This window comes from Aminicella lysinilytica, from assembly GCF_004362975.1.
Classification (GTDB): domain Bacteria; phylum Bacillota; class Clostridia; order Peptostreptococcales; family Anaerovoracaceae; genus Aminicella; species Aminicella lysinilytica.
In genome coordinates this window covers 6,152-46,782 of sequence record NZ_SNXO01000017.1, presented here as the reverse complement: position 1 = coordinate 46,782, position 40,631 = coordinate 6,152, and the positions used below count along the sequence as shown (strand labels likewise).

The following is a 40,631-nucleotide window of genomic DNA, read 5'->3' as shown; positions in this document are numbered from 1 at the left end:
GATGTGAAACTTGCAAGTCGCTTTGGGGTTCGTCGGCAACTACGCCCCACGTGGACTTTCACCACAGATTGACGGCATGCCCGTCATACTTAAAAGAGACCGTCTTTCGACAGTCTCTCTTAGTTTCTTCTTGTAGCGAAGATTCCTCCGCTCAATTACTATGCCTGAGCATTTTCCTCAGCAGGAGCTGCTTCCTTTGCAGGAGCAGGAGCCGCTTCAGCCTTAGGTGCTGCAGGTTTAGCTTTCTTCACTTTCATGTTGACGATAGCGCCGGTTGGGCACTCTTTGGCACACATGCCGCAGTTCTTGCACTTCTCTGGATCGATAAACGCAAGGTTATCTTCAACGTGGATAGCGTCGAACTTACATGTCTTCTCGCACTTTCCGCAACCGATGCAGGCATTGCTACAGGCTTTTCTGGCCTCGCCGCCCTTTGCCTTATTGGCACACTGTACGATGACAAGATTCTTAGCAGGTGAGATCCTGATAAGATTGTTAGGACAAGCTGTTGCGCAAGCTCCGCAGGCAACGCAATCATTCCTGTTTACTACGGCTACGCCGTCGCAGATATGGATTGCGTCAAACTCGCAGGCTGCTGTGCAGTCGCCAAGTCCCAGACATCCGAATGGGCATGCGTTCATGCCGCCGAAGAGCTGCTTGGCAGCCTTACATGTCTTGATATCGTTGTAAGTCAGGAGAGCCTTGGCAGCTTCCTTGGTTCCATTACACTGAACCACAGCTACCTGTTTCTCTCCGGCTCCGGCAGACACGCCCAGGATATCTCCCAGTTTAGTTGCCACGTCAGGACCGCCTACAGGGCATTTGCTGCAGCTTAGTGTGTGGTCTTCCGATAATGCGTTGGCATAGTCATCGCATCCGGCAAAGCCGCATCCACCGCAGTTAGCACCCGGCAGTTCAGCACGGAGTTTTACAAAAGTCTCATCGACAGGCACTGCGAATACTTTGGAAGCGAAGCTTAGGATAGCTGCGCCTACAAAGCCGATCAGTACTACGACTACGACTGCTATTACTATCAAATTCATTCTGTAATACCTCCAATCCTATGAGAACATGCCCTGGAAGCCCATAAAGCTCAAGGACAATATTGCTGCAGTAATTAATGTGATTGGAACGCCTCTGAATGCTTCAGGCATATGGCTCTGATCTACGAGCTTGCTTCTTACGCCGGCCATGATGACCATAGCGAAGAGGAATCCGATTCCAGCGCCGAATGAATTAACCAGTGATTCGATATAATTGTAATTGTTATCTATGTTCGTTATGCAGACACCCAGTACTGCGCAGTTTGTTGTGATCAGAGGAAGGAATACACCCAGTGACTTATACAGTGACTGCATATTCTTCTTCATGAACATCTCTACGAACTGTACTAATGCTGCTATTATCAGTATGAATACTATTGTCTGTAGATAAGGTATATCAAATGCGTTCAGCAACTGCATGATAGGCCATGTTGCCGCTGTTGCCAGGACCATTACAAAGGTTACGGCAATGCCCATGCCTTTGGCTGAATCCAGGTCTTTCGAAACTCCCAGGAAAGGACAGATACCGAGGAACTGTGCCAATGGGTAGTTACTAACCAGCACCATACTGATGATGATTACTAGCATTGAAGTTAGCATGCCTCTTCTCCTTTCTTCTCTACGAGCTTCTCAAGTTCTTTTCTCTCTCCACCGCAAGTGGATTCCATGGCGCATCCGCCACATCCAAAGTCTTTCTTGATCTTGCTCTTATCCTTAGTCAGATAAGCAACCAAAGCCATGATGACTGCATAAGTGAAGAATCCGCCAGGAGCCAAATTGAAGATTCCCATTGGTTCGATATGTCCTGCAAGAATGTTGATTCCAAGCAATGTGCCGGATCCGAGCAATTCTCTTACAGCGCCCATGCATGCCAGAGCAAAGGTAAAGCCGATGCCCATTCCGATCCCGTCCATGGCGGAGTCGATGACTGAGTTCTTATTAGCGAACATTTCTGCTCGTCCAAGGATGATACAGTTTACAACGATCAGTGGTATGAACAGTCCCAGCGATGAATACAGCGAAGGCACATATGCCTGCAGCAACAGCTGTACGACTGTTACGAATCCAGCGATTACTACTATGTAGCACGGGATTCTTACCTTGTCAGGGATGATCTTTCTCAAAGCAGAAATTACTATGTTTGAACAAATAAGTACTACTGCTGCGGAAATTCCCATTCCAACTCCGTTAGTAACTGACGATGTAGTCGCCAGTGTAGGACAAGTACCAAGTACTAGTACCAATGCCGGATTTTCCTTGATTATACCATTGGTCAGGATGCTCAGTTTACTTTTCTTTTCCATTACTTCACACCTCCCATTTTATTGTACTGGTCTAAAGCGGTGTACACGCCGTAGTGCTCAGCACTTCCTGTAACAGAGGCACCACTTATGTAGTTGATCTGGCCATCGTCCTTGACGGACTTGGAGTTCAGCTTGGTGAGGCCTTTGTACTGGGCAAGATATGACGTAGTCATATTTTTTGTTCCCAGTCCCGGCGTGTCAGCATGATCCATTATCTGGACGCCTGTGATCGCGCCTTTATTATCTATGCCTACCATCATGGTAAGCGCTCCGCCGAATGACTTGGTTACTACTGTAGCCACCATTCCGGCGCCATTGTTTGCAGTATATACATCCTGTACATAGACTGAATCTTTTTCTTCAACTACCAAATCGCCTTTATACTGAGTGAAGCTGTCGGCATCCTTCAGCAAAGTTGTCCTTGCCTTGTCGGCCGTTGCCTTAGTATTCTTGACGATTATAGGGTTTGTTACTCCATAGGTAACTGCCAGTGCGGCAGTGATTACCAGGCATATACAAACAAGTACTACAACAGGTGCAATATATTCTTTATATGTATTACTTTTCATTTTTCTTTGCACCTCCATAAAACTTCTTAATAGCAAAGTTGTCGATGAGCGGGCACAGAACATTCATGAACAGTATAGCGAATGAAACGCCTTCCGGGAATGAACACCACAGCCTGATGACCATGGTCACGACTCCGCAGCCGATACCGAATATTACTTTGCCAAGTGGCATTATAGGTGATGTTACATAATCTGTAGCACAGAAGAATGCTCCCAGCATAACGCCGCCTGCGCAGATATGGAATATAGCCATATGCATAGCGCTGTAATCTCCACCGACGATACTGTAATAGATAAATGCGAATACAAATACTGTACCTATAAAGGTCAACGGTATTATCGGTGATATTATCTTCTTCCAGATAAGGAATGCTCCACCGATGAGGATAGCCAGCGCACTGACTTCACCCATGGAACCTCCGATGAATCCAAGGAACATTTCCATGTTCGAAGGAAGTGTTACGGAACCGCCCTTAGCTGCCTGCAGCAGTCCTAAAGGGGTTGCTCCTGTAGTTGCGTCTGTAGCTGCAAGACGGGTAACAGGCCATGTAGTCATCTGTGTTGTGAATGACAGCAGCAGTACGATACGTCCTACGATAGCAGGGTTGGCAATGTTTCTGCCGAGTCCGCCGTAGAGCATCTTTACTACAACTATTGCAACAAAGCATCCTATGATAGCCATCCAATATGGGAAACTTGAAGGCAGGTTGAATGCCAGGATAGTTCCTGTCACGCATGCGCTCAGATCTCCGATGGTCTGTGGTTTCTTCATTAACTTATTGTAGCCCCATTCGAAGAATACTGAAGCTACTACGCATACGATAGTCAGAATTATTACTCTGAAACCGAATACATATATACTTACCAGGAATGACGGGATCAGTGCTATGAGCACCATCATCATCGTCTTCCTCGTATCCAGGCCTGTGACCAGATGTGGTGACGAGGATACTGTTAAATTATCATAATATTGATTTTCCATTACTTGATCCCAGCCTCCTTTACCAGACCTTTACCCAGTTTGTTCATAAAGCTGAGAGGTCTTCTTGCAGGACAGACAAATGAGCAGCTTCCGCACTCCATGCACTGCATGACCTGAAGGTCACTCAGTCTCTGAGCGTCTCTCTGTTCATAAGCGTCTGCAAATCCTGTAGGAAGCAGATCAAATGGACATGCCACGTGACATCTTCCGCAATGGATACAAGCAGTCTCCTCAGGAATGAACGCCTGACTCTTAGAAAAAGCCAGAAGAGCATTATTATTTTTAACTATTGGCATCTTATCGGAGAATATCGCTCTGCCCATCATAGGTCCTCCCATGAGGATCTTAGTAGGTGCTGACTTATAGCCGCCGCAGAATTCCATAATGTCATGGATCTGTGTGCCTATAGGTGCAATAATGTTCTTCGGTGTATTTACAGCATCGCCGTCAACGGTCATTCTCTTCTTAGTTAGTGGAACGCCGTCTTTCAGATACTGGCCAAAGAATGCCACTGAAGTTACGTTGGAAACAATAACTCCCAGGTCTGCAGGAAGCACGCCTGCGTCACAGTGTTTGCCTGTGATCTCGTAGATCAAAACTCTTTCTGCTCCTTTAGGATATCTAGCCTGGAGCTTGAATGTCTTGATGTTTGAAATACCCTGCTCAGCAAGCATCTTATCGAAGTTTGCTATAGCATCAGGTTTGTTTTCCTCGATAGCAATGTAACCCTGCTCAGTACCCAGATACTTCATGATCATCTGAGCGCCGTCGATTACCTGCTGCGCATCCTCAAGCATCGTTCTGTGGTCAGAAGTAATGAATGGTTCACACTCTGCACCATTGACGATGAATGTATGCACATCATCGATGTTCTTTGGATTAAATTTGATATGTGTCGGGAATGAAGCTCCTCCCAAACCTACCAGACCGCTGTCTCTTACAGCTTTTACAAAGCTTGGCTGGTCTGTGATCTCAGGTGCTTTGATCCCCTCAGCCAGTTCCTGCTTCTTATCTGCTTCAATGACTACCAGAGTGTCATTTCCGCCCATAGCAGAACGCTGAGTCTCGATTCCAGTTACCGTTCCCGATACGCTGGAGTGGACAGGTACACTTACGAAAGCATCCGTGTCGCCGATCAACTGTCCTACCTTGACTTCGTCTCCCTTTTTCACGAGAGGCTTGCAAGGTGCGCCTATGTTCTGTGACATTGATATCTTGACAATGTCTGGAATAGGCATCACTTCGGTTTCACATCCGGCAGTATTTTTATAATGTCCGGCATCGATGCTATGCAAATGTTTTGCATTAGAACTCATAAATTGAAACCTTCCTTTCTAAATAATAGTATTCATTAATCTTTTAATAATCATACGAAGGTTATTATACAACATTAAATCCCAAAAATCACTATATATTTGATATAAATATAACATAAGGAATACATAATACAAAGTGAACCGAATTTGTCGAAAAAAATATAGGTTTGTGTGTTTAAATGCATTATTTCAGGGCATAACATAAGCATAACAATTAAACGATTGCTTAATCGTTTAATCAAGGAGGATGAAAATGGCAGAAATCAGATTACCACATAACCACGGCACAGCCACAGCCCAATACCTGCGGGACATACCCTGCCAGGATGTATTCGACAATGTAGCGGATACCTTTGCGCTATTAAGTGACCCTACGCGGGTCAAGATCCTGTGGCTTCTTTGCCACACGGAGGACTGCGTAGCTAATATCGCCGCCGCTGTGGAAATGTCATCGCCTGCAGTGTCACACCACCTGAAGGTCCTGCGCAGCGCAGGCATACTCACATCCCGCAAGGACGGGAAAGAGGTCTATTACACCCTGTCCGACACGGAGGAGGCCAGACATATCCACCACATAGTAGACATTATTTTTGATTTTAACTGTAAAGGAAGGTACTAAAATGAAGAAATCTTATAAGCTTGAAAATCTGGACTGCGCCAACTGCGCGGCTAAAATGGAAAGAGCTATCGGTAAAATCGACGGCGTCAATGAATGCAGCATCAGTTTCATGACTCAGAAGATCAACATCGATGCAGAGGATGAAAAGTTCGATGATGTTATGGTTGCCGCTCAGAAAGCCATTACCAAAGTCGACCGTGGATGCAAAATCATTAAATAAGAGGGACAAACATGAACAAGGAACAGAAAATCGACATAGCTAAAATACTTATATCGGCAGCCCTATACGCTGTGGGCTTCGCTACAGGCAATTTCTGGTTTTTTATCGGCGCATACCTGGTTGCCGGCTACAAAACGATCTTTGAAGCTGTTATAGGCATAATCCATCTGGAGCTCTTGGATGAGAACTTTCTCATGACCATTGCTTCTCTTGGTGCCCTGTACTGCGGCCAGTACCCGGAAGCCGTTGCGGTTATGCTATTCTACCAGGTTGGCGAGTTTTTCGAGGATTACGCAGTCAATAATTCCCGAAAATCCATCGCCGGACTTATGGACATTAAGGCGGAATTCGCCAACAGATTGGCAGACGGCAAGGAAGAACGAGTGGATCCCGAGGAACTGAAGCTCGGCGACGTGATTCTGGTCCGTCCCGGTGAGAAGATCCCTGTGGACGGCGTCATCATCAACGGCTCATCATCCCTGGACACAGCTGCCCTCACCGGCGAATCCATGCCGAGAGACGTTACCGAGGGTGCTGAAGTCATCAGCGGCACTATCAATCTGACAGGCCTCCTTCAGGTCCGCGTAACTAAGGTCTATGAAGATTCCACCGTGGCAAAAGTCCTGGATCTGGTGGAAAATGCCAGCAGCAAGAAGGCGTCTGTAGAAAAGTTCATAACCAAATTCGCTCACTATTACACTCCTATGGTAGTAGGCTGTGCTGTGGCTCTTGCCGTTATACCGACAATCGTTTTCGGCTGGTCCGCCTTCGATGAGTGGCTCTACCGGGCCATGATATTCCTGGTGATCTCGTGCCCGTGCGCTTTGGTCATTTCGGTCCCTCTGAGTCTCTTCGCAGGCGTGGGCTCCGCGTCCAGGCAGGGCATTCTGGTCAAAGGCAGCAACTACCTGGAGGCTCTTGCCAAGGTGGACACCTTTGCCTTCGATAAGACAGGCACCCTGACGACAGGTCGGTTCGCCGTAACAAAAATCAGCCCGGCAGGCGGCATTTCCGAGGCAGAACTTCTGGAAATGACAGCTGTATGTGAGGCTAAGTCTAATCACCCTATCGCCGCGTCTATTGCGGCCTGCTGGAAGGAGCGCAGCGATAATACTGAGGCCTCTGAGGGCCCAGTCACCGATTATCATGAACTGGCCGGCAAGGGCATAAGCTGTCTGTATAACGGAAGAAAGATATACTTCGGCAACGCTGCTCTCATGAGAGATATAGGCGCAGACTTCGTCGAAGCAACAGATATGGGTTCCATAGTCTATGTGGCCGATGAAAATAATTACCTGGGCTACATAGCAGTTGCCGATCAGATCAGAGACAACTGCGCAGATACCCTGGCTGAACTGAAAAAGCTCGGTGTCAAACGGGAGATCATGCTCACAGGCGACCGCTTGGAAATTGCCGAAGCCGTAGGCAAGGCCATAGGCGTCACAGACATTATGAGCGAACTTCTGCCGGGGCAGAAAGTCGATGCCCTGGAGACAGCCATAGCCGCCGAAGGCGAGAAGAACAGGCTGGTTTTTGTTGGTGACGGCATCAACGACGCTCCTGTCCTGGCCCGTGCCGACGTGGGCATTGCCATGGGAGCTTTCGGGTCAGACGCAGCAGTGGAAGCCGCCGATGTAGTCATAATGACCGACGACATTTCCAGACTGACCGCAGTAATGAAAATTGCCCGCAAGACCATGAAGATCTGCAGGCAAAACGTAGTATTCGCGCTGGTTATCAAATTCGCCATTCTGGGCCTTGGTGCCTTCGGCCTGGCGACTATGTGGGAAGCCGTCTTCGCCGATGTAGGCGTGGCTGTACTGTGCATACTGAACTCTATGCGTGCCCTGAAATTATGATCAGGCCTCGGGCAATATAACAGTAAACACGCTGCCCTGGCCCAGTGTGCTTTCAACGGAAATCTCTCCGCCGTGAGCTTCGGCTATCCAGCGTACCATGGCCAGACCCAGACCGAAACTGTCCCCTTCGTGGGCGCGGGACCGGTCAGCCTTATAGAACCGATTGAAGATATTCTTCTGATCCTCCTCCGATATACCTATACCGTCATCGCTTACAGTTATGACGGTATTCTTTTCGTTCCGAGACAGGGTCATCCAAACGGTTCCCGGCGCTTCGTTATATTTGACGGCGTTGGTCAGGAGATTGGCCATCATACGTATAAGCAGAGTCTGGTCGCCATTGAAAAATATCTGATTCTCAATATTGGCCTCCATCTCAATGCCCTGTTCTTCAGCCACCTTGGAGTATTCGTCAACCATATCTCTACAGAGAGCCGACAGATCCAGGCGTTCCTTCTCCATGACCGTTTCCTTGTCCATAGTCCGTGACAGCTGCAAAAGTTGCTGGATCAGAGCCATAGTCCGCTTGCACTGCTTCTGTATCATCTCGATGGACTCCCTGTATTCAGCCCCATCATGGTTTTCTTTAAGGAGCAGCTCGCACTCGGACAGAACTACCGACACCGGCGTCCTGAGCTCGTGAGATACATCTGAGGTGAACTGTTTCTCAGCCTTGAAGGCTGTCTCCAGGCGAGCCATCATGTCATTCAGCGTTTCCGTCAGATAATATAGCTCGTCTTTATTGGCGCCGACGGGCAGCCTGCGTGACAGGTCCTTACCGGAGCCTATGGTCTGAGCAGCCTCGGTAATGTCTGACACAGGTGCAAAAGCGCGCTTGGTTATGCGCCGCCCGGCGAGGATGGCGAGCAAAAGTAAGATTGGCAGGATTATCAGCATGATGATAATTATAGATCGCAGGTATGCCGCCTCGTTGTCCATGGCGTAAATGCCCCGGACCCAGATACCCTGGCCGTTGTCGTAGGTGTTATGCAGGTCGTAGACCAGCCACGTGTCATTGGCAGTCTCCACTTTCCTCAGTTTGCCCGTGGTCAGAGGCGTAGCCGCCTTGAAAGCCGCCGGCACGGATCCCTTGATAAGATCACCCTTATCGCTGTACACCAGCAGCGTAACGCCCTTATAATAATTATCGAAGTCGTCATCTATCTGCAGGGTGCTGTGCTCGCTTTCAATATCCTCGAAGGAATTCTGCACGGCGTCCTTCAGGGTGCCGCTGGAAATCGTGTTGGTCTGGTTGTCCATTATAACAATGAACACCCCAAGTATCAGCACTGTGATCCCTATTAGTACCAGCGAATAATATAATGTAACTTTTTTCTTTATAGACATGTTTTTCATTTGATCACGTAACCCATTCCTTTGACCGTCTGGATCAGTTTCTCATCATAGTCTGCATCGATTTTCCGGCGCAGTGTCCTGATATATACATCTACGATATTGCTGCTGCCCTCGTAGTCGTAATTCCAGATGTGTTCTTCTATCTTCTCTCTGGACAAAATCATACCTTTATTATGCATAAGATATTCAAGTATTGCGTATTCCTTGGCAGTAAGGACGATTTCCCGGCCGTCGCGATTTGCCATCTTGCTCTTGGTATTTAGTGACAGCGGTCCAACTTTCAGTATGTGGTCGTCTCTGTCAACGCCACCGCGCCTGATCATGACTCTGACCCTGGCAGCCAGTTCCTCCAATGAAAAAGGCTTGGTAAGATAATCGTCTGCGCCGCCGTCAAGGCCCGCCACCTTGTCTTCCACTGTATTTTTTGCTGTAAGCAGCAGCACCGGCGTAGTGCGGCCCTTCGCTCTCATCTCTTTCAAAATGTCCAGCCCGTTGACCTCCGGCAGCATTATGTCCAGGATCACGGCGTCGTAATCGGCGGCTTCTATATAATCCATAGCGTCGCCGCCGCTGAAGCAACAGTCGGAGGTATATCCTTCGATTTTCATATACTTGGCAATATTCCTGCAAAGTTGCTTCTCATCTTCAACTATCAGTAATCTCATGGCGCTCCTCCTTTATCTACTCTTATCATATATTAAAAATATTAAAAAACAATGAAAATTTTCATTTTGGTTTCATTTTCGCAGGTTATTATATGGCCATAGTAAGAAATTGTATTGAGAAAGGAGTACAACATGAAAAGTATATTTAACAAAAGGAACACTCTGATTGCCGGCGCTGCCGTAGCAGTCGTAGCCATAGCACTTATAGCTTCCACAGTTCTGTCGGATGCCCTGACTTCTACGGAGGCTAGAGACCTGGCGAAGAAACATGTTCCGGCAAATGCCGAGTATAAGGCAACAGAAGAAGAATCAACCAAATATGAAATCACATTCTACGATGCGACCAATAAGGAAACTTACGAAGTAGAAGTGAGCAAGAAGACGCAGAAGGTAAAGTCAGTTGACTCTCAGCTGGATAACGATCTGGGCAGCGAGAAAGTTACTCTAAGCAAGGCTGAAGTAGTAAAAATCCTAAAGGCTAAATTCTCCGGAATAACTTCTATCAGTGTAAATCTGGTCAAGGATGACGGTCTCTATGAATATGAAGCATCTTTCAAATCTGCAGATTTCTACGGAGACGCAACGGTAAATCCAGCCAGCGGTAAGATTCTGGAAAGTTCTATCAAATACGGTACTGCTACAGTGATACCGAATGATGACAACGACAAAGATAATGACACTTCGGACAATGACAGCAACAGCAACGGTTCCAGTGACAACGACGCTGTAAGCGGCGCTTCAGAGAGCGATAACAGCGGTTCTGAAGGAACCGCAACGGGCAATGATTCAAACAATAGCTCCAGCGACCGTATTTCAGTAGCTAAGGCTAAGAGCATAGTTCTGGCTAAGATCCCTGGCGCTACTATTAAGAATATCAACCTGGAAAAGGAAGACGGTATCTATGTTTATGAGGGCGAAGCAACTCTGGGCAACTACGAATACGACTTCGAGATCAACGCTTCCTCAGGCGTCATTAGCGGCTGGGACAAAGATAAGATTGACACACACGATAATGACAATGATGACGACAACGACAACGACGAGGATGACGACTAACCATTCTTTCGCCTCACTAGTCCTCGTGTGCAGGCAGTCATATAGTCTCACTCGCGAAGAACAGAATATGCCGCGAACTTGACGGAATACTTAAGGAGTTGCTTCATTTTTAGATGCAACTCCTTTAAAGTGCGATTCTTCAGGTGAAAATCATGCAAGCATGTTTTCACCATTATAATCGCACTTTATTCCGTCTTCAAACATCGCGGCCATATTTGTCTGTTCTTCCTGCTCGCTTGCGACTATGACTGCACTTGCTCCTGCGGGATCGTTCAGCGAAAGAACGGTTAGTCTTTTCAGGCGCCTACTGTGATCCTTCCGTCGCTATCTACTCCCATGACATTTTCACCACGGGCGCGGAGATCAGAAACATAATCAATTATCTCCTGGTCCAGCTCCTCGCCGGGGCAGATAATAGGAATGCCCGGCGGATACGGAATTATCGATGCGGCACATATCTTCCCAGCCGCATCGTTTAATTGCGATTTCTTTCTGACAGCCGGAACCGGGTGTTGCTTCAGGTCTTTGAAGGACCAGGGCGCCGGAGCGGCTTCCACAGAATCCAGCAAATGGCCCTCGGATGCGATCTCTGAAAGTGCTCCAATAAGGGCTTCATAGTCGCATCGTCTATTACCGATTCCAGTCATACACATAACTATGTTTCCCGTTACCAGTTCCGGATAGATATTGCGGGCCATAAGTTTCTTCTCCAGAGCCAGACCATCGAGACCGTAATGGCTCATGTCCAGGTTCAGCTTGGAATCGTCTAATAACGAATGGTTCATTACCCGCAGGCCTTCTATCCTGGATGCCGCCTTATAGAACCAATCCAAATCATGGCGCCAATCAGCAATGAGCTGGCGACCATGTTTTTCTAATATATCAGCATTTATATCCAGCGACGCCATAAGCAGATACGATGGACTGGTGCTCTCGATTTTCTGCAGGGCATCTTCGAAATCAAAGAGATTTACTCTGGTGCCGAAGACATTAGCAACAGCACTCTGAGTAAAAGACGCCAGAGTTTTGTGTGTACTGTCAATGACAATGTCTGCTCCCAGATTTTCAGCTGCCAGCTTCAGCCCTCCGCAATATTCATCGAAAAATTTCAGGTGAGCCCCGTGGGCCTGATCCACTATGAGGATCTTCCCCCGGCTATGGACAAGTTCCGCTATAGCGCCAATATCACTGCAGATGCCGTAATAATTTGGGCTGGGCAGAAGGACTGCCGATGCGTCAGGCGCAGCATCCAGACAACGCCTGATCTCATCAACGCTGATCTCCCCTGTAATGCCGTAAGCCTCTATCATTTCAGGATAAGCATAGACCGGCTCCACTCCTGCCAGAGACAGACCGTTAAATACCGATTTGTGACAGTTGCGCGCCATTATCAGGCGGCCGCCACGAGGCACGCAACTCATGATCGCCGCAATCAGCCCGCAGCTGCTCCCGTTAATAAGCAAATACGATGCCCGGCTGCCGTACAGACTGCAATAGCGATCCATAACAGACGCAATTACGCCTTCCGTCTGAAAGAGATTGTCCGCTCCCGGGATCTCCGTAATATCCCAGTCGACCATATTGTCCAGGAAATCATCATAGCCCAGCTGGCGATAAACAGCCGAACCTTTGTGGCCCGGCATATGGAAAGAAACCGGCGAACCGCTGGCGTGGGCCCTGAGAAAATCATGCAATGTTTTGTTCATACTGCCTCCTATAACACCGGCCCGAACACCCTGAGCACAGCCGCAAGAAGCCTGCCGAAGAAGAATCTCTTGCGGTCTTCGGCCGTGATTTCATAGCTGCGCTGGAAGGTCTCGATGCAGTCGTTCCTGATGTCTTCGATGGCGCTGTTTTCAATGAGCAGGGCGCCGCATTCGAAATGCAGGAACAGACTTCTGTAATCCATGTTGATTGTGCCCACCACGGCTACCCGGTCGTCGCTGACGAAGCTCTTGGCGTGGATGAACCCCGGCGTGTACTCGTAAATGCGGACTCCGGCTTTGATCAGGGGTTCATAGTACGACCTGCTCAAAGTGTATATCAGAGGTTTATCCGGTATGCCCGGCGTCACCAGACGCACGTCTACGCCGCGCTTGGCTGCCAGTGTCAGCGCCGTCTGCATCTCATTATCTATGATCAGGTATGGCGTGTATATGAACACGTAATCCTCCGCCTGGTTGAGGATCTCCAGGTAAACATTTTCACCCAGGTTTTCATCGTCAAGAGGCGTATCAGAATAAGGCTGAACGATACCGTCAGTCTTGAAACTTTCCGGATGCCAGACATGGGGCTGAAAGACGTCATATCCCACATCAGTCTTGATGAAGGAATTCCACATATTAAGGAACATGACCGTCAGATTCCATACAGCGTCGCCGTACATTCTTACGCCGCTGTCCTTCCAGTGACCGAAGCGCACTATCTTATTGGCGTACTCGTCAGCGATATTGGCGCCGCCCGTGTATCCTATATAGCCGTCGATGACCGTTATCTTCCTGTGGTCACGGTTGTTGTAGACCAGAGATAAGATCGGCCTCATCTTATTAAATGACATTACCTTGATATTATTTTCCTTCAGCAATTTCTCGAAATGCTTAGGTATCTTGGCCATGGTCCCGATATCATCGTATATTATCCGCACATCCAGGCCGGCAGCCGACTTTTCCTTAAGTATCGCAAAGACCTTCTCCCAAAGCCAGCCTTTGGAGAAGATGAAATACTCCATGAAAATGAAATGCTCGGCTTTGGCAAGATCCTTCAGCATGTCCTCAAACATGTCATCACCCACTGGGTAATACTTGGTGCGGGTGTTCTTCCAAGCCGGATACGGACCTTTCTCCGAAATATACGAGCAGGTCCGCTGCAGCCTCGGCGAAGCTATGTTGCGTATGTCGTCCTCCTGTTTCAGATCGTCCCGATGTATCTGCTCCATAGGATCGATCCTGCGTTTAAGCAGTTTGGCCGGCCGTTTATTGCCGAACAAAAGGTACAGGGGCACGCCCATTATCGGCAAAAGGCATATCAAAAGAATCCAGCCTATTTTATAGGCCGGATTATAGTCGCGCCAAATAATGAACAGCGCCAGAATCACTGCTACAACTGTAAATCCTATGCTTATCCACTTGGCGTAATAGGCCAGTTTGAACACAAGCACGAAGAAGTAGTATAGTTGTATAAGTATAAATACTAATGTGATTGTAAATCTGCTGAAAATCTTATTGAAGATCTTGCCGAACAAAGACCTCATAAAACTCCCTCCTGATCTCCTGTCGTTACAGTCCTAACTGCGAAGTCACGTTACGCATGAAATCCTGCACGTTGGTGACGATCCCCTTGGCCGACAGACTTCCTCTGTCACCCAGTTTGTTGACTGCGAATTCTACTGTGTCTACCATGTAAAAGTATACCGGCCTGATGGTTCCGTCGCCCAGAACTCTGTAAGTCGGCGTCATATTCCCAGTAGCTATAGTATGCAGGACCGTAGCCATTCCAATGACTGTAGTCGCCTTACGCACGTGGGATCTGATAGCGTCCTGGCCTACATAGGTGTGCTCGTATACCTCAGGCAAGGGCCCGTCGTCTCTGATGGAGCCGTTGAGCACAAAGGGAACATCGTTGTCCACGCAGGCTTTGATGATGCCGTCGGGGATATTCTCTTTCTCCAGGAATTTCGCAATAGAACCGTAGGTATTGATTTTATTGATTGTGTCTATATGGTTGTAGTGGCCGTTGGTATAGGGCATCTGCGTTCTGATATCCACGCCCAGAGCAGTGCCTATATAGCCAGCCTCCAGGTCGTGAGTTGCCAGAGCGTTGCCCGCCAGCAAAGCCTGAACATAGCCGTTTTCCACCAGTTTCGCAAAGGATTCTCTGGCTGTGACATCGAAGGCGCAAGCAGGTCCCAGTACCCATACTACATAACCGTCATGCTCTTTTTCATATTTCAATATGTCGCAAAGCTGTTCGTAGTCATAGGTGAAGGCTGTCTCTCTGCTTCTGCTCTGACGGAAGGCGAAGTTCCCTACGCTGCGTTTCTGCTCCCAGTCGAAGCAGTTAGCGTGGACATATATACCCTCTTCACAGTCTTCCGTTCTGCCTGTGACGACCATGTCGCCCTGTCTCAGGTTTCTGAACTCTCTGACGTATATCTTATTATTCTCGAATACGGGCACGCAGTCCATTCTGCTGTCCTCGGCCAGATACCACTGACCGTCTATCTTGAAGTATTCAGGAAATATTGATGTAGCATGGAAATGTTCCGGAGCGGCTTTATCCACCGGCGAAGCCTCCAGCTTGGCATTAGGAGCCTTAATGAATTTCTCCTGAGAGAAATCAGGCTCAATGTAATCTGGTAATTTAAACATCTTGCTTTTCGATCCTTTCAACGCCGCCCATATATTTTCTCAGGACTTCAGGAACTATAACGCTGCCATCCTCCTGCTGGAAATTCTCCAGTATGGCGGCCGTAGTTCTTCCAACAGCCAGTCCGCTGCCGTTAAGTGTATGAACGAATTCCGGCTTGCCGCCGTTTCTTCTGAATCTGATGTTAGCGCGTCTTGCCTGGAAATCCAGGAAGTTGGAACATGAAGAAATCTCAACATACCTTCCGTAGCTTGGCATCCAGACTTCGATATCGTAAGTGGTCGCCGATGAGAATCCCAGGTCTCCCGAGCTGAGTTTGACAACGTGATACGGCAGGCCAAGCCTCTTCAGGACTTCCTCTGCATCCAGAGTCAATGACTCAAGCTCATCCCATGATGTCTCCGGCTTAACGAACTTGACCAGTTCCACTTTGTTAAACTGATGCTGTCTGATTATTCCTCTCGTATCCCTGCCTGCAGAACCTGCTTCGGCTCTGAAACAAGGGGTGTAAGCTGTGTAATGTATTGGCAGCTCTGCCTCATCTATGATTTCCTGAGCTCTCATATTAGTAACAGGTACTTCTGCTGTCGGTATGAGGAAGAAATCCTTCTGGGGTACATAGAACATGTCATCTTCAAATTTCGGAAGCTGTCCCGTTCCTGTCATAGCATCTCTGTTGACCATGAAAGGCGGCAGGATTTCCGTATAATCCTGGTCTATAGTATGAAGGTCTAGCATAAAGCAGGCTATGGCTCTCTCAAGTCTAGCTCCCAGACCCTTGTAGATAGTGAATCTGGCTCCTGCTATCTTGGCAGCTCTCTCGAAGTCCAGAATGCCCAGGTTTTCGCCTATGTCCCAGTGGGCTTTCGGCTCAAAATCAAACTTAGTTGGTTCCCCATGCTTTCTCAGTTCCACGTTGTCAGCATCGTCTTTGCCGAAAGGTACTCCCTCAGCAGGCGTATTAGGAACATTCAAAAGGGCGTTCCTCAGGTTGGTCTCTATCTCTGAAAGTTTCCCGTCCATTTCCTTGATTTCAGCAGACAGTTCCTTCATTTCAGCCATTACCGCAGTGGTGTCTTCCCCGGCCTTCTTCATCTTAGGAATCTCTTTAGATACTGTGTTCTGCTTGTGCTTCTTGTCTTCGACTTCAGCCAGTATTTCCTTACGCTGATCATCGTACTTCTTAACATCATCTATGCCGAAGTCGCCCTTGCCCCTGAATTCTACTCTTTCCTTAACTCCGTCGAAATCTTCTCTTATTCTCTTAATGTCTAACATTTTACTCTCCCGTTATAATAGATTCTTTTTATATTTGTAATACAGGTCTGTCAGGGCTCCAACCTTATGCTGTATCTCCAGCTGATACTCTGAAGCCTGATCGTAATCTTCCGCATCCAAAGCCTCTTTTGTCCTGGTAAGCAGGCTCTTCTGAGTAATTGTATCCTTGCCCAGGTCATGACGGATCTTATCGATCTCCAGCCAGTTCTTCACATCATAGTCAGAGTAATCATCTTCGTTATGACGTTTCTTACAGGTCCTGATAAAGTCCATGGTGTTAGGTATCAGCCTGTCATGAAGTTCCGTCTTCCACTGGGACAAAGTCTGAGCTTCATATGAGTCCAGAAGTATCTGCGGCAAAACGTCACCGGCCTTGAAGGCCTCTATCCTGTCCGGATGCTCATCGAAAGCCTTAAGGTTCTCCCACACCGTCGACGGAGCCCGACCGAAGAGTTTTTCTCTCTCTTCTTCCGAATAATATACGAATACATCTTCTTCACTTCTGTATTCTCTGTCCTTCTCCAGGTAGAAATCATCTTCTCCGTATTTTTTAGACAGGGACTTTTCCAGTTCACTAGGCGTCTTCTCTGCTGCCAGTGCAGCGTTGATGCCGTCTATTATGGCCATATACGATGTGGCCAATACCAGATATGTATTACTCTTAGGGTTCGGTGCTCTCAGCTCGAACCTTGTAGACATTGGATTGTTGATGTCTCTTATGAGACCTGCAAGTACTGTTCTGTTTCTGGAAGGCTTATCAACTGCCTTGCCCAGCGAGGTCACTATGCAGACCGGCGCTTCATAGCCGGGTTTCAGTCTGTTCAGCGAGTCATTAGATGAACTGATGAACGGGTTGATCACTTCGTAGTTTTTCAGGATGCCCATAAGAGCTCCAAATCCCAGAGGACTCATGAAGTCCTTCTTCATATTCTCCGGTGCGAAAAGGCTTGTCATTTTGCCATCTTTCAGCTTGGCTGCCAGGCCCAAATGCGTATGTTCTCCGCTGCCCGCTACGCCGTCGAAAGGTTTAGCCATAAACGTCACATCCAGGCCATGCCTGGTGAAGATATCTCTGACAACGTACTTGACCTGATTCTCATTATCAGCCGCCTGCATAGCGTCTGAATATTTCCAGTCGATCTCAAGCTGCTCCATAACGTGATCATAATGACCGCTGTGTCCCATCTTCGCCTTGACGCCGCCGACTTCCTTATGACCCATTTCTACTCCGAATCCATACTTGTCCAATATGACCAGTGTTTCCTCGAGAGCCGTTCTTACCTCGCCGTATGTCCTCTTCCAGTACTGTTCCTTCAGGACCTGAGCTGTGAAAAGCTGCTCTCTGTCACCTTTATCATCTGGAGTCTTGACCCAGAATTCCAGTTCCGTTGCGCTGGTGACCATGAGTTTATCTATATCAGCTACGCTGTCTGCACCCTGGATATACTTGAATACATAAGGGTGAGCCTTCAGTTCTTCCATTACCTGAGACTTGAGATATGTTATAGCATTTCTCAGTACTGCTCTGGAACAACATTCGAAATTCTCATTGTGTACCAGGAAAGCCGGTATCCTCAAAGTTCCTACAGGAAGGCCCGTAGCTGTGCATATATTTCTGAAATTATAGTCAACATACCAGTTGACTGCCAGATCCGGAATTATGTCCACCTTGGCATTGCCCAGATCCGCTATCTTAGGGAGAGCAACACTGGAACCGTCTGTCTGCACGCCATGTATCAATAGCTTATCGATGTCATCGATAAAAAGTCCTACAGGTATTTTCTCATCTGTATCATGACCGCCCATATCTATGCCTACCAGTGAAACGAACTGGACCTCAGGATGTTCCTGAAGCAGAGTCACGATATCATCTTTCGAATGCATATGGGGAGGTATGTTGAACAGCATATCATCAAGGTTAAATTCCAGCATTTTATCACTCCTTTTTTACTTAAATTGCTCGATTTACAAAAAGGTTTTTGGGACATCCAATATGAATGTCCCAAAAACGGTTATTATACTATTTCTGTTTACGTGTTCCCACGATTTATGATAGCTTGCCCAAATAGTTGGAAAGCTCCTTCATGTACTTACCGTAAGCAGTCCAGTCGCCATCCTTCAGAGCGCTCTGAGCACTGTCATAAGCGTCCTGAGCTTTCTGGATGTATTCGCTCTTGGATAATTTCTTATTACTGTCAGAAACTGTCGTTCCCGTAGTATCTGCGCCTCCGCTACTACCGAAGAGCGACTTCAATGCGTCGCCTAAGGTCGACTCGTAGGCTATCTGGTCTCCGTATACAACTACTACCCTCTTGACTTCCGGTATGGCTGCATTAGATGCTTCCAGATAAATCGGCTCTACGTACAGGAGCGAATCCTTGATCGGTATTACGAAGAGGTTCCCTCGACTGTAGTCAGATCCCGCAGAACTCCACAAGGAGAAGTCCTTGGATATCTCCGTGTTCTGGTCTATAAGTCCCTCTATCTGTTCAGGCCCGTAAACGGTCTTACTCTTAGGGAATTGATACAATACCAGTTTTCCGTAATTCTTCCCATCATTTCTGGCTATGAACAATGCCGTCATATTTGACTTGCTCTTAGGTGTATAAGGTATAGAGCTTATGAACTCTTCATTCTTCTCACCCGGCAGGTTTATGATGTAGTAATTAGGCGTCATCTTCCTGTTCTTAGTTCCATAGGTCTCGTTGGCTATGTTCCACTGGTCCTCATTCTGATAGAATACCTTGTAGTTGCTCATGTGATAACGGGTGTACATATTCGCCTGTATCTCGAACAAAGCATTAGGATATCTGATATGGGACTGCAGAGCCGTCGGCATCTCTTCGAAATCCTTGAACAGCTTCGGATATATCTTCTGATATGTCTTAGCTATTGGATCTGTCTTATCTACTATGTAGTAATTAACGTCGCCGTTGTAAGCATCTACAACTACCTTGATGGAGTTTCTAATGTAGTTAGCGCTTCCTGTTACTCCGCTATATGGCTCTGAGTACGGATAATAGGAGCTTGTCGTATAAGCATCTACCATCCAGTAGATTCTTCCATTTACCGTTACTGCATAAGGATCATCCTCATAGCTTAAGTACGGCATTATCTTCTGAACTCTCTCTTCTACATTCCTGTAGATGATTATCCTGGAATCGCTGTCGATATTAGTCGATACCAGAAGTTTCAGACTGTTCTCTCTTATAGCGAACATGACTCTGGCGAAGAAGTTCAGCTTGATTCCCGCGTTGCCGCTGTACTTGGTATACTTGTTATCCGAACCATCAGGATAATCGAATTCATCCTCGTCGGTGTCAACCAGCGAATAGTCGTTGGTCAGTTCTCCGAAGTATATCCTCGGCTGAGTTATATTGATCTCGTTTACTGTTGACTCAGGCGGTATGTTCTTGATGAGCACATCCGGCTGGCCACTGGCTGTTACCGTGTTTACCTTGGATAAGGTGGCTCCGTATCCATGAGTATACTTGATATGTCTGTTCAGCCATGTATCGCTTATCTTGCTCTCATCGATCTCTCTGATAGACAGATAAGTCTGAGTCAACTTACCGTTGATAGTATATCTGTCGACATCTACATCGTTGAATTTATAGTACTGTCTGATACTCTGAGTCTGATTATAGAACGTCTTTACAGGCGAATAATCATTGATCCTGATATTGGATATGGTGGCACTGTTCTCCGATATATCCGCGCTGGTCAGATTCTCATCTGCCGCGAATTGCTTGACAGTGACGTCATTCAATTGATAGGCTGACTGAGTATATTCAATGTTTCTTGATAAATATTTAGCTTCTTTATTCAGTTCATCCGGTGATACAACCAGGTTCTGGACTATCAGACCTACTACGATACCGGCAACTCCTACGCAAACCATGATTACAGGAACTGTGAATACCTTCTTCAGCTGCTTCTTCTTGATGAAGACAACTGTCATTATAGCTCCTATAACGGCCAGCACTGCAAGTATCCTGTAAACCCACAGAGTAATGTTCACATCTGTGAATCCGGCTCCATATACAGTACCCGTATGGGCGTGTAGCAGATCGAACTGCTTAAGGAAGAACTCTATGGCCAGCATTATGAAGAATACGACTCCCAGAACTGTCAGCTGTGCAGACGCTATCTGCAGTAACTGCTTGAAGTTCTTATCGTCGAAATGCTTCTGCGGGCGAGACTGCTTCCTTGCGTTACCTGTAACTCCACCGAAGAACTTTCCAAATGGCGAGTCATCGCCGAACGGATTGTTGCTTCCTGTGTATCTTTCACCATCATCAGTAAAGTCAGCCGTTGAATCGTCTTCTTCCATGATGTCAGGGCTGTGCATAGTGATCAGGATCATATAATAGATCAAAGTCACTATTATGAACAGCAGGATCACTCCTATGAGCAATTCATTCAATTCCTTCAGGAAATCCAGCTTGAAGACATAGAAACTTATATCCAGTCCAAACAGCGGATCCTTCTTGTGGAATGTAGTGCTGTTACTGAATTCCAGTATCTTGAACCACAATTTACTTGATGCGTAAAATGCTATAATAAGTGCGAAAACTGCAGCCGTTATTTTAGTATAACGTCCCAGTTTCTTCATATCCGTCTCTTCATGAGACGCTATATGAGCGAAATATCCCTTCCTTAACCTGCTAAAATAAATATCCATCAGCAGACCGATAACTATGAAAGTCGGTATTCCTATCTTAAGCTGTGTAAACAGCTCCTTGAAGAATACGCTAACATACTTCATCTCAGCGAACCACATCCAGTCAGTGATAAAATTGACCAATAATAAAAATAGCCCGATTATTATCACGATGAACAGGATCACAATACTGAGTCTGCGTTGAGGTTTATCCTCTGACTTAACTCTTGCTCCCTTCAATTCTTCATCCTCCTACAACTTCAGAAATAACTTACCCAAATAATGACCCCACTGATCCAAAGAGATTGTTGTAAACATCCTGGATCTTTATAGATGCCGCACTTTCCGGCGCTAATACCTTGATACATATTATCACTACCAGAATAACCACCAGTATGCTCAGTATCACTGCAAGCACCTTGAGGAAAGTATGCTTCTTCGGCCCATCCTCACCCTTTCCGGTTTCATCTTCATCATCTGCGAAGACGTCTCCAAAAGTGAGCTTGTTTTCTGCCGGTCCGGCTGAACCTCCTGCCGCAGCTGCACTGGCTGCAGGTTCTTCAGTCTCTGCCTTCTCGGTCTCTTCTTTCTCTATTACTGCACTGTTTTCTGCCCCGGCTACTACCGTTTCCGGCGTCTCCGGTCCTACGATTGCCACAGCCTCAACCATGGCGCCTTCAGTATCGATTTCCGGAGTCTGTATATCTGCAGGCGCCTCTGTATACTGATCGTAGGCTATAATATTTGCCGGCGTTTCCGGCACGGACACTCCAATGTATTCAGGTCCGCCCTTGTATGTAGCCTTTACCACTTCTACCTCAGGCACCGCTGCTTCCTGTACTGGTCTTTCAGTCTCCTGTACCGAAGGCTCAGGTCTCCCGACCGTTTCCGTGCTTTCCGTCTCTATCTTCTCAGCGGCAGCGCCGTAATCAGGTTCCTCCTCGCCTTCTGTATGATCTTTCAGTCTGCGATATTCCTGATCCAGCAAAGCCTGGAATTCTTCATTTTTCTTGTTATATGTATAGAACTTGTCTATCTTGGTAGTCTTTCCAAGGTCCACATGATCATCTACGATCCGTGTATTCGAAAAACTTCCATTATTGAGTCCTGCATCTCCGAATATCTCTTCTTCAAGGGATTTCTCCTCTGCAGCCGGCTCCTCCTCTGAAGCTTTACCTGTGAAAGGCGACACCTCTTCAGCCGGTGGCGTTGCTGCTGCAACCGGCTTATCCTCGCCGTCCTTCTTTTCAAAGAATGCCGAAGCGCCTTCCTCTTCACGTTTTCTCTTCCGTTCATCCATGACAGATTCCCAATTGAAATCTATGTCGTCTGTTTTCCTTATACCCTGTTCTGAGGGATAACCATCAAGATCCCAGTTAAATTCTTCAAATTGGAAATTTCTCTTTGGTTTCTTGTCCTCGTCATCCTTCTGGACCCCCGCATTCTGTGCATCATGGGTAGTCTGCCTGAAAGGTGGAACAAAATCGTTTTCCGCAAACATATTGACCCTCTCTTCGACTTTAGCGCCGCAGTTAGGGCAAAACCTGTCTTCCTCGTTTAACTGATGTCCACATTTTTTACAATACATACTTGCCTCCCGCAATTGAATACTGACTATCTTATCTGTTCTCTTAATTCTTCTATAGTATAAGTTCTGCCGTTTTTATCTACGGCGCAGTCAATGTCGGTAAACTTAAGGACCTTCTTCGGCTCATGAGCGCTCTTTTCCTGGACGACTATGGTCGGATCCCCATTCTTTTCAACTCTGTTATCTATATACACCACCCGGAGTTCGTGAGCCCTGGTATCGTCCGCAGCTTCTGCGCCGCCGACCGGCTCCTGAAAACTATCTCCGAGTTTGCTGTTTATCTCCTCAACGGATCCGCTGATTCTGCTCAGAAGCGCATCCTTCTTCTTATTGGCTCTGGAGTTTTTCACTGCTATGACTATAGCAACAACTATCAGTATAATCAATATAGATACTATTGCAAGTAGCGTCTTAGTGCCTATGCCGTTAACTATGATCATTCAGCGACCTCCTCCCGCATATATTTCCTCATATTATACAATAAATCTTCCCTCATGGCAAACTCTACGGTGCATTTTCAGAGGTTTTTTTGACATTATTCTTCTTGTAGAGTAGAATTACAGATAATTATTCGGAAAGGTAGACTTTGATAGTTATGCTAAGTAATCTGGTCTTTTGTTTAAATGCCACTATGCCCATATTCCTGCTGATGCTCCTGGGCATGTTTTTTATGCGCGTTGGCATCTTCACCGACGATTTTGTCGCTAAGATGAATTCCTTCGTCTTCAGGATCGCCCTGCCCGTGCTCATATTCTACGACCTGTGCAGGGAAGACTTTTACAAAGTCTGGGATCTGAAATATGTCGCATACTGTTTCTGCGCCACGGCGGCAAGCATCTTGCTGGTCACCGGCATTTCATATTTGCTTAGGAACAAAAATATTCAAGGGGAGTTTATTCAGGTGGCCTACAGAAGCAGCGCCGCCATCTTGGGCGTGACCCTAGTTGAGAACATCTACGGCAACGCCGGCATGACTCCTCTGATGATACTGGGCGCCGTGCCGCTTTACAACATCGCGGCCGTAATAGACCTTTCATTTTATAAGCCTGACCGCGGCCCCATGGACAAAAAGTTACTTGCCAAGACTGTCAAGGGCATCCTGACTAATCCCATAATTCTTGGCATAGTGGCAGGCCTGCTTTGGTCTCTTCTAGAGTTACCTATGCCAAAGGTCCTTGACACGACGGTCAGCAGCGTAGCCAGACTTGCGACGCCTCTGGGCGTTATGGCCATGGGCGCCACCTTCGATATGAAAAAAGCCCTGTCAAGCATTCGCACCGCCGGATTGGGAGCTTTCATCAAGCTCTTCGGGCTTTGTTGTATCTTCCTGCCTATAGGCATAGCCCTGGGCTTCCGCCAGGACAAACTGGTTGCCGCCCTCATAATGTGTGGCTCACCTTCCACTGTCAGCTGCTACGTCATGGCTAAGGAAATGGGCCACGAAGGCACCCTTACCAGCAGCACCGTCATGCTGACCACTCTGTTCAGTGCCTTCTCCCTGACCATGTGGCTCTTCATACTGAAGACCATGGGATTCCTGTAAAACCTTATTTAGTCCATGTATTACCTCTCTTTAACATTACTAAAAGCCGCAAAAAAATAACGCAAGTCCGTTTGGACTTACGCTTTTGCAACTCAACATTATTATTATATCACTTGATTCCACAAAAAATCAACTTTAGTTTTTACTTATGGGCTTCATAACTATTTGTGTATGTCATACAAATTATCATAATTAAATTGTGCTTAAGTCACATAAAGTATTTTGTATTCTTTTGCGAACAATATTGACTGAGGCCTTCATATGTTTTAGAGTTGTACCTATGCACCTAAATTAGTACAAGTTCTGAGAATTGGAGGAGAAACTTATGACTAATAATAAAAGAAGAACCAAAACTATGGACGGGAATACGGCGGCAGCGCAGGTATCTTATGCACTTACCGATGTGGCGGCCATATACCCCATAACCCCGTCATCCCCTATGGCTGAGGCCGTAGACGAGTGGGCGGCTTACGGCAGGAAGAATGTCTTCGGCCAGACTGTCAAGGTGGCGGAGATGGAGTCAGAGGCCGGTGCCGCTGGCACAGTCCACGGAGCCCTGACATCAGGAGCTCTGACTACAACATATACATCATCCCAGGGGCTTTTGCTTATGATCCCCAACATGTACAAAATTGCAGGCGAAATGTTGCCGGCAGTTTTTCATGTGGCAGCCAGGAGCGTATCGACTCACGCCCTCTGCATCTTCGGCGATCATACTGATGTAATGGCTACGAGGCAGACAGGCTTCGCCATGCTGGCATCCTGTTCTGTGCAGGAGGTAATGGACCTGGGGGCAGTCGCTCATCTTTCCGCAATTAAAGGCAGCCTGCCTCTCCTGCACTTTTTCGATGGTTTTCGCACATCCCACGAGATTCAGAAAATCGAAGTTCTGGAATACGATGAGTTGAAGAAGCTGGTAGACACAGATGCCGTAGATGCTTTCAGAGCCAGAGCCCTTAACCCGGATCATCCAGTAATGAGAGGCACTGCTCAGAATCCGGATATCTTCTTCCAGTCAAGAGAGGCGTCCAATACATATTACGACGAGCTTCCTGATATCGTTCAGGGCTATATGGACAAAATAGGCGATCTTACAGGAAGGCACTATAAGTTATTCGACTATGTAGGAGCTCCTGATGCGGAGAACATCATAGTGGCTATGGGCTCGGTCTGCGAGACTATAGAAGAATCCATGGACAAACTCCTGACTGACGGCCACAAGGTCGGCCTCATCAAGGTAAGGCTTTATAGACCTTTTGTTAAGAAGGCCTTCCTGGAAGCCTTGCCGAAAACCGCTGAGAGGATCGCCGTCCTGGACAGGACCAAAGAGCCCGGCGCCTTCGGTGAACCTTTGTACGAAGACGTGAAAGCCGTGCTCTATGGGGAAAAGTACGCCCCTGACGTTTACGGCGGCAGATACGGCATCGGTTCCAAAGACGTTACGCCAGGCATGGTCCAGTCAATCTTTGACAACCTCTATCACAAGCATCCTAAGGATCATTTCACCGTGGGCATTGAAGACGATGTGACAGGTCTGTCGTTGCCTTACACCGTGGGCATTTCTCGCGAGCCGGCCGGCACCATCAAATGTAAATTCTGGGGCCTGGGCTCTGATGGCACAGTTGGTGCCAACAAAACGGCCATCAAAATCATCGGCGACAAAACGGACATGTACGCTCAGGGGTACTTTGCCTATGACTCGAAAAAGTCCGGCGGCCTGACTGTGTCTCACCTACGTTTCGGCGACAAACCTATCAAGTCCGCATACTCAATCAACCAGGCGGATTTTGTTGCTTGCCAAGAAGAATATCCGCTTCTACATAATCAACGCATGGAAGATCAGCGAGGCCATCGGTCTCGGCAGCAGGATCAACATGATCATGCAGGCGGCCTTCTTCGAACTAACTAAGGTCATACCTGTAGATGACGCCATCAAATATCTGAAGGAAGGCATCCAGAAAACCTACAAGAAAAAGGGGCAACTTGTAGTCGATATGAACTGCAAGGCTGTAGACAAGGGCATCGACGCCATCGAAGAGGTCAATGTTCCGCATAAATGGCTGGACGCTCCTGACAGTCGCGAGAAGGATCTGACCAAGCCGGAATATGTTGATCAGGTAATGATTCCTGTCAACAGTCAGGAAGGCGACGATCTGCCTGTGAGCAGCTTCCTGAATCTGGCCGACGGCACATTCCCGCTAGGGACAAGCCGCTACGAAAAGCGCGGCGTAGCTGTGCATCTTCCTCATTGGGACAGCACCAAATGCATCCAGTGCAATCAGTGTTCCTTCATCTGTCCTCACTCGGCCGTCAGGCCTTACCTGCTGACCGAAGACGAGACGGCCGATGCTCCGGAAGGTTTCGAGACTATCAAGGCCCAAGGCAAGGCTTTAGAAAATTACCGCTACAGAATGCAGGTTTCTGCATTAGACTGCATGGGTTGCGGCAACTGCGCCGACATCTGCCCGGCTAAGGAAAGCGCTTTGACTATGTCTGCCTATGACGATGAAGTCAGCCAGGCTGATAACTGGGATTACGCCCAGACCCTCAGCAGGAAGGACATCGATTTAGACAAAAAATCCGTCAAAGGCAGTCAGTTCCGTATGCCTTACTTCGAGTTTTCCGGTGCCTGTGCTGGCTGCGGCGAAACTCCATATATGAAGGTGTTGACTCAGCTCTTCGGAGACAGGATGATGATAGCCAATGCCACAGGTTGCTCATCTATCTGGGGCGCCTCAGCTCCGTCTATACCATTCTGCAAGGACGATCAGGGCAGAGGTCCGGCCTGGGCCAATTCTCTATTCGAGGACAATGCTGAATTCGGCTACGGCATGGCAGTTGCTACCAAGCAGTTAAGAGAAAAGATCGAAGGCAACATGAGAGCTATCATGGAGCTTGACATAGATGATAATCTTAAGGATGTATTCCGCGAATGGCTGGAATACAAGGACAACGGCGAGGAATCCCGCCGCACCAGCAACGCCGTCGTAGAGGCTCTGGAAAACATCCAGACCAATGACGAAGTAGTCCTGAAGATTGCAGAGAGAATACTCCGCTATAAAGATTTTCTCGTGAAGAAGTCTATCTGGTCTGTAGGCGGCGATGGCTGGGCCTACGATATTGGTTACGGCGGTCTGGATCACGTTCTGGCGTCGGGCGAGGACATTAATGTTCTCGTCTTCGACACAGAGGTGTACTCCAACACCGGCGGCCAGTCATCTAAGGCTACGCCTGCTGCAGCCGTGGCTAAGTTCGCGGCCTCTGGCAAAAAGATCAAGAAAAAGGATCTGGGCAAGATGGCTATGGCCTATGGTTACGTATATGTGGCTCAGGTAGGCATAGGGGCTGACAAGTCTCAATTCCTAAAGGCTATCACTGAGGCTGAGGCATTCAACGGTCCGTCACTGATCATAGCTTATGCGCCATGTATCAACCACGGTATCAAGAAGGGCATGGGGAAGACTCAGGAGAACATTAAAGATGCTGTATCCTGCGGCTACTGGAGTCTCTATCGTTACAACCCGGATCTGTCCAAGAAAGGACGCAACCCGTTCATTCTAGATTCCAAGGAGCCTACGGCTTCCTTCCAGGATTTCATCATGGGACAGACCAGATATCTGGCCCTGGCCAAGGAGTTCCCGACGACCAGCGACCAGCTCTTCAAGCAAACAGAAATGGACGCCAGGAAGCGCTACGAAGAATACAAAAAAATGGCTGAAGAATAATATCAATAAACGAAAAAGGAAGAATCATGTGGCTGCATGATTCTTCCTTTTTCTTGCAGTATATGTTATACTGCCTTTATATATTAGTACTTAAGAAAGGTAGAAAATATGAAAACTCAAACTGAAAATTTTAAGTTCTTCTCCCATAAAGACTGCGAGTTTTTCCCATGTCATAAGGTAAAGAACCCCGACGACTTCAATTGTCTGTTTTGTTACTGCCCCCTGTACGCCCTGGGCGATAAATGCGGCGGCAACTTCAAATACACAGAAAACGGAATCAAGGACTGCAGCGACTGCATGATCCCCCACACCCGTAAAGCCTTCGACTACATCACGGCCCACTTTGATCAGATCAAAGAACTTGCACAGAAAAAATAGCCGGCCTCAGCGTGGCTGAAATCGGCAAAGATATCCATCGCCATCAGATCAACTATCTGATGGCGATTTTTCTGAATTGTTTAGATTCATCTCCAATATCCACTTCTCCTCTGAACAAATTTCCCCTATAAAAGTTCCTTTTAACAGACCTTCTATATATATAAACTGTTTTTCGAGGCATTTTGTGACATAATTTTTGAAAATAATTATGTTTTTTTGAGAATACAATCTGCTACGCTTGTCATTGCAACGGTTATAGCCCCGTGTACGATCTGTCGAAAGTTATTACAACAAAGGAATCTATGCGGGCTTTTTTCACGGCGTCTTCTATGGTGTCGTGGATCTCGTCCTCCGGCAGTCTGCACTCCGGTGAAAGGACAACATCGAAAATGTAATTGGTGTGGGTAGGCCCCTTGACCTCGCGAAGGTCGTGCATGCTCAGGACTCCGTCCATGTCATCAATGCAGTTGCAGACAATGTGCTTCACCTCATCCAACTCCGGATCGTTCTTCATGACCGGATCCATATGTACGACGAAGTGCACATGCAGAGCTTCCCCTATCTCCCGCTCGATGTTGTCGATCATATCGTGAGACTCCATAATATCCTTTGTTGCATCTACTTCCACATGCATAGACGCAAACACCTTGCCCGGGCCGTAATTATGCACCACCAGATCGTGAATGCCCAGAACGCCGTCGTATCCCTCGGCGATTTTTTTGATGTTGTTGACCAGATCCTCATCAGGCGCCTCGCCCAGCAGAGGGCTGGACGTCTCTTTGATAAGATCGATGCCGGACCAGATTATGAACAACGCCACGGCGCAGCCGATGTAACCGTCCAGAACAAGGCCGGAGCACTTGGTGATGATAACGCCCAGAAGGACGGCAGCCGTTGATATGACGTCGTTCCTGCTGTCAGCCGACGCAGCTTTGACTGTGACGGAATCGATAGCCCGGCTCACATAGCCGTAGAACGCGCTTTGCCAGAGCTTGATACCGATGGCTGCTACCAGAACAATTATGGTCACAGCCGTGTATTCCACCTGCTCAGGGTGAAGGATCTTCCCGGCCGATGACTTCAGCAGCAATCCGCCGACGAAAATTATTATGATAGAAATTATTATCCCCGTCAGATATTCGATGCGGGCGTGACCGTAAGGATGCTTCTTGTCCTCGGGCAAAGCCGCCAACTTGAATCCCACCAGGGTGATTATGGATGACGACGCATCAGAAAGGTTGTTGATGCCGTCAGCAATAATGGCGATGCTGGCCGATATGATACCTATGAGGATCTTAGCCGCGCACAAAACGAGATTTGACACTATGCCCACGACTCCGGAAAATTTCCCGTAGCTCTCCCGGACCCTGACATCGTCAGTGTTCTTATAATCTTTTACAAATAATTTAATAAGTAATTTAGTCATTTTACCGTCACCTTCTGCAGCCTATACCGAATAAGAATATTTTAGCCGTTTTACAGTCTGATTGCAACCTTGCTTCGAGTCCGATTCCCTCATTTCCTTGCAAAGCCATAGCTTGATTTCTTCACATTTGAAATTTTCTACTTTGCAAGGCCGAATTGTTGCTATAGTAGAAAAAATCGATGAAATAAGTGTTTTCTGTTAATTCGATTTAAAGCAATCACCAATTTTTTCTACTAAAACATGGAAATTGCTTTTGTAGTAGAAGACAGAGTGTCAAGTCCATATTTGTGTGTAAATTCACTTCAGTTAAAATGTATCACCATCAGTTATGCAGCATTCCCGCTTTGTATTTTTATCATTATACTTGTTCGCTTTTCATAGTAATCTTTCATATCAAACAGCCTCGGAAGCGTTGTCCAATCGTTATGGTCATCCAGAAGTACCGCCCCTATGAGTCGGATCACAGATGCAGAGTTCGGGAATATCTGTATCACTTTTTCCCGTCTTCTTATCTCCCGGTTTTCTCGTTCAATAGTGTTGCTCGTTCTTAGAGACTTCCTGTATTTTGATGGTAGTGCCATTATTATCATACTATCTTCAAATCCACTATCCAGTATAGCCATAGAGTCCTTGGCGCTGTCCTTGTACTCTTCGCAGATGGTATCTTTCAATCGACGTGCTTCTCCTATAGTGGATGAGTTGAACATATCCGTCAATTCGGACGACAACCCTGCCATGAATCGTTTAGGACATCTGCTCAATATGTTACGCCTTAAGTGGGCCTGGCATCTTTGCCACGATGCGCCCACAAAAGACTCTTTGATCGCAGCTACCAGCCCGGTATGGGCATCTGAAGTAATGATATCAACATCACGTAGTCCCCGGCTTTTTAGGCCTTCAAAGAATTCCTTCCATGTACTTTCGGATTCTGTATCATATATGTCGAACCCTATGATTTCTTTATGTCCGCTGGTATTTATTCCAACTGCTACAAACAGCGCTTTGGATCTGATTCTATGATCCTCTCTCACCTTTACATATATCGCATCTGCCATAATGAACGGATATTTCTCTGGAAGAAGTCGTTCCTTGAATTGTTTTACCGGAATATCCAGCCCCTTGCATATCTCAGAAACTGTTGATTTCGAGAATGTCTCGCCACACAACTCAGCAGTCACTTTTTTCACGCTTTGTGTTGATACGCCTTGGGTCACCATCTCCATCATCGTTGCAATCAGAGCCTGTTCATTTCTTTGATAATTTTCAAAGAGTGTAGTCTGAAATGGCACATCTCTATGTCGAGGTACCTTCAGCTCCAGCGTACCGATTCTTGTGTTCAAGTCTCTTGTTCTGGTGCCATTTCTGTAATCGGTTCGGTCCTCCGTCCTTTCATAATTCTCTGCACCAAGTTGTTCTGTTGATTCCGCCTCGAGTACTGTATTGAGGATAGTTTCCATCAATATACCAAAAGCCTCATCTTTGGTTTTCGAAAAAAGTCCTGTAAAAATTTCGCTATCTAATGTAAAATGTAATTGAGCCATAGTTCTACTCCTTTCAGTTACAAGTTGTTTTTGTCCAATTACATTTTAACTGAAATTAGAGCTATGTGCTCATTTTTTTTATTTAATGAATTTACACCATTATATGTCCACTATCAAGACAGAGAGTTAGTTTCTCTGAATTATAATCCAAGAATAACATTTTTTTGCCGTTTTCCTGTTTTCACAACCGCAGACGTGATTGGCTTTCTACTGGATGAGCAAAAACCGCCTTAAAAGTAGAAAATTTCAAAAGTGTTGATCGTGTGAAGATGGTGTATTCATTAGTCTGATGCGACAGCCCCTTTACGGCACTGCCCTTTCGGGTTCGATCCCCTCATACATTGTAAATACCAATAAAAAACAGAGTGAAAATTCACTCTGTTTTTTATTGGTACACCATGAGGGGATCGAACCCTCGACACCCTGATTAAGAGTCAGGTGCTCTCCCAGCTGAGCTAATGGTGCACATGTCTGATTATGTACCTGTTTCGTGGCACATTTGATATATTACCATTTTCACAGGGCAATGTCAACAAGAAATTGCCCTTTTTCAATGGTTTTTTCTATATCAGTTCCAACATGTTTTCCAAAGCCGCATCCTTATCTTCCGGATTGTCCACAACATCCTGCTCTTTTCTGTAGGAAGCCATGATATCGCTGAAGATCTCTGCCGTTGTCGGCGGAGTATAACTTATGGTATTGGCGCCTGCATCAATGGTCTCTCTGATAGAGTCATCGCTTGGGCCGCCCGTGGCTATAATAGGAACTGTAGGGAATTCTTTTCTGATGTGACGGACCAGCTCTGCCGTCTTGGCAGCCGCAGATACGTTAAGTATGGATACGCCGGAATCAAGGCGTTTCTGTATATCTGTATCCTCATTTATTACGGTGGCTATGACCGGTATGTCTATGAGCTTCTTGATCAGCTTGATATTCTCGTTGACCATAGGCGCATTAACTACTACGCCGAAGGCGCCCTGGGCCTCGGCATCCTTGGATATCAGAGCCGAGCGGAAACCGTTGGTCATTCCGCCGCCTACGCCGCAGAATACAGGAATAGACGAAGCATTGATTATCGTCTGCGATATGATCTGCTGTGGCGTGAAAGGGTAGACTGCAAGCACTGAATCTGCATTGCAGTTACGTATCACCGCTATATCCGTTGAAAACAGGCAGGATTTGATTCTTCTGCCCAATACTACCATTCCCTTTGCTGACCAGATCACCTCAGGTATCTGGATAGACTTAGCGCGGAGTGTTCCGCTTATCCTCGGTATTTCCTTATGTGCCATAATTTAGCCCCCCTAAATCATACTATGACTTATATTCTGGTGCTTCTGCCGTCCCATTGGCTGAAGCCTCATCCTCCGGTTCCTCTTCATCCCCTTCGACTATAGGGAAAAGTATCTCCGTAGTATATATCTTCTCTTCCTCCATAGCCTTGAAGGTACCGTTCATATCCTCGCATATCTTCTTGCAGGTCTTGACGCCTATCTTTGTGCTCTCAACCTTCTTGGCCTCGTCCCAGATATGGTTCTGCAGGACGATCTTGATCTTGTCCCTGATGACATCAGCCTTGACCTCCACTGCGAATTTGGTATTGGCGTACTTCATGATATTGGAGAAAAGGTTATCGAACAATCTACGCAGTGACGAAATATCCGTCTCTACCATTATCTGCTCTGGAATGTTGTACTGCAGATTGATATTGTTGCCGTAACTGATGGCTTCCGCCACATGCTCCACCAGGATCTGCTGGAACAAAATACCCGCGTCGAGCTTTTCCATATTCTTGCCCTGGTCTTTATTGCCGAATACCAGGAAATACTGGAACAGCTTGTCAGACAGGTCCTTCAGCTGGAAAGCCTTCTCCCTGCAGGAAGCGATATATTTATCCAGTTCCTCGTAGGAATTGAACTTCTTACCCTCGATTATATCCAGATAGCCTATGAGCGAGGTCAGCGGCGTCCTTATGTCGTGAGACATTGACGTTATAAGCTGAGTGTTAGCGTCCCAGGCTGCCTTCTCATTATCCATCTTCTCCAGAATAGCATTGCGCATGGTGTCCACACTGCCGGCCAGTTTGCCGATCTCATCGTTGTGGACTGTGGCAATGTTACGCTTAAGGTCTCCCTCGCTGATTTTTCGGACGTCATCGGACAAAGTGATGACCCTGCGCAAAACGAAGCTGTTATATACCAGAATGGCCAGCAGGAATACCATAGCAGACAATAATATCTTCACTATGTTCATGATACTGTACCAGTAGTTTTCCTTATATACGTTTATAAACACGTAATAATCGCCGTCAGCAAATTTCACTATCCTGTTGTACAGGTCGCTCTTGAACTTGCTGGCGTCTATTCTCTCTTTTTTATCTGATGTAGCCGCATCCTTCCTGTTACTGGCTGCATTGGAGTCTCCAGTCAGGGAGCCGGCATTACTGCCGGTATCGGTGATCCATCCTGCAGAGAAAAGATCGCCGTTGTTATCATAAACGATGAAGCCCATGTAGTCCTCATCCTTCATCCACTTCTTCAAAGCAGCTGTATCCGTAGCCTTCACATCATGTTTCCCGATATATGCCGTAAGGTCAGAATACTTCTGATCTATAGCCTTGGTCTTTGCGGATTTGGACAAAAACATCTTATCAGCCACCTGATTCTCCAGTAGATTGCACCCTAAAAGGGTCCCTGTTGCCAGCAGAGCCGCTACGATAATAGCCACTGCCAGCTTGAAATTCAGGGACAGGAATCTTTTCTTCGTGAAGAAGTTTACCCAGGATCTGTCATTACTCAATGCGGTATCCCTTTCCCCACACGGTCTTGATAATCTTCGGCTTATTGATGTCGTCTTCCAGCTTTTTACGCAGGTTCAAAACGTGAACCATGATAGTGTTACCTGCTGAAGGCAGGTATTTCTCACCCCAAACACTTTCATAAAGGTCCTTATTCTGAACTATATCTCCCTTGTGGTCCATAAAATATCTTAAAATGTCGAATTCTTTATCTGTCAGGTTTATTCTGGTGTCATCCTTACGAACGGATCTGGTCCGCACATCTACTACGACGTTTTCCGCCAGGACTTCCTTATTATCATCGGCTTTGGCCATGACCTCCACCTTATCATACTCGTTGTGACGTCTTATGAGCGACTTGATCTTCATCAGAAGCTCAGTCTGTGAAAATGGCTTGACCAGAAAATCATCGCCGCCGTTGGTATAGGCCTCGACTTTATCCTGATCCTGAGACTTGGCTGTAAGGAAGAGAATAGGCACCTGAGACTTCTGTCTCACCTTGGCGCACACTTCTACTCCGTCCATTTCCGGCATCATTATATCCAGCACTATCAAGTCGATAGATTCATCGCTATATACCTTCTCAACTGCCAGCTTACCGTTCTCCGCCTCATCAACATCGAATCCCTCGCTGCTGAGGAGCACCGTAAGCACTTCTCTGATGTTCGGATCGTCATCTACAATTAATATTCTATCATGCATAACTGCAACCTTTCTTCCCTGTTCCCTCTCGTAACCTTTACATTTTATATCAAAACTGCCCACTAAGTATAGTGGTTTCGTGATTTTTAACATTTATTAAGAATTTTTAAGATTAGCATTGACCTTATCTACCATGACGATAACGATGACAGTCCCTATAGCTGCCAGTATGGTTGACAACATAGTCAGCATCCTGGCGCCGCTGAAATCAAGGATCACGCCGCCGAAGAGGCTTCCCAGCACCGAGCTCACGGTTATCATCATCGTGTAAAGAGCCTGACCTTTTACAGCCTCACCTTTGCTCATGATTTCATCTATATAGTGTACCATGGCCGGCAGGAACAGCGCGAAACTTACCAGTTGTAGGAATTGCGCGGCGAAAATCATAGCTACCGACTGTGCCAGGAAAACTACGCCTATCTTAAGAGTGAAGCCAACGGACGCTACCTTCAGCAGAAAACCGCAGGAAAACCTTTTGTTTATCCAGTCGAAGCAGAATAACGTAGGTATTTCCAAGAACGCCATGAGGGAGAATATCCTGCCCATGTCCGTTTCCGTACCGCCGACATTGGTAACTATCTGCAGCATGAAATTGTTCAGCACCTGATTCTCTATGAACACCAGCAACACGCCGATCTGCAACACGAAGAACAATTTGTTCCTTTTGACGAAGTCAATAAGATTGATTTCCTCAGACTCTTCCGCCGGCAGTTTTGCTTTCGCCTCAGCCAGCTTTTTCTCGTTGACCTTCATGACCTTATGATACTGCCTGGCCGTCATGGCTATGCTGATCATGAGCAGCACCATCATCACTTCGCTGGTTATGGGAAGAATGGATATGCCGCATCTCTCTACCAGGTCTCCCAGGAACAGGCACAGTACCGAATAGGCCAGGGAGCCCATGCTCCTGCAGACGCCGAAATTCAGATGGACACCGCACTCCTGAAGTTTGAAGTTCAATGAATTGAACAGAGGCTGCAGCACCGTGTGCCAGGCCAGGAGCAAAACGTAAATGACGAAAAGGGCCATTGTCCTTCCGTGAAGTATGAACATGAATGCCGTGAAAACCATCATCATCAACGTCATTATCTCCGTAATGCTGATGATGGGAAAACGTTTGGACCTGTCTGCCAGGTCGGCAGTCAGCGGCTGCATTACTACGGCCAGCACATTGGCTACGGCCATGATAATGCCTATTTCAGAATTGGAATATCCGTTACCCAGCAGGAACACCGACGCGAAGCTTGCGCAGCTGGCATAAATCATCCAGTATGTTCCGTGAATGGTAGCGTATTCAAAATTCAGCAGTTTATTCATTATTAGTTTCCTTCCTGACGCAGCGAAGTCATCCCTCTGCCACAGGGAATATTATAACAAATTATCAGCATTTTTCAAACAAAAATAGGAGCCGCATCCGCAAACGGTCACAGCTCCATGTTATTTTCCCTCTTATTTGATATATTCTGCCGCGATTTTATCGGTCACAAGTTCTCTGGCTGCAGGCTCCTCTGCAGGGTAACCCAGGATCAGCCCCGATACCATCTCGAATCCCTCAGGGATCCTGAGAGCGGCCTTGAATCCTTCATTTCCCTTGATGGCAGCCACATTGCCCATGATGTAGCATGAACCCACGCCCAGATCCGTAGCCTCGATGATCATATTCTCAATGACACAGGCTGTGTTCATAGGAGTGATATCTCCGGCGGCTCCGGAAACCATTATAAATGTAGGCGCGCTGCACAGCGGATGAGGGATATCTATACCCTGTTTAGCAAAAAAGCTGGCACCGGCTCCATCGATTTTCTCAATGAGTCCCTTGTCCTGTACTACTGTAAATTTCAGCGTGTCGTACTTTCCCATTCCTACCGGAGCGGCATTGCCTGCCTCTATGATTTTCTTCAGATCTTCATCCTTTAACTGCTCTGGCTTATACACCCTGCATGAGCATCTCTTAGCAATTGCATCTAATGTATTCATTAAAATTACCTCCTTGTTCACTATGTTTCCATTATACTATAAAAGCCGTACTTTGAAACATACGGCTTCTGTTATGATTTATATTATTTCGAAGTCTGCTAAACTCCTGTAGTAATAGTCCGAGTATCTGATTATATCTTCCTGATCGGCCTCGCTGACTTCATCGTAAATGCCCACTGTACGGAAGCCCTCGCCTCTGGCGGTCTTAATGGCGTACAGACCGTCTTCAAAGACCCATGTCAGGGGTATCTCCGTGCCCATCTGTGACACAGCCTCAAAGAAAATCGCCGGGCTGGCCTTTGTTGTATCGAAGTCTCCGCAGGACAAAACCGCCTGAAAGTAGTCTTGAATGCCGAGCCTTTTAAAGGCCGCGTCGATGCAATACTGATCCGTAGATGACGCCACGGTCATGGGGATACCGGCCGCATCCATACGCTGCAGCAGTTCCAGTGCGCCTTCCTTCAGCGGTGCCTCGTCGAAATAGTATTGCTCCATCTGTTCGTTGATGCCGCGGCTGACCTCCGGGACCGTCATTTCCAAGTCATATTCATCTATCATGAACTGGGCGCCGGAATCAACGGTCTCCACGAAGAGCCGGTCACCCAGACCCTCTGCCGCCTTGATACCGAGGGTCGCCAGATACCTGGCCCCCGCGTCGTGCCACACGGGCATCGTATCTAAAAGCGTTCCATCTACATCGAAAATCGCCCCTGCGATCAGCTCAGTGCTATTTACTCTTCTTAAATGCATAGTACAGTTTATATCCCTTTCCGTTTCTCTCTCCCGAGTATCTCAGCATGTATCCGTCGCTGTTGATACCCAGAGTCTGATCCCCTGCCACGAGCTTCTTCTTGCCATTAAGTGTCCAAGTCCCGCTCTCGGCGATGTCCTTGCCGTCGATAGTTCCCTTGGCTGTGTAACTGCCGTCCTTATTAACGATGTACTTGCAGGATCCTGCGTCAGTTATACTGCCATCGCTATCCAGAAGGCCCTTAAGTTTCCATGTGCCAATGTACAACTTGGATGCCTGCGCATCAGTCTTATTCTCCGTAGTAGCCGCCGTAGTGTCCTCGTTGGCAGGATCGGTGCTGTCGCCCTCGTCGGTTTTCTCTGTGCTGTCGCTGCTGCCGGAATCACCGCTCTGAGCCTGCTCCGTATCACTTTTACTGCCGGAACTGTCCTTATCCTTAGTGGAACTCTTGCTGCCGCAGGCGAAGCAGAATGCCACCATCAGGCATATCATAAATATTACAAAAATTTTCTTCCTCATAACTCCCCCCAGACTCTCACTTCACGTAAACGCTGATTTCCGTGTCGTCCTTAAACACGATAACATACCATTTCTTCCCCAGATGATTCCCGTCTATGCCGCAATCCCTGACCACCTTCACATTCTCAGACGAAGCGATCCTGTCAAGGGTGGTTTTGTCCACGACCTTACCGCTGTACTGGGCGATTTCCTTACCTATCATATTCATGTACCCCCTTGCATCTGTTTATCTATTGCCATTGTATCATCGCCTGCGTAAGTTTGCAAGAAATTAATAGCATGCTATTGACTTTTTGTTGTAATGGGTTTAATATCATACTATCGAATGGAGAATAACTATGGATACTAAAGATAAATGCGGCTTCATGATCAAGCAACTTCATGACGCCTTGGAGAAAGAATCCAATAATATGCTCAGGCGGGACGGCTTGACTATGGCTCAGGTCGGTGTGCTGATGTTACTCGATGATACGCCCGGTCAGGAGCTTCCACTGAAGGAAATCGAGAAGTACATGAAGGTGGCCCAGTCCACGGCCGCCGGCGTTATCACCAGGCTGGAACAAAAGGATCTGATCGACAGTTTCGGCGACCCGGGGGACAAAAGAATAAAGCTGGTTCGTCTCACGTCCCGCGGCAAGCAGTGCTGCAAGACAGCCGAGGAGAATATGAATATTGCTGAAGAGCATCTGTTATCGTCTCTGACGGAAACTGAACGCAAGGATTTCCGAATTATGCTGGGAAAAGTCAGAGACACTATTAAATAATTATAACTCATGCCTGTCACTGTGGCAGGCATTCATCAAGGGGTAATCAATAGCGTGCTATTGAGTTTGTGTCCTGTGAAAGGACAGATATTATGAATGAAAAATTACAGGAATTCGAATCAGGATCCATTAGCAAGGCGGTTTTCAACAACGCTCTGCCAGCTATGGCGGCCATGCTCATGGTCCTCATATATAATCTGGCCGATACATTTTTCATCGGTCAAACTCACGACGCCGTTCAAGTGGCAGCCGTATCCCTTGCGACGCCTATATTCCTCATATTCATGGCCGTCGGCTCTGTTTTCGGTATCGGCGGCACATCAGTTATTTCCAGAGCCATGGGCGAAAAGCGCACTGAATATGCTAGAAAAGTCTGTGCTTTCTGTATGTGGGGATGCATCATAGTCGGGGTCATCATGTCAGTTTTCTTTTGGATCTTCATGGGCCAGATCCTGAAACTAGTCGGCGCTACTGACGCCACCTGGGATCTTGCGAAGACATACCTGAACATAGTATGCATAGGTGGGCCCTTCGTGCTCATAGGAAACTGCTACTCCAACATCCTCAGAGCTGAAGGCCAATCCCGGAAAGCCATGATGGGCCAGCTCATAGGCAACCTTATCAACGTAGTTCTGGACCCAATCATGATCCTGGGGTTTGGGTGGAATATCGCGGGTGCGGCCATCGCTACTGTCATCGGCAATGTCTTCGGCGCCGGCTATTATCTGGTGTACTTCTGGCGGGGAAAGTCCATGCTCAGTATCAGTCCTAAGTATGTGACTTTGAAAGATAAAGTCTGCAGCGGTGTTCTTGCCATAGGCATACCGGCGTCTCTGAGCTCACTGCTTATGAGTATTTCTCAGATCATCGTCAATAGCCAGATGGCCTCTTATGGAGATATGGCACTGGCCGGCATCGGCGTTGCTATGAAGGTCACTATGATTACAGGAATGATCTGCATAGGCCTTGGTAACGGCGTGCAGCCACTACTGGGCTATTGCGTCGGGGCTAATCTGTGGGATCGCTACAAAAAAGTCCTGAAATTTTCCATGGTCTTCGCTCTGATCCTAAGCGTCGTGTTGACTGCGACTTGCTACCTGTTCTGTAATCAGATAGTCCACGCCTTCCTGTCTGATGAGAAAGCCTTCGAATATGCAGTGGAATTCTCGCGGATCCTGCTTTGCACCAGCTTTCTCTTCGGCATATTCTATGTGCTTATAAGCACTCTGCAGGCCATGGGCGACGCTACTTCCTCACTTATCGTCAACCTGAGCCGTCAAGGCCTGATCTACATTCCAATGCTGTTTATACTCCAGGCATTGATGGGTATCAACGGTCTGGCCTGGGCCCAGCCGGTAGCCGATATTCTATCAACTGCTCTGGCCGCCTTCCTCTGCGTGAGGGCTACCAGGAAGATGATGAGGCTGGGTAAGGCTCACTCCTGACGGGGGACCTTCCATAAATTTGCATAGGTCTCCGGCCGTAGAGTGCCACGCTACCACCATCGCCTTCGGCTCTGTGCTAGCTGCACTCCTGACGGGGGACCTTCCATAAATTTGCATAGGTCTCCGGCCGTAGAGTGCCACGCTACCACCATCGCCTTCGGCTCTGTGCTAGCTGCACTC

General features: G+C 47.2%; 34 protein-coding genes, 1 tRNA gene and 1 pseudogene. 9 read left to right on the top strand and 27 right to left on the bottom strand.

Features of this window, described 5'->3' with window-relative positions; genetic code table 11:
- Window positions 1–158: 158 nt before the first annotated feature.
- Genes EV211_RS05745 through rsxC form a run of 6 tightly spaced genes read right to left on the bottom strand, consistent with a single transcriptional unit; the run spans window position 159 to window position 5,214 of the window.
- On the bottom strand, window positions 159–1,043 hold the full coding sequence (locus EV211_RS05745; RefSeq protein WP_133528468.1) for an RnfABCDGE type electron transport complex subunit B: 885 nt from the start codon (window positions 1,041–1,043) through the stop codon (window positions 159–161).
- An 18-nt stretch (window positions 1,044–1,061) separates the two neighbouring features.
- Complete coding sequence (locus EV211_RS05740) at window positions 1,062–1,643, bottom strand: electron transport complex protein RnfA (protein WP_133528467.1); 582 nt, start codon at window positions 1,641–1,643, stop codon at window positions 1,062–1,064.
- Entirely contained in the window at window positions 1,637–2,347 is a 711-nt protein-coding gene (rsxE, locus tag EV211_RS05735; protein ID WP_133528466.1) for an electron transport complex subunit RsxE, read from the bottom strand. Before rsxE ends, EV211_RS05740 begins: the two co-directional genes overlap by 7 nt.
- The gene (locus EV211_RS05730; RefSeq protein WP_166635380.1) at window positions 2,347–2,916 is read right to left on the bottom strand and encodes an FMN-binding protein; all 570 of its coding nucleotides are present in this window, start codon (window positions 2,914–2,916) and stop codon (window positions 2,347–2,349) included. Before EV211_RS05730 ends, rsxE begins: the two co-directional genes overlap by 1 nt.
- Window positions 2,906–3,898: an RnfABCDGE type electron transport complex subunit D gene (locus EV211_RS05725; RefSeq protein ID WP_133528464.1), complete on the bottom strand. Its 993-nt coding sequence runs from the start codon at window positions 3,896–3,898 to the stop codon at window positions 2,906–2,908. Before EV211_RS05725 ends, EV211_RS05730 begins: the two co-directional genes overlap by 11 nt.
- Window positions 3,898–5,214: an electron transport complex subunit RsxC gene (gene rsxC / locus EV211_RS05720; protein WP_133528463.1), complete on the bottom strand. Its 1,317-nt coding sequence runs from the start codon at window positions 5,212–5,214 to the stop codon at window positions 3,898–3,900. Before rsxC ends, EV211_RS05725 begins: the two co-directional genes overlap by 1 nt.
- Window positions 5,215–5,467: 253 nt before the next feature.
- On the opposite strand from rsxC, the gene EV211_RS05715 reads away from it, so the two are divergent.
- From EV211_RS05715 to EV211_RS05705, 3 genes are read left to right on the top strand one after another with little or no spacing between them, the layout of a single operon-like run.
- On the top strand, window positions 5,468–5,833 hold the full coding sequence (locus EV211_RS05715; protein WP_207667995.1) for an ArsR/SmtB family transcription factor: 366 nt from the start codon (window positions 5,468–5,470) through the stop codon (window positions 5,831–5,833).
- Window position 5,834: 1 nt separating this feature from the next.
- Complete coding sequence (locus tag EV211_RS05710) at window positions 5,835–6,053, top strand: cation transporter (protein WP_133528461.1); 219 nt, start codon at window positions 5,835–5,837, stop codon at window positions 6,051–6,053.
- Window positions 6,054–6,064: 11 nt separating this feature from the next.
- Window positions 6,065–7,912, top strand: coding sequence for a heavy metal translocating P-type ATPase (locus EV211_RS05705; protein WP_133528460.1), 1,848 nt, complete (start codon window positions 6,065–6,067; stop codon window positions 7,910–7,912).
- Here EV211_RS05705 and EV211_RS05700 read toward each other — a convergent pair whose 3' ends face one another.
- Both EV211_RS05700 and EV211_RS05695 read right to left on the bottom strand, forming a co-directional pair.
- Window positions 7,913–9,268, bottom strand: a complete 1,356-nt coding sequence (locus tag EV211_RS05700; RefSeq protein ID WP_133528459.1) for a sensor histidine kinase — start codon at window positions 9,266–9,268, stop codon at window positions 7,913–7,915.
- Complete coding sequence (locus EV211_RS05695; RefSeq protein WP_133528458.1) at window positions 9,265–9,933, bottom strand: response regulator transcription factor; 669 nt, start codon at window positions 9,931–9,933, stop codon at window positions 9,265–9,267. Before EV211_RS05695 ends, EV211_RS05700 begins: the two co-directional genes overlap by 4 nt.
- A 132-nt stretch (window positions 9,934–10,065) precedes the next feature.
- Here EV211_RS05695 and EV211_RS05690 point away from each other — a divergent pair, with 132 nt between their 5' ends.
- Window positions 10,066–10,989, top strand: coding sequence for a PepSY domain-containing protein (locus EV211_RS05690; protein WP_133528457.1), 924 nt, complete (start codon window positions 10,066–10,068; stop codon window positions 10,987–10,989).
- Window positions 10,990–11,285: 296 nt separating this feature from the next.
- Here EV211_RS05690 and EV211_RS05685 read toward each other — a convergent pair whose 3' ends face one another.
- The 8 genes from EV211_RS05685 to EV211_RS05650 form a co-directional block, all read right to left on the bottom strand.
- On the bottom strand, window positions 11,286–12,695 hold the full coding sequence (locus EV211_RS05685; protein ID WP_133528456.1) for an aminotransferase class I/II-fold pyridoxal phosphate-dependent enzyme: 1,410 nt from the start codon (window positions 12,693–12,695) through the stop codon (window positions 11,286–11,288).
- 8 nt (window positions 12,696–12,703) lie between these two features.
- A complete protein-coding gene (gene cls, locus EV211_RS05680; protein WP_133528455.1) occupies window positions 12,704–14,239 on the bottom strand; it encodes a cardiolipin synthase in 1,536 nt (511 codons plus the stop codon).
- A 25-nt stretch (window positions 14,240–14,264) separates the two neighbouring features.
- The gene (locus EV211_RS05675) at window positions 14,265–15,356 is read right to left on the bottom strand and encodes a putative NPN-dependent ornithine cyclodeaminase (protein ID WP_133528454.1); all 1,092 of its coding nucleotides are present in this window, start codon (window positions 15,354–15,356) and stop codon (window positions 14,265–14,267) included.
- Window positions 15,349–16,632 (bottom strand): serine--tRNA ligase, encoded by a 1,284-nt coding sequence (gene serS, locus EV211_RS05670; RefSeq protein ID WP_133528453.1) that lies wholly within the window; start codon window positions 16,630–16,632, stop codon window positions 15,349–15,351. The genes EV211_RS05675 and serS overlap by 8 nt, the downstream gene beginning before the upstream one ends.
- Before the next feature lie 12 nt (window positions 16,633–16,644).
- Window positions 16,645–18,564, bottom strand: a complete 1,920-nt coding sequence (locus tag EV211_RS05665) for a type I glutamate--ammonia ligase (RefSeq protein WP_133528452.1) — start codon at window positions 18,562–18,564, stop codon at window positions 16,645–16,647.
- A 115-nt stretch (window positions 18,565–18,679) separates the two neighbouring features.
- On the bottom strand, window positions 18,680–21,535 hold the full coding sequence (locus tag EV211_RS05660; protein WP_133528451.1) for a UPF0182 family membrane protein: 2,856 nt from the start codon (window positions 21,533–21,535) through the stop codon (window positions 18,680–18,682).
- A 31-nt stretch (window positions 21,536–21,566) separates the two neighbouring features.
- A complete protein-coding gene (locus EV211_RS05655; protein WP_133528450.1) occupies window positions 21,567–22,883 on the bottom strand; it encodes a zinc ribbon domain-containing protein in 1,317 nt (438 codons plus the stop codon).
- 26 nt (window positions 22,884–22,909) lie between these two features.
- Window positions 22,910–23,323: a hypothetical protein gene (locus EV211_RS05650; protein ID WP_133528449.1), complete on the bottom strand. Its 414-nt coding sequence runs from the start codon at window positions 23,321–23,323 to the stop codon at window positions 22,910–22,912.
- A 155-nt stretch (window positions 23,324–23,478) separates the two neighbouring features.
- Between EV211_RS05650 and EV211_RS05645 the strand changes: the two genes are divergently transcribed.
- From EV211_RS05645 to EV211_RS05635, 3 genes and pseudogenes are all read left to right on the top strand, one after another.
- Window positions 23,479–24,426 carry an AEC family transporter gene (locus EV211_RS05645; RefSeq protein ID WP_133528470.1) on the top strand — a complete coding sequence of 316 codons (948 nt, stop codon included), beginning with the start codon at window positions 23,479–23,481 and terminating at the stop codon, window positions 24,424–24,426.
- Window positions 24,427–24,751: 325 nt separating this feature from the next.
- Window positions 24,752–28,151, top strand: a pseudogene (nifJ, locus tag EV211_RS11125) (pyruvate:ferredoxin (flavodoxin) oxidoreductase).
- A gap of 108 nt (window positions 28,152–28,259) precedes the next feature.
- A complete protein-coding gene (locus EV211_RS05635) occupies window positions 28,260–28,529 on the top strand; it encodes a cysteine-rich small domain-containing protein (protein WP_133528448.1) in 270 nt (89 codons plus the stop codon).
- Between the two features lie 253 nt (window positions 28,530–28,782).
- On the opposite strand, the gene EV211_RS05630 is transcribed toward EV211_RS05635, so the two are convergent.
- The 11 genes from EV211_RS05630 to EV211_RS05580 form a co-directional block, all read right to left on the bottom strand.
- On the bottom strand, window positions 28,783–29,955 hold the full coding sequence (locus tag EV211_RS05630) for a cation diffusion facilitator family transporter (RefSeq protein ID WP_133528447.1): 1,173 nt from the start codon (window positions 29,953–29,955) through the stop codon (window positions 28,783–28,785).
- Between the two features lie 326 nt (window positions 29,956–30,281).
- Window positions 30,282–31,496 (bottom strand): IS256 family transposase, encoded by a 1,215-nt coding sequence (locus tag EV211_RS05625; RefSeq protein WP_133528446.1) that lies wholly within the window; start codon window positions 31,494–31,496, stop codon window positions 30,282–30,284.
- 389 nt (window positions 31,497–31,885) lie between these two features.
- Window positions 31,886–31,961, bottom strand: a tRNA-Lys gene (locus EV211_RS05620).
- A gap of 98 nt (window positions 31,962–32,059) precedes the next feature.
- The gene (locus EV211_RS05615; RefSeq protein WP_207667994.1) at window positions 32,060–32,788 is read right to left on the bottom strand and encodes a beta/alpha barrel domain-containing protein; all 729 of its coding nucleotides are present in this window, start codon (window positions 32,786–32,788) and stop codon (window positions 32,060–32,062) included.
- A 22-nt stretch (window positions 32,789–32,810) separates the two neighbouring features.
- Window positions 32,811–34,295, bottom strand: a complete 1,485-nt coding sequence (locus tag EV211_RS05610) for a HAMP domain-containing sensor histidine kinase (protein ID WP_133528445.1) — start codon at window positions 34,293–34,295, stop codon at window positions 32,811–32,813.
- Window positions 34,288–34,995, bottom strand: a complete 708-nt coding sequence (locus EV211_RS05605) for a response regulator transcription factor (protein WP_133528444.1) — start codon at window positions 34,993–34,995, stop codon at window positions 34,288–34,290. Before EV211_RS05605 ends, EV211_RS05610 begins: the two co-directional genes overlap by 8 nt.
- Window positions 34,996–35,091: 96 nt before the next feature.
- A complete protein-coding gene (locus tag EV211_RS05600) occupies window positions 35,092–36,312 on the bottom strand; it encodes an MFS transporter (protein WP_133528443.1) in 1,221 nt (406 codons plus the stop codon).
- Between the two features lie 132 nt (window positions 36,313–36,444).
- A complete protein-coding gene (locus tag EV211_RS05595; protein ID WP_133528442.1) occupies window positions 36,445–36,972 on the bottom strand; it encodes a nitroreductase family protein in 528 nt (175 codons plus the stop codon).
- Between the two features lie 78 nt (window positions 36,973–37,050).
- The gene (locus EV211_RS05590) at window positions 37,051–37,722 is read right to left on the bottom strand and encodes an HAD family hydrolase (RefSeq protein WP_133528441.1); all 672 of its coding nucleotides are present in this window, start codon (window positions 37,720–37,722) and stop codon (window positions 37,051–37,053) included.
- The gene (locus EV211_RS05585) at window positions 37,700–38,242 is read right to left on the bottom strand and encodes a hypothetical protein (protein ID WP_133528440.1); all 543 of its coding nucleotides are present in this window, start codon (window positions 38,240–38,242) and stop codon (window positions 37,700–37,702) included. The genes EV211_RS05590 and EV211_RS05585 overlap by 23 nt, the downstream gene beginning before the upstream one ends.
- Window positions 38,243–38,258: 16 nt before the next feature.
- Window positions 38,259–38,444: a hypothetical protein gene (locus EV211_RS05580; protein ID WP_133528439.1), complete on the bottom strand. Its 186-nt coding sequence runs from the start codon at window positions 38,442–38,444 to the stop codon at window positions 38,259–38,261.
- A 136-nt stretch (window positions 38,445–38,580) separates the two neighbouring features.
- On the opposite strand from EV211_RS05580, the gene EV211_RS05575 reads away from it, so the two are divergent.
- Together EV211_RS05575 and EV211_RS05570 are read left to right on the top strand one after the other, a co-directional pair.
- A complete protein-coding gene (locus tag EV211_RS05575) occupies window positions 38,581–39,006 on the top strand; it encodes a MarR family winged helix-turn-helix transcriptional regulator (protein ID WP_133528438.1) in 426 nt (141 codons plus the stop codon).
- A gap of 92 nt (window positions 39,007–39,098) precedes the next feature.
- Window positions 39,099–40,451, top strand: coding sequence for an MATE family efflux transporter (locus EV211_RS05570; protein WP_243108548.1), 1,353 nt, complete (start codon window positions 39,099–39,101; stop codon window positions 40,449–40,451).
- Window positions 40,452–40,631: the final 180 nt, after the last annotated feature.

Bases quoted from the DNA above. Each gene is read 5' to 3' on its own strand.
- EV211_RS05705 (WP_133528460.1), top strand. From the start codon at position 6,065: ATGAACAAGGAACAGAAAATCGACATAGCTAAAATACTTATATCGGCA.
- EV211_RS05585 (WP_133528440.1), bottom strand. From the start codon at position 38,242: ATGAGGAAGAAAATTTTTGTAATATTTATGATATGCCTGATGGTGGCA.
- EV211_RS05605 (WP_133528444.1), bottom strand. From the start codon at position 34,995: ATGCATGATAGAATATTAATTGTAGATGACGATCCGAACATCAGAGAA.
- EV211_RS05715 (WP_207667995.1), top strand. From the start codon at position 5,468: ATGGCAGAAATCAGATTACCACATAACCACGGCACAGCCACAGCCCAA.
- EV211_RS05580 (WP_133528439.1), bottom strand. From the start codon at position 38,444: ATGATAGGTAAGGAAATCGCCCAGTACAGCGGTAAGGTCGTGGACAAA.
- EV211_RS05655 (WP_133528450.1), bottom strand. From the start codon at position 22,883: ATGTATTGTAAAAAATGTGGACATCAGTTAAACGAGGAAGACAGGTTT.
- EV211_RS05615 (WP_207667994.1), bottom strand. From the start codon at position 32,788: ATGGCACATAAGGAAATACCGAGGATAAGCGGAACACTCCGCGCTAAG.
- EV211_RS05635 (WP_133528448.1), top strand. From the start codon at position 28,260: ATGAAAACTCAAACTGAAAATTTTAAGTTCTTCTCCCATAAAGACTGC.
- EV211_RS05575 (WP_133528438.1), top strand. From the start codon at position 38,581: ATGGATACTAAAGATAAATGCGGCTTCATGATCAAGCAACTTCATGAC.
- EV211_RS05740 (WP_133528467.1), bottom strand. From the start codon at position 1,643: ATGCTAACTTCAATGCTAGTAATCATCATCAGTATGGTGCTGGTTAGT.
- EV211_RS05570 (WP_243108548.1), top strand. From the start codon at position 39,099: ATGAATGAAAAATTACAGGAATTCGAATCAGGATCCATTAGCAAGGCG.
- EV211_RS05665 (WP_133528452.1), bottom strand. From the start codon at position 18,564: ATGCTGGAATTTAACCTTGATGATATGCTGTTCAACATACCTCCCCAT.
- rsxC (WP_133528463.1), bottom strand. From the start codon at position 5,214: ATGAGTTCTAATGCAAAACATTTGCATAGCATCGATGCCGGACATTAT.
- EV211_RS05695 (WP_133528458.1), bottom strand. From the start codon at position 9,933: ATGAGATTACTGATAGTTGAAGATGAGAAGCAACTTTGCAGGAATATT.
- EV211_RS05645 (WP_133528470.1), top strand. From the start codon at position 23,479: ATGCTAAGTAATCTGGTCTTTTGTTTAAATGCCACTATGCCCATATTC.
- EV211_RS05650 (WP_133528449.1), bottom strand. From the start codon at position 23,323: ATGATCATAGTTAACGGCATAGGCACTAAGACGCTACTTGCAATAGTA.
- EV211_RS05730 (WP_166635380.1), bottom strand. From the start codon at position 2,916: ATGAAAAGTAATACATATAAAGAATATATTGCACCTGTTGTAGTACTT.
- EV211_RS05595 (WP_133528442.1), bottom strand. From the start codon at position 36,972: ATGAATACATTAGATGCAATTGCTAAGAGATGCTCATGCAGGGTGTAT.
- EV211_RS05690 (WP_133528457.1), top strand. From the start codon at position 10,066: ATGAAAAGTATATTTAACAAAAGGAACACTCTGATTGCCGGCGCTGCC.
- serS (WP_133528453.1), bottom strand. From the start codon at position 16,632: ATGTTAGACATTAAGAGAATAAGAGAAGATTTCGACGGAGTTAAGGAA.
- EV211_RS05685 (WP_133528456.1), bottom strand. From the start codon at position 12,695: ATGAACAAAACATTGCATGATTTTCTCAGGGCCCACGCCAGCGGTTCG.
- EV211_RS05745 (WP_133528468.1), bottom strand. From the start codon at position 1,043: ATGAATTTGATAGTAATAGCAGTCGTAGTCGTAGTACTGATCGGCTTT.
- EV211_RS05700 (WP_133528459.1), bottom strand. From the start codon at position 9,268: ATGAAAAACATGTCTATAAAGAAAAAAGTTACATTATATTATTCGCTG.
- EV211_RS05590 (WP_133528441.1), bottom strand. From the start codon at position 37,722: ATGCATTTAAGAAGAGTAAATAGCACTGAGCTGATCGCAGGGGCGATT.
- EV211_RS05625 (WP_133528446.1), bottom strand. From the start codon at position 31,496: ATGGCTCAATTACATTTTACATTAGATAGCGAAATTTTTACAGGACTT.
- EV211_RS05725 (WP_133528464.1), bottom strand. From the start codon at position 3,898: ATGGAAAATCAATATTATGATAATTTAACAGTATCCTCGTCACCACAT.
- cls (WP_133528455.1), bottom strand. From the start codon at position 14,239: ATGAGGTCTTTGTTCGGCAAGATCTTCAATAAGATTTTCAGCAGATTT.
- rsxE (WP_133528466.1), bottom strand. From the start codon at position 2,347: ATGGAAAAGAAAAGTAAACTGAGCATCCTGACCAATGGTATAATCAAG.
- EV211_RS05710 (WP_133528461.1), top strand. From the start codon at position 5,835: ATGAAGAAATCTTATAAGCTTGAAAATCTGGACTGCGCCAACTGCGCG.
- EV211_RS05600 (WP_133528443.1), bottom strand. From the start codon at position 36,312: ATGAATAAACTGCTGAATTTTGAATACGCTACCATTCACGGAACATAC.
- EV211_RS05630 (WP_133528447.1), bottom strand. From the start codon at position 29,955: ATGACTAAATTACTTATTAAATTATTTGTAAAAGATTATAAGAACACT.
- EV211_RS05675 (WP_133528454.1), bottom strand. From the start codon at position 15,356: ATGTTTAAATTACCAGATTACATTGAGCCTGATTTCTCTCAGGAGAAA.